General features: G+C 71.5%; 44 protein-coding genes and 1 pseudogene. 31 read left to right on the plus strand and 14 right to left on the minus strand.

What is annotated here, in order from left to right:
- Positions 1-182: 182 nt before the first annotated feature.
- From MFF64_RS27375 to MFF64_RS27395, 5 genes are read right to left on the minus strand one after another with little or no spacing between them, the layout of a single operon-like run.
- Positions 183-734 carry a c-type cytochrome gene (locus MFF64_RS27375; protein ID WP_099900439.1) on the minus strand — a complete coding sequence of 184 codons (552 nt, stop codon included), beginning with the start codon at positions 732-734 and terminating at the stop codon, positions 183-185.
- Positions 724-1,947, minus strand: coding sequence for a sulfite dehydrogenase (soxC, locus tag MFF64_RS27380; protein WP_238192862.1), 1,224 nt, complete (start codon positions 1,945-1,947; stop codon positions 724-726). The genes MFF64_RS27375 and soxC overlap by 11 nt, the downstream gene beginning before the upstream one ends.
- 12 nt (positions 1,948-1,959) lie before the next feature.
- Entirely contained in the window at positions 1,960-2,097 is a 138-nt protein-coding gene (locus MFF64_RS27385) for a hypothetical protein (RefSeq protein WP_309296464.1), read from the minus strand.
- Positions 2,094-2,555, minus strand: coding sequence for a type 2 periplasmic-binding domain-containing protein (locus MFF64_RS27390; protein ID WP_099900423.1), 462 nt, complete (start codon positions 2,553-2,555; stop codon positions 2,094-2,096). The genes MFF64_RS27385 and MFF64_RS27390 overlap by 4 nt, the downstream gene beginning before the upstream one ends.
- Positions 2,556-2,560: 5 nt before the next feature.
- Complete coding sequence (locus MFF64_RS27395) at positions 2,561-3,916, minus strand: LLM class flavin-dependent oxidoreductase (RefSeq protein ID WP_238192863.1); 1,356 nt, start codon at positions 3,914-3,916, stop codon at positions 2,561-2,563.
- A gap of 127 nt (positions 3,917-4,043) precedes the next feature.
- Here MFF64_RS27395 and MFF64_RS38045 point away from each other — a divergent pair, with 127 nt between their 5' ends.
- Positions 4,044-4,376: a hypothetical protein gene (locus MFF64_RS38045; protein ID WP_165795547.1), complete on the plus strand. Its 333-nt coding sequence runs from the start codon at positions 4,044-4,046 to the stop codon at positions 4,374-4,376.
- Positions 4,377-4,426: 50 nt separating this feature from the next.
- Here MFF64_RS38045 and MFF64_RS27405 read toward each other — a convergent pair whose 3' ends face one another.
- The gene (locus tag MFF64_RS27405) at positions 4,427-5,788 is read right to left on the minus strand and encodes an LLM class flavin-dependent oxidoreductase (RefSeq protein WP_238192864.1); all 1,362 of its coding nucleotides are present in this window, start codon (positions 5,786-5,788) and stop codon (positions 4,427-4,429) included.
- A 273-nt stretch (positions 5,789-6,061) separates the two neighbouring features.
- On the opposite strand from MFF64_RS27405, the gene MFF64_RS27410 reads away from it, so the two are divergent.
- Complete coding sequence (locus MFF64_RS27410; protein ID WP_238192865.1) at positions 6,062-6,514, plus strand: RrF2 family transcriptional regulator; 453 nt, start codon at positions 6,062-6,064, stop codon at positions 6,512-6,514.
- On the opposite strand, the gene MFF64_RS27415 is transcribed toward MFF64_RS27410, so the two are convergent.
- A complete protein-coding gene (locus MFF64_RS27415; protein ID WP_238192866.1) occupies positions 6,498-7,490 on the minus strand; it encodes an FAD/NAD(P)-binding protein in 993 nt (330 codons plus the stop codon). The two genes, MFF64_RS27410 and MFF64_RS27415, sit on opposite strands and share 17 nt — an antisense overlap.
- Before the next feature lie 282 nt (positions 7,491-7,772).
- On the opposite strand from MFF64_RS27415, the gene MFF64_RS27420 reads away from it, so the two are divergent.
- Complete coding sequence (locus MFF64_RS27420) at positions 7,773-9,377, plus strand: ABC transporter substrate-binding protein (RefSeq protein WP_099902876.1); 1,605 nt, start codon at positions 7,773-7,775, stop codon at positions 9,375-9,377.
- 81 nt (positions 9,378-9,458) lie between these two features.
- On the opposite strand, the gene MFF64_RS27425 is transcribed toward MFF64_RS27420, so the two are convergent.
- From MFF64_RS27425 to MFF64_RS27450, 6 genes and pseudogenes are all read right to left on the minus strand, one after another.
- Positions 9,459-10,253: a MetQ/NlpA family ABC transporter substrate-binding protein gene (locus tag MFF64_RS27425; RefSeq protein WP_099902878.1), complete on the minus strand. Its 795-nt coding sequence runs from the start codon at positions 10,251-10,253 to the stop codon at positions 9,459-9,461.
- Complete coding sequence (gene msuE / locus MFF64_RS27430; RefSeq protein WP_238192867.1) at positions 10,253-10,834, minus strand: FMN reductase; 582 nt, start codon at positions 10,832-10,834, stop codon at positions 10,253-10,255. The genes MFF64_RS27425 and msuE overlap by 1 nt, the downstream gene beginning before the upstream one ends.
- Before the next feature lie 26 nt (positions 10,835-10,860).
- On the minus strand, positions 10,861-11,784 hold the full coding sequence (locus MFF64_RS27435; RefSeq protein ID WP_099900383.1) for an ABC transporter ATP-binding protein: 924 nt from the start codon (positions 11,782-11,784) through the stop codon (positions 10,861-10,863).
- On the minus strand, positions 11,762-12,805 hold the full coding sequence (locus MFF64_RS27440; RefSeq protein ID WP_238192868.1) for an ABC transporter ATP-binding protein: 1,044 nt from the start codon (positions 12,803-12,805) through the stop codon (positions 11,762-11,764). Before MFF64_RS27440 ends, MFF64_RS27435 begins: the two co-directional genes overlap by 23 nt.
- Before the next feature lies 1 nt (position 12,806).
- Positions 12,807-13,640 (minus strand): annotated as a pseudogene (locus MFF64_RS27445) (ABC transporter permease); the annotation flags it as partial.
- Positions 13,641-13,720: 80 nt separating this feature from the next.
- Positions 13,721-14,710, minus strand: a complete 990-nt coding sequence (locus MFF64_RS27450; protein WP_099901609.1) for an ABC transporter permease — start codon at positions 14,708-14,710, stop codon at positions 13,721-13,723.
- A gap of 132 nt (positions 14,711-14,842) precedes the next feature.
- Between MFF64_RS27450 and MFF64_RS27455 the strand changes: the two genes are divergently transcribed.
- The 25 genes from MFF64_RS27455 to MFF64_RS27575 all read left to right on the plus strand — a co-directional run bounded on the left by MFF64_RS27455 (position 14,843) and on the right by MFF64_RS27575 (position 41,251).
- Positions 14,843-16,045: an LLM class flavin-dependent oxidoreductase gene (locus tag MFF64_RS27455; protein WP_238192869.1), complete on the plus strand. Its 1,203-nt coding sequence runs from the start codon at positions 14,843-14,845 to the stop codon at positions 16,043-16,045.
- 31 nt (positions 16,046-16,076) lie between these two features.
- Positions 16,077-17,663, plus strand: coding sequence for an ABC transporter substrate-binding protein (locus MFF64_RS27460; protein ID WP_238192870.1), 1,587 nt, complete (start codon positions 16,077-16,079; stop codon positions 17,661-17,663).
- A 22-nt stretch (positions 17,664-17,685) separates the two neighbouring features.
- The gene (locus tag MFF64_RS27465; protein ID WP_238192871.1) at positions 17,686-18,885 is read left to right on the plus strand and encodes an acyl-CoA dehydrogenase family protein; all 1,200 of its coding nucleotides are present in this window, start codon (positions 17,686-17,688) and stop codon (positions 18,883-18,885) included.
- 293 nt (positions 18,886-19,178) lie between these two features.
- A complete protein-coding gene (locus MFF64_RS27470) occupies positions 19,179-19,469 on the plus strand; it encodes a co-chaperone GroES (protein ID WP_099903494.1) in 291 nt (96 codons plus the stop codon).
- A gap of 30 nt (positions 19,470-19,499) precedes the next feature.
- A complete protein-coding gene (gene groL, locus MFF64_RS27475; protein ID WP_099903496.1) occupies positions 19,500-21,122 on the plus strand; it encodes a chaperonin GroEL in 1,623 nt (540 codons plus the stop codon).
- Between the two features lie 62 nt (positions 21,123-21,184).
- Positions 21,185-21,310 (plus strand): hypothetical protein, encoded by a 126-nt coding sequence (locus MFF64_RS37895; RefSeq protein WP_273557175.1) that lies wholly within the window; start codon positions 21,185-21,187, stop codon positions 21,308-21,310.
- A gap of 12 nt (positions 21,311-21,322) precedes the next feature.
- Positions 21,323-22,708: an FAD/NAD(P)-binding protein gene (locus tag MFF64_RS27480; protein WP_238192872.1), complete on the plus strand. Its 1,386-nt coding sequence runs from the start codon at positions 21,323-21,325 to the stop codon at positions 22,706-22,708.
- Positions 22,709-22,977: 269 nt separating this feature from the next.
- On the plus strand, positions 22,978-23,943 hold the full coding sequence (locus MFF64_RS27485) for a sulfurtransferase (protein ID WP_438823099.1): 966 nt from the start codon (positions 22,978-22,980) through the stop codon (positions 23,941-23,943).
- Positions 23,940-25,142, plus strand: a complete 1,203-nt coding sequence (locus tag MFF64_RS27490; protein ID WP_238192874.1) for a YeeE/YedE family protein — start codon at positions 23,940-23,942, stop codon at positions 25,140-25,142. The genes MFF64_RS27485 and MFF64_RS27490 overlap by 4 nt, the downstream gene beginning before the upstream one ends.
- 183 nt (positions 25,143-25,325) lie before the next feature.
- Positions 25,326-26,360: an ABC transporter substrate-binding protein gene (locus MFF64_RS27495; protein ID WP_238192875.1), complete on the plus strand. Its 1,035-nt coding sequence runs from the start codon at positions 25,326-25,328 to the stop codon at positions 26,358-26,360.
- An 11-nt stretch (positions 26,361-26,371) separates the two neighbouring features.
- The gene (locus MFF64_RS27500) at positions 26,372-27,223 is read left to right on the plus strand and encodes an ABC transporter ATP-binding protein (protein ID WP_099902662.1); all 852 of its coding nucleotides are present in this window, start codon (positions 26,372-26,374) and stop codon (positions 27,221-27,223) included.
- On the plus strand, positions 27,220-28,092 hold the full coding sequence (locus tag MFF64_RS27505) for an ABC transporter permease (RefSeq protein ID WP_099902660.1): 873 nt from the start codon (positions 27,220-27,222) through the stop codon (positions 28,090-28,092). The genes MFF64_RS27500 and MFF64_RS27505 overlap by 4 nt, the downstream gene beginning before the upstream one ends.
- A 170-nt stretch (positions 28,093-28,262) precedes the next feature.
- Positions 28,263-28,535, plus strand: a complete 273-nt coding sequence (locus MFF64_RS27510) for a type II toxin-antitoxin system Phd/YefM family antitoxin (RefSeq protein WP_099902658.1) — start codon at positions 28,263-28,265, stop codon at positions 28,533-28,535.
- On the plus strand, positions 28,532-28,873 hold the full coding sequence (locus MFF64_RS27515; RefSeq protein WP_309296465.1) for a Txe/YoeB family addiction module toxin: 342 nt from the start codon (positions 28,532-28,534) through the stop codon (positions 28,871-28,873). Before MFF64_RS27510 ends, MFF64_RS27515 begins: the two co-directional genes overlap by 4 nt.
- 86 nt (positions 28,874-28,959) lie before the next feature.
- Positions 28,960-30,330 carry an LLM class flavin-dependent oxidoreductase gene (locus tag MFF64_RS27520; RefSeq protein ID WP_238192884.1) on the plus strand — a complete coding sequence of 457 codons (1,371 nt, stop codon included), beginning with the start codon at positions 28,960-28,962 and terminating at the stop codon, positions 30,328-30,330.
- A 478-nt stretch (positions 30,331-30,808) separates the two neighbouring features.
- Positions 30,809-31,432, plus strand: coding sequence for a GNAT family N-acetyltransferase (locus tag MFF64_RS27525; protein ID WP_238192876.1), 624 nt, complete (start codon positions 30,809-30,811; stop codon positions 31,430-31,432).
- Positions 31,433-31,487: 55 nt separating this feature from the next.
- Positions 31,488-32,819 (plus strand): NtaA/DmoA family FMN-dependent monooxygenase, encoded by a 1,332-nt coding sequence (locus tag MFF64_RS27530; RefSeq protein WP_238192877.1) that lies wholly within the window; start codon positions 31,488-31,490, stop codon positions 32,817-32,819.
- Between the two features lie 429 nt (positions 32,820-33,248).
- Entirely contained in the window at positions 33,249-34,238 is a 990-nt protein-coding gene (locus tag MFF64_RS27535) for an MsnO8 family LLM class oxidoreductase (RefSeq protein WP_238192878.1), read from the plus strand.
- 17 nt (positions 34,239-34,255) lie between these two features.
- Positions 34,256-35,602 carry an LLM class flavin-dependent oxidoreductase gene (locus tag MFF64_RS27540; RefSeq protein ID WP_238192879.1) on the plus strand — a complete coding sequence of 449 codons (1,347 nt, stop codon included), beginning with the start codon at positions 34,256-34,258 and terminating at the stop codon, positions 35,600-35,602.
- Positions 35,599-36,777: a M20 aminoacylase family protein gene (locus tag MFF64_RS27545; protein ID WP_238192880.1), complete on the plus strand. Its 1,179-nt coding sequence runs from the start codon at positions 35,599-35,601 to the stop codon at positions 36,775-36,777. The genes MFF64_RS27540 and MFF64_RS27545 overlap by 4 nt, the downstream gene beginning before the upstream one ends.
- Positions 36,778-36,797: 20 nt before the next feature.
- Positions 36,798-37,319, plus strand: a complete 522-nt coding sequence (locus MFF64_RS27550) for a GNAT family N-acetyltransferase (RefSeq protein WP_238192881.1) — start codon at positions 36,798-36,800, stop codon at positions 37,317-37,319.
- A 39-nt stretch (positions 37,320-37,358) separates the two neighbouring features.
- Positions 37,359-39,143 carry an amino acid ABC transporter permease/ATP-binding protein gene (locus MFF64_RS37900; protein WP_273557176.1) on the plus strand — a complete coding sequence of 595 codons (1,785 nt, stop codon included), beginning with the start codon at positions 37,359-37,361 and terminating at the stop codon, positions 39,141-39,143.
- A 29-nt stretch (positions 39,144-39,172) separates the two neighbouring features.
- The gene (locus MFF64_RS27565) at positions 39,173-40,099 is read left to right on the plus strand and encodes an ABC transporter substrate-binding protein (protein WP_238192882.1); all 927 of its coding nucleotides are present in this window, start codon (positions 39,173-39,175) and stop codon (positions 40,097-40,099) included.
- Positions 40,100-40,115: 16 nt separating this feature from the next.
- Positions 40,116-41,051, plus strand: a complete 936-nt coding sequence (locus MFF64_RS27570) for an ABC transporter substrate-binding protein (protein WP_238192883.1) — start codon at positions 40,116-40,118, stop codon at positions 41,049-41,051.
- Positions 41,048-41,251 carry a hypothetical protein gene (locus MFF64_RS27575; RefSeq protein WP_099900089.1) on the plus strand — a complete coding sequence of 68 codons (204 nt, stop codon included), beginning with the start codon at positions 41,048-41,050 and terminating at the stop codon, positions 41,249-41,251. Before MFF64_RS27570 ends, MFF64_RS27575 begins: the two co-directional genes overlap by 4 nt.
- Before the next feature lie 130 nt (positions 41,252-41,381).
- Here MFF64_RS27575 and MFF64_RS27580 read toward each other — a convergent pair whose 3' ends face one another.
- A complete protein-coding gene (locus MFF64_RS27580; RefSeq protein WP_099900087.1) occupies positions 41,382-41,723 on the minus strand; it encodes a winged helix-turn-helix domain-containing protein in 342 nt (113 codons plus the stop codon).
- Positions 41,724-42,522: 799 nt separating this feature from the next.
- Between MFF64_RS27580 and MFF64_RS27585 the strand changes: the two genes are divergently transcribed.
- The 3 genes from MFF64_RS27585 to MFF64_RS27595 all read left to right on the plus strand — a co-directional run bounded on the left by MFF64_RS27585 (position 42,523) and on the right by MFF64_RS27595 (position 46,357).
- On the plus strand, positions 42,523-43,926 hold the full coding sequence (locus MFF64_RS27585; protein WP_099900085.1) for an MFS transporter: 1,404 nt from the start codon (positions 42,523-42,525) through the stop codon (positions 43,924-43,926).
- 193 nt (positions 43,927-44,119) lie between these two features.
- Positions 44,120-44,638, plus strand: a complete 519-nt coding sequence (locus tag MFF64_RS27590) for a MarR family winged helix-turn-helix transcriptional regulator (protein ID WP_099900091.1) — start codon at positions 44,120-44,122, stop codon at positions 44,636-44,638.
- Positions 44,639-44,641: 3 nt separating this feature from the next.
- Positions 44,642-46,357: a thiamine pyrophosphate-requiring protein gene (locus MFF64_RS27595; protein ID WP_099900083.1), complete on the plus strand. Its 1,716-nt coding sequence runs from the start codon at positions 44,642-44,644 to the stop codon at positions 46,355-46,357.
- The last annotated feature ends 274 nt before the right edge of the window (positions 46,358-46,631 follow it).

Genomic DNA, 46,631 nt, shown 5'->3' on the forward strand with positions numbered 1-46,631 from the left:
CAAGGATCTCTGGCAAGGATCTCTGGCAAGGATCTCTGGCAAGGATCTCTGGCAAGGATCTCTGGCAAGCCCGGCATCGCCCGGGAGAGGGGATCCCGCGCGTCTTGCTGTTCTCGGACAAGGCGGCCTGCCCGGCCGACCCGGGTGCTGACCCGAGCCGTCTCGAACCGCCCCATACGCCCTCACGGCGTCGTCATGTCCGGCCGGGCATCCGGCACGAAGCCGGCCCGGTTCGGCATCGCCACGGCCGGCAAGCGCGCAGCGTCGAGGACAGCGTCCGCCGGCACGATTCCGTTGAGGTGGAGGAGGTAGGCCGAGACTGCGTAGACCTCGGAATCCGACAGGGATTGCGGCGCGTCGAACGGCATCGCGCGGCGCACGTAGTCGAACAGGGTCGTGGCGTAGGGCCAGAAGCTGCCCACCGTGCGCACGGGCTTCGCACTCGCGAGCGTGCCCTGCCCGCCGACCAAGCGGTCTGCCGCCCCGCCCTGCCCGGCCTCGCCGTGGCAGGCGGCGCAGCGGGCGGCGAAGACCGTGCGTCCCTCCGCGACGCTGCCGTGGCCGGGCGGCAGGCCTGCGCCGTCGGGGCGCACGTCGATGTCCCACGCCGCGATCGCGTCCGGCGTCGCGGGTCGGCCGAGGCGGTGGGGGCCGAGGGGGTCGGCCGAGGCCGGGCCGGCGAAGATCAGGCAAACCGCGAGGATGGCGGCTCTCGAGACGGTCTCACGCCACATGCCGCACGCTCCCGCCGGCCGCGACCTGCCAGCCGTAGACCCCGTTGTAGTGGTAGATCGAGTTCGTGCCGCGGGCGGCGACCAGCGCCTCGCGGGTCGGCTGGCGATAGCCGGTCTCGTCGGTGGCGCGGCTCTGGATCAGGGCCGGACCGCCGTCCCAGCGCCAGGGCAGGCGGAAGCGGGTGAGGCAGCGCGACAGCACCGGCTCCTGCAGGACGGCCGGGCGCCAGGAGGCGCCGCCGTCGACCGAGACCTCGACCCCGGTGATGCGGCCCCGCCCCGACCAGGCGAGGCCGGAGATCTCGTAGGCGCCCGGCTCCTTGAGCTGGTGCCCGCCGGACGGAGTGGTGACGACGGACTTCGCCTCCATGGTGAAGGTGAACTGGCGCGCCGTGCCGTCGGGCATCAGGTCGGTGTATTTCGAGGTCTCTTCCCGGGTCTGGAACGGCCGGTCGCCGAGCTTGATCCGGCGCAGCCACTTGATGCTGAGGTTGCCCTCGAGCCCGGGCAGGAACAGCCGCAGGGGATAGCCCTGCTCCGGCCGCAAGGCCTCGCCGTTCTGGGCGTAGGCCAGGATCGCGCCGTCGAGGGCCGAGAGCGGCAGGCTGCGGGTCATCGCGGCGGCGTCCGCCCCTTCCGCCAGCAGCCAGGAGGCCTCCGGCTTGACGCCGACCTCGTCGAGGAGCGTGGCCAGCTCGACGCCGGTCCACTCGGCGCAGCTGAGGAGCCCGTGGGTGTCCTGCACCGTCCAGGCCGGATTGGTGGTCTGCCAGGCCGGGGTGTTGCCGGAGCATTCGAGGAAGTGCAGCCGCGATACGCTGGGGAAGCGCACGAGGTCGTCCATGGTCAGGATCAAGGGCCGCGCGACGAGGCCGTGCACCACCAGGCGGTGCTGCCCGGGGTCGATCGCCGGCACGCCGCCGTGGTGGCGCTCGAAATGCAGCCCGTTCGGGGTGATCGTGCCGTGGAGGTGCTGGTGCGGCGTGCTGGTCGAGGCGGCGCCCGGGAAGGCCGGGACGGTGCGCGGCTTGCGGGCAAGGCGCTCGAAGGACGAGGGCACGCCGTAACCGGGGCTCGCGACGCCCCTGCCCTGCTCGCGGCTCCAGACCGGGACCTGCAGCGGCCCCTCGGCGGCGAGCGCTCCGCCGCTGACGCCGAGCGCTCCGGCGAGGAAGCTCCGGCGCCCGAAGAGCGGGACGGGGGATGGTGGCATGGAGGACATCCTTCAGACGGTGCGCCAGAGAAAGCCGCGGGCCGCGAGCGACGCGGCGGTGCCATTGAGCAGGAAGCCGACGAGGCCGAGGATCACGACGCCGCGCATCACCACGTCCATCTGGAAGCGCTCGCGCCCGGCGATGATCACGCCCGCGCTGCCTTCTCGCGGCAGCTCTCGACCGGGAGGTCGTCGGCCCGCGGCGACAGGCGCTCAGCGGGGGGCCGGCCGTCGTCATCGGCCCGGACCACTGCCGCCGGCGCGCCGGATCTCACCCACGGCCCGAACACCGCCTCGCGGTTGGCCTCTTCGGAGGCCCAGGCCGCCGCGCACACGCTCGCCCCGACCACCCGGGCGACGAGGCCGGGGTGGGCCCGCGCGAAGGCGCCCGCCACGATCAGGCGGTTGCCGGGACCGGCGCGGGGATCGCGTGTCGCGCTGTAGTCGAGGCCGCCGGCCAGGGGCTCGCTCACCGCCAGCCCCGCGCCCTTGAAGAACACCCATTCGACGGGGATGCCCGGAACGCGGCGGATGCCGCCGGGCACCAGGCCGGCCGCCGCCGGCAGGGCGGTAAGGAGCAGGACGGCGAGGCCGGCGAGGAGACGCATCGCCCTCACTCCGCTGCCTCGCGGGCCGGGGAGCGAGGCGCCTTGTGGACCGGCTTCGGCAGGCCGAGATGGTCGCGCAGGGTCCGGCCCTCGTAGGCCTCGCGGAATAGGCCGCGGCGTCGCAGCTCGGGCACGACGTGGGCGATGAAGTCCTCGAGCCCGCCGGGCAGGTAGGGCGCCATCACGTTGAAGCCGTCGGCGCCTTCCGCCCGGAAGCGCTCCTCGAGCTGGTCGGCGATCTGAGCGGCGGTGCCGACCACCTGCCAGTGGCCCCGCGCCCCCGCGATGGCGAGGTAGAGCTCCCGGATCGTCAGGTTGTCGCGCCGCGCCCGCTCGATCAGGAGCTTCTGGCGGCTCTTCGGCCCGTTGGTCTCGGGCAGGTCCGGCAGCGGCCCGTCGAGGTCGTGGCCGCTGAGATCGGCGCCGCCGAGCGTGGTCGAGAGGAGGCTCAGGCCCACCACCGGATGGATGCGCTCCTGCAGCACCGCGAACTTCTCCCGCGCCTCCTCCTCGGTGCGGCCGACGACCGGAAAGATGCCCGGCATGATCTTGAGGTGGTCGGGGTCGCGGCCGTAGCGCGACAGGCGCCCCTTCACGTCGGCGTAGAAGGCCTGCGCTTCCTGCAAGGTCACCTGCGCGGTGAAGATCGCCTCGGCGGTGGCGGCGGCCAGCTCCTTGCCGTCCTCCGAGGAGCCGGCCTGGACGACGACCGGGTGCCCCTGGGCTGAACGCGCCACGTTGAGGGGCCCGCGGACCCGGAAGTGCCGGCCGTGATGGTGCAGGACGTGGAGCTTGTCCGGGTCAAAGAACCGGCCGGATTCGGGATCGCGCAGGAAGGCGTCGTCCTCCCACGAGTTCCACAGGCCGGCGACCACCTCGGCGAATTCCCGCGCCCGGTCGTAGCGGTCGGCATGCGCCGCGTGCCGCTCGGCGTTGAAGTTCTGCGCCTCCGACTCGCTCGACGAGGTGACGAGGTTCCAGCCCGCCCGGCCGCCGCTGAGGAGGTCGAGGGAGGCGAACTTGCGGGCGAGGTTGAACGGCTCGTTGAAGCTCGTGGATGCCGTCGCGATGAGGCCGATGCGCTCGGTCACCACCGAGAGGGCGGAGAGCAGGGTCAGGGGCTCGAAGCTCGCCGCCCGCGAGGTGTGGCTGAGCGAGGCGACGTTGGTGTCGCGCACCCCTGAGGAATCGGCGAGGAACACCGCGTCGAAGGCGGCCGACTCGGCGAGGCGTGCGAGCCGCACGAAGTGGTCGAGGCTGACATGGGCGTCGGGCCGCCCGTCCGGATGCCGCCAGGCCGCCACGTGGTGGCCGTCGGTCATCAGGAAGGCGCCGAGCTTCATCTGTCGGGGTTGGGCCATGGCACAGGCTCCTGAGACGAGGGATCAGGCCGAGCGGACGGCGAGCGGCAGAACGGCGCCCGGCGTCCCGGACGGGCGCGGCTTGGGGACTTGAGCCCTGCGTCGCCTCGAGCCGGTCGAGGATCGCGTGGCGCAACTGCGCCAGCGCGGGATCGCGCCGGTCCCGGGGCTTTTCGGCCGGGACGTCCAGGATCCCGGCGATTCGGCCCGGTCGCGGGGCCATCACCGCGACCGGGTCGCCGAGCCGCAGGGCGTCGTCGACGTCGTGGATGACGAGGAGCGCGGTGATGCCCTCGCGGGCGCAGATCCGCTGCAGCTCGTCCTGGAGCCGCGCGCGGGTGAGCGCGTCGAGGGCGCCGAACGGCTCGTCGAGCAGGAACATGCCCGCCCGGTCGACGAGGCCGCGGGCAATGGAATGGCGGCGCGCTGCGCCGTGCCGCCGGAGAGCTGGCGCGGATAGGCCTTCCCGAACCCCAACAGGCCGACGTGGCTGTCCGGCATGGCGTCCTCTCACTCGGCCGCTTCGCGCTCGGGCGCGGCGTGAACGCGGTGGGGAGGGCGGCGCAGACCGAGATGCTCGCGCAGGGTCCGGCCGGCGTATTCGGTCCGGAACAGGCCGCGGCGCTGCAATTCGGGGATCAGCAGCGTCGCCACGTCGTCGAGCCCGGTCGGCAGCACCGGCGGCATGATGTTGAAGCCGTCGGCGCCGTAGGCCTCGAAGCGCTCCTGGAGCGCGTCGGCGACATCCTGGGCGGTGCCGACCAGCGTCCAGTGCCCGCGGGCCCCGGCAATGCGCAGGTACAGGTCGCGGATCGACAGATTCTCGCGCCGTGCGAGCGCCACCAGCAGGGCCTGCCGGCTCTTGCCCCCGTTCGTCTCCGGCACGTCGGGCACCGGCCCGTCCTCGGGGTAGCCCGAGAGGTCGACCCCGAGCATCCGCTCGAGGAGCGAGCGGCCGACCACCGGATGGACCAGCGCCTGCATGGCGTCGTACTTCGTCTGCGCCTCGTCCCGCGTGCGGCCGAGGAACGGCATCGCGCCCGGCATGATCTTGAGTTCGTCCGGCGCCCGACCATGGCGGGGAAGCCGCCCCTTCACGTCGGCGTAGAACGCGACCGCGTCCTCCAGCGTGACTTGCGCGGTGAAGATCACCTCGGCCGTGCGGGCGGCGAGCGCCTTGCCGGCCTCGGAAGAGCCGGCCTGCACCACCACCGGGTGCCCTTGCGGCGGGCGCGGGACGTTGAGGGGACCGCGGACCGAGAAGTGCTCGCCCCGGTGGCCGAGCACGTGGAGCTTGCCGGGATCGAAGAACAGGCCCTCGTCCTTGTCGCGGACGAAGGCGTCGTCCTCGTAGGTGTCCCACAGCCCCGTGACGACGTCGACGAACTCCGCCGCCCGGGCGTAGCGGCGGGCATGGGCGAGGTGGGCGTCGCGGCCGAAATTCCACGCCTCGCGCTCGTCGGCCGAGGTGACGAGGTTCCAGCCGGCCCGGCCGCCGCTCAGGTGATCGAGGGAGGCGAACTTGCGCGCGACGTGGAACGGCTCGTTGTAGGTGGTCGATGCAGTGGCCACGAGGCCGATGCGCTCGGTCACCGCCGAGAGATGCGAGAGCAGGGTCAGCGGCTCGAACTGGCCGACGTAGCGGGTCGCCGTGCGGCTCAGCGCGTCGATGTCGTCGCCCCGGATGCTCACGCCGTCGGCGAGGAAGATCAGGTCGAACTTCGCCGCCTCCGCGACCTGCGCGAGGTGCCGGTAATGCGCGGCGTCGGTTCCGGCAGCGGCCGTGGCGTCCGGATGCCGCCAGGCAGCGACGTGGTGTCCGCCGGGATACAGGAAGGCACCCAGGTGCAGGGTGTCGTCGCGACGCGCCATGCCGTCAGCCTCGCACTGTCGAAATCCGGCAGCAGCCCACCGGTCATGCGCTTCTCGTCGTTTCCGTCTATTTAGTCAATAATTTTTGTGTACTATAGCAGGAGCCGTGCCGGCGATGCGTCCGTCGCACCCGACCCAACCAGTCGGTGCGCCGCGGCCGCGGCCCAGCCGGAAGTCTACCGGACCGGTCGACAAATCCCCATCTCTCCGGCACCGCTTGCCGGCGACGGCCTCCTCCCGCTCTCACCCGCTCGCGCATCACGCAGGACGACGATGCTGACCAACAAGGGCAAGTACGGCCTCAAGGCGATGGTCCACCTCGCCGGGCTGCCCCCGGGCGCCCGCATCGGCGTCGCCGAGATCGCCGAGGCGCACCGGATCCCGAAAAAATTCCTCGATGCGATCCTCGGCGACCTGCGCAATGCCGGCTTCGTGCACAGCAAGAAAGGGCCAGGGGGCGGCTACGCCCTGGCCCGGCCGGCCGAGGAGATCCGCATCGGTCACGTCGTACGGGCCCTCGACGGCCCTCTGGCGCCGCTCCCCTGCGCCAGCCGCACGGCCTACCGCCCCTGCGAGGATTGCGCCGACGAGGCAGCCTGTTCGGTGCGCCTCGCCATGCTGGCGGTCCGCAACAGCATCGCGGGCATCCTTGACAACCTGACCCTGGAACAGATGCGGGCGATGCCGCAGACGGAGGCCGAGGCGAGCCTCACCTACCACATCTGAGCGCCGCGTCCTCTCGCGCCGGGCCCTGTGCCTCGGCCGACGCGATGACCGGCGCGACGACCCCCTCCCCGACGCGCCCGGCGAGCCAGGCGCAGGCGGCGTCGAGGTCGAGGAGGCGCGGCGCCGCGTAGGGCATCAGGTCCGCTGGATGGCCGGCGAACACCCGGTCGGCCGCCCCCGGCGCGACGGCGAGGCCGCTGGCGCGCGGCAGCATCAGGCCGCGCACGACGAGGTCGCGCAGGAGGGCGCTCGGCCTCGGCGCATCGCGGCGCGGCGCTGGGCCGGCGTCACCGCCGCCCAGGATGCGGTCCCAGGCCCGTCGGCCGTGGCGCAGCAGGCGCTCGCGCGCCTCGTCGGGCAGATCGTGCCAGAGGGCCGGGGCGCTCAGGCGCAGGCCCGCCAGAGCCTCGCCGGTGCCGACGCCGCGGTCTTCCGCCTCCCGCACCAGCGCCCGGAGGGCACGCACCAGGGCAGCGGCGCCAGTCCCGAGGGGCAGGTCGGCCGGGTCGAGCCGCAGGGCGCGGCCGGAAACGGCCTCCTCGCGTGGCGCCCCGCCCGGGGCCGGCGGCTGCAGAGCGAAGGCCAGGACCGCGGCGCGCCCGAGATAGGTGGTGCCATCGGCCGTCCGCGCCGCCACGCCCTGCGGGGTGGGAGCGACGGACAAGCAGGTGGTCTCGGCGACGTGGAGACGCCCCGCATGCTGCTGCAGCGCCTCGACGAGGTGCAGGGGTTCCGCCGGCAGCGAGCCGGTCTCCGCCGCGAGCAGGGCCGCGAACTCGCCGCGGCGCAGGCGGCGACAGCGGGGGCCTTGCGCCTCGATCACGGTGACCTGCACCCGGGCCTCGCGGCGCAGCAGGTGGGAGGCCAGCCCCAAGCCACTCGCGCTCGCACCGATCACCAGGACGTGGCGGCCGCGGGACGCCGGTGCGGGCCCGGTATCCCGGAGGCTGGTTCCTGTGTGCTGCGTATCCGGCATCGATCGGTCCCCGGCACGGTTGGCAGGCTCTCTTGGGACGCCAGTCTCTCCGCACCACGCTGGCCGGTCAACGAGAATGTTCTTTTTACAGAACATCCTGACAAGGAATTATCTGCTGTCTCCGGCATATTGCATAGAAAATAGCGGGCAATATCCCTGATTTCAGCGCATCTTACCCAGCAATCCAATCGCGCACCAATCAACCCGACTCTGGCTTTCCGTTGTATGTTCTTTTAAAAGAACATCTGCCAAATCCCCTCGCATTCCTGGAGCGTCCGCGTCATGTCCCTCACGCGCCGCCACGCGACCCGCCTGCTCCTGAGCGCCGCAGCGGGCGCCGCCCTGCCCGCGTTCCCGTCCTCCGCCGCCCCGGCCGAGACGCCGGTGCGCGGCGGCACGCTCAACTGGGTGTTCTTCCCCGAGCCGCAGGCGATCATCGCCATCAACACCACCTCGGGCACCGGCCAGACCATCGGCAGCAAGATCAACGAGGGCCTGCTGCGCTACGCCACCGACATGACCCCGCTGCCCAACCTGGCGACGGAGTGGGCGATCAGCCCGGACGGCCTGCGCTATCGCTTCAACTTGCGCCGCGGCGTGACCTGGCACGACGGCAAGCCGTTCACTGCCGCCGACGTGGCGTTCTCGCTCCTGCGCCTGCGCGAGGCCCATCCGCGCGGGCGCATCACCTTCGCCAACGTGGCCGAGGTGCGGACGCCCGACGCCCACAGCGTCGAGATCGCGCTGTCGCGCCCGGCCCCGTTCCTGATCAGCGCCTTCGCGGGAGCGGAATCGCCCATCGTTCCGCGCCACGTCTACGAGGCGATCCGGCCGGAGGCGAGTGCGAGCCTTGCCCAGACCATCGGCACCGGGCCGTTCATGCTCAAGGAATGGGTGCCGGGCAGCCATCTCCTGTTCGAGCGCAACCCGAACTACTGGGACGAGGGCAAGCCCTATCTCGACCGGATCGTGCTGCGGATCATCACCGATCCGGGCGCCCGGGCGGCGGCGTTCGAGGCGGGCGAGGTCGATCTCGGCGGCAATCCCGTCCCGCTCGCGGACCTGGCGCGCCTGCGGGCCCTGCCGAAGCTCGTCGTCGACACCACGACCTACGCCTATTCAGGGCCGCAGACCCAGCTCTTCTTCAACCTCGACACCGGCGTGCTGCAAGATCTGCGGGTGCGCCGGGCGGTGGCGCACGCCATCGACCTCAAGGCCCTGCTGGCGACGGTGTATTTCGGGCACGGCACCGTCTCGCCGACCCCGGTCAGCGTCGTGCACCCGCAGTTCCACGATGCGAGCCTCGGGCCAGTGCCGTTCGACGTGAAGCGGGCCGAGGCCCTGCTGGACGAGGCCGGCCACCGCCGCGGCGCCGGCGGCATCCGCTTCCCGCTCCGGCTCACCCTCAACCCGTTCCTCGAAATGCGCTACGGCGACTTCATCCGCCAGGCGCTGACCCGGATCGGCATCGCGGTCGACTTCCAGCGTCTCGACCTCGCAACCTATCTCACCCGGGTCTACCGCGACCGCGCCTTCGACGTGACGATCGAGTCCTTGTCGAACACCTTCGACCCGACGATCGGGGTGCAGCGGGCCTACTGGTCGAAGAACTTCAAGCTCGGCCTGCCGTTCTCGAACGCCGCGCATTACGCCGACCCGGAGGTCGACCGCCTGCTCGAGGCCGCGTCCGTGGAGCCCGACGAGGCGCGGCGCCGCGCGCTGTTCGTCGCCTTCCAGCACCGCATCCGCGCCGACCTGCCGTCGGTGGATCTGATCGCGCCCTCGGGCATCATCGTGGCGCACCGCAAGGTGAAGAACTTCGCCACCGGCGCCGAGGGGATCACCGGCAACTTCGCCGACCTCTACATCGACCCGCGGGAGGCGTGAGGAGCGCCGGTAGGTCCTCCTCCCCTCTCTTGCGGCACAAAATAGGTGAGCCGGGCGTGCGATGGCGTCCCGGCCCCGCTCCTACCACGCCGGCTCGAGGAACCCGCCGTAACGATCGAGCAGGAACTGCTTCACCTCCGGCGAGCGATAGCTGGCGATGAAGGCCGTCAGCCGCTTGTCGTCCCGGTTGTTCGGCCGTGCCACGAAGCTCAGCGTGTAGTGCCGGTCGCCGGCCCCGTCGGTGATGAGGGCGGTCTTCGGGTCGCCGCCGGCGGCGATCAGGTAGGTGAAGCTGATCTGGGCCAGGGCCACGTCGTCGAGGACGCGGGGAAGTTGCGCGGCGTCGAGTTCGAGGATGCGCAGCCCCTTCGGGTTCTGGACGACGTCGGCCACCGTGACCTCGTCGCCGAGGCCCGCCTTGAGGGTGAGCAAGCCGGCCTTCTCCAGCAGGTGCAGGCCGCGGGCGGCGTTGACCGGGTCGTTGGCGATCGCGACCGACGCGCCCCGCGGCACGTCCTCCAGGCGCTTGAGCGACTTCGAGAACAGGCCGACCGGCAGGATGATGGCGGGGGCCACCGGCACCAGGGCGTAGCCCCGCGCCTTGATGGCGCTGTTGAGGAAGGGCACGTGCTGGAAGAGGTTGGCGTCGAGGCTGCCGGTCGCCACCGCCTCGTTCGGCGTGACCCAGTCGGTGAACTCGACGATCTCGACGTCCTGGCCCTGCGCCTTGGCGAGCTTCGCGGCGACGCCGAGGGTCTGGCCGACCGGGCCTGCGGTGGTGCCGATGCGCAAGGGGGAAGCGGCGCGGGCGCTGCCGATGACGGAGGCCGCGAGGGCGGTGCCGAGGACGGCCCGGCGGGTGAGGAGGGGCGTCATCAGGCGGCGGCCGCGACCGTGGCGCGGGGCGTGCGATGCGCCAGGGCCTCGACGAGCTGGCCGGCGGCCAAGGCGATCCGGGCCTGCAAGGCAGCGTCGGCGGGGCGGCCGTCGCTGAACTCGGCATCGCTCGCGTAGACCGAGGTCGCGACCGTGTGGGCGGCGAAGAACCCGAAGAGCGGCCGCAACTGGTGCTCGACGACGAGGGCGTGGCGGTGCCCCCCGCCTGTCGCCGCGACGATCACCGGCCGGTCGGCCAGCGCCGCCGGATCGATGAGGTCGAAGACGTGCTTGAACAGGCCCGCATAGGAGCCCTTGTAGACCGGGCTCGCCACGATCAGGGCGTCGGCCTCGGCGATCGCCCGGATCAGGGCGGCGCCGCGGGCGGTCAGGTCGTTCGGGGTGTAGGCGGCGCCGAGCTCCGGCCCGCCGTCGAGGAGGTCGAGGAGCTGGACGTCGACGGGACGGCGCGCGGCCACCGCCTCGGCGATGGCGCCGACGAGGGCCCGCGATTTCGACGGCCGGTGGGTGTTGCCGCTGAAGCCGACGATGCGGAAGCGGGTGGTCTGGCGCAGGCTCATGGGGCTCGTCCTCGTGCGGTAAGGGGTCAGTCGGCGTGGTGGCAGGCGACGGCGTGGCCGTCCGCGACCGGGCGCAGGGCCGGGTCGTCGCGGCGGCAGAGGTCGGTCGCCAGCGGGCAGCGGGGATGGAAGCGGCACCCGGCCGGCACGTCGGTCGGGCTCGGCAGGTCGCCGCCGAGGGGCGGCGCCTGGCGTTTTCGCGAGGGGTCCGGCACCGCCGCGATGAGGGCGCGGGTGTAGGGGTGGCGCGGGGCGGCCCACAGGGCCTCGGTCGGCGCGCTCTCGACGATGCGGCCGAGATACATCACCAGCACCCGGTCGGCGACGTGGTTCACGACCGACAGGTCGTGCGAGACGAACAGGTAGGCGAGGCCGAGTTCGCGCCGCATCGCGGCGAGCAGGTTGAGGATCTGTGCCTGGACCGAGAGGTCGAGGGCCGAGACCGGCTCGTCGCACACCACGAGCTGCGGCTCGACCACCAGGGCGCGGGCGATGCCGATGCGCTGGCGCTGGCCGCCGGAGAACTCGTGGGGGAAGCGCGTGACCGCGCTTCCGGGCAGGCCGACCTGGTCGAGGGCCCGGGCGACCCGGGCACGGCGCTCGCCCCGGCTCCGTAAGCCGTGCACCTTGAGCGGCGTCTCGAGGATGCTGCCCACGGTGTGGCGCGGGTTGAGCGAGGCGAAGGGATCCTGGAACACCATCTGGGCCCGGCGGCGATAGGCCTGCAGGTCGGCGCCCCGCAGCCGGCGCACCGGCACGCCGTCGAACACGATCTCCCCGCCCTGGGGCTCGACGAGGCGCAGCAGGCTCTTCGCCAGGCTCGACTTGCCGCAGCCGGACTCGCCGACGAGGCCGACGGTCTCACCGCGCGCGACCGTCAGGCTGACGCCGTCGACCGCCCGCACCCCGTCATAGGATGTCGCGAGGTCAGAGACCGAGAGCAGCGTCATGATAGGCTTCCTGGCGCAGGCCGGAGGTGCGGGGCGCGAGCGCCGGACGCGCGGCGGGCGTCGTGACCGGGCAGGCGACGATGCGCCCGTCGGGACGCACCAGCGCCGGCGGCGGCGCGGCGCGGCAGCCCGGCTCGACCCGCGGACAGCGGGGCGCGAAGGCGCAGCCGGGCTGCCCTTGCGCCGAGGCGATCGAGCCCGGGATCTCCGGCAGCGCCTCGCCGCGCAGGACCTCACCGTGAGAGGCCGCCCGGCCGCGGGGCGAGGCGGCGAGGAGGCCCTGCGTGTAGGGGTGGAGGGGGCGATCGAACAGCGCGTCCGGCTCCGCCTCCTCGACCCGGCGGCCGGCATACATCACGACGACGCGGTCGGCCCATTGTCCGACCACGCCGAGGTCGTGGGTGATGAGCAGCACCGCCATGCCGAGATCGCGGCGAAGCGAGTCGATGAGGTCGAGCACCTGGGCCTGGATCGTCACGTCCAGCGCCGTGGTCGGCTCGTCGGCGATGAGGAGTTTCGGGGCGCAGGCGACCGCGACGGCGATCATCACCCGCTGGCGCATCCCGCCGGAGAGCTGGTGCGGGTAGGCGTCGACCCGCCGGTGCGGATCGGGGATGCGGACCCGGTCGAGCAGCTCGATCGCCCGGGCCCGGGCGGCGCGGGACGAGAGGCCCTCGTGCCGGCGCAACACCTCGGCGATCTGGACGCCGACGGTCAGCACCGGGTTCAGCGCCGTCATCGGCTCCTGGAACACCATCGCGATCTCGCGCCCGCGGATCTCGCGGAACCGGCGCTCGCTCAAAGGCCCGATGTCGTGGCCGTCGAACCGGATCGTGCCGGACTCGATCCGGCCGCGCGGCGGCAGCAGGCGCATCAGCGCCAGCGCCGTGAGCGACTTGCCCGAGCCCGACTCGCCCACCAGCGCGACGGTCTCGCCGGGATCGACGGTGAAGCTCAGGTCCTGCACCGGCCGGGCCCGCGGGAAGGCGATGCCGAGGCCCTGGACGTCGAGGAGCGGCATCTCACGCCTCCCCGGCGAGACGAGGGTTGAGGGCGTCGTTGAGCCCGTCGCCGACGAGGTTGAGGGCGAGCACGCTGAGCACGATCGCGACCCCGGGGATCGCCGTCAGGTACCAAGCGCTGCGCAGGACCTCCCGGCCCGATCCGATCATGCTGCCCCAACTCACGACGTTCGGGTCGCCGAGGCCCATGAAGGACAGGGCCGATTCCATCAGGATGCCGGAGGCGACCATCACCGAGGCGGTGACGACGATCGGCGGCAGCGCGTTGGGCAGGATCTCGGCGAACACGATCCGCAGAGGCCCGTAGCCGAGCCCGCGGGCGGCGGTGACGAAGTCCTTCTCGCGCAAGGAGCGGAACTCGGCCCGGGTGAGGCGGGCGACCGTCGGCCACGAGGTCGCCCCGATGGCGAGCGTGATCGCCGGGATCGACGGCTGCGCGATCGCCACCAGCACCACCAGCAGGATGAAGGCGGGAATCGTCTGGAACAGGGCGATCAGCCGGCCGAGCGCCCGGTCGATCCGCCCGCCGGCGTAGCCGGCGGTGGCGCCGACCAGGACACCGAGGGCGAGACCTGTGGCGGCCGCCGCGAATCCGACGAGGAGAGAGACCCGGGCGCCGTGCGCGACGCCGGCGGCGACGTCGCGGCCGAGGGAGTCGGTGCCGAGGGGATAGGTTGGGTCCTGGCCCGGCCACAGGAAAGGCTGCGCCACCATGCCGAGCGGATCGTCGGGATAGACGAAGGGCGCGGCCAGAGCCGCCGCCGCGACCACGCCGAGGATCGCGAGGCCGGACAGGGCCGTCGGGTTGCGCAGGAAGGCCCGCAGGGCGCGGCGCGGCGCGGGGGCCGGCAGCGCGGCCACTCGGTCCGCGGCCGGAGGGCCTTCCGCGAGTCGCAGGGTCATCGGCGACGAGGTCATGAGCGTACCGCGATGCGAGGGTCGAGGATCGCCTGGATAAGATCGACCGCCACGTTGGCGACGAGGACCAGGAGGGAGGAGAGCAGGAGCACGCCGAGGAGCACGCTGAAGTCGCGCGCCATCACCGCCTCGAAGGCGAGGCGCCCGAGGCCGGGCCAGGAATAGACCGTCTCGACCACGACGGCCCCGCCCAGAAGCCCGCCGACATGCATGCCGGCGACGGTGGTGACCGGCAGGAGCGCGTTGCGCAGGACGTGGCGCAGGGTCACCGCCAGCGGCGACAGGCCCTTCGCGGCGGCCGTGCGCACGAAGTCCTGGGCGCGCACCTCCAGCATCGCGGCGCGCACCAGGCGGGCGTAGATCGCCACGTAGAACAGGGCGAGCGACAGGCCGGGCAGCACCATGTAGCGCAGCTGGTCGGCGAGGGCCGCGACACCGGTGAGCCCCTGCCCGATGGTGCGCGCGCCGCCGCTCGGCAGCCAGCCGAGCTTCACCGAGAACAGCACGATCAGCATCAGGCCGATCCAGAAGCCCGGCACCGAGTAGAACAGCAGCACCGCGACCGACAGCGCCCGGTCGAGGACGCCTCCCGGCGCCCGGGCCATCAGCACGCCGAGGGCGAGCCCGGCCAGCAGCGCGAGGATAAGCGCCAAGCCCATCAGCATCAGCGTGCCGGGCAGGCGCTGCCCGATCAGCTCGGCCACCGGCATGTTGTAGCGCGGCGAGAAGCCGAGGCTCAGATGGGCGAGGTTGTTCAGGTAGGCCAGGAACTGGTCGAGCAGCGGCAGGTCGAGGCCGAAGCGGCTGCGCATCGCGGCGAGCGTCTCCTCGGTCGCGGCCCCGGCCTCGCCGGCCATCACCTCGGCGGCGTCGCCGGGCGCGAGGCGCAGCAGAAAGAAGTTCACCACCAGGATCAGGAGAGCCGTCGGTACTGCGTCGGCGAGCGCCCGCCCCAGCACGGGGAGCAGGCGGCGTGTTCGGTCCATCGCGGGTCTCTCCGGCTCGACGCCGCCGGGCCGCGGCGGTCGGGCTAAATTCATATTGTCGATCTATTTTGTCAACTATAGGATGCCACCATCGCGCCGGCTCGCGGCCCGGCCCCCAAGGTGAGCCTCGTCATGACCCTCACGCACTCTCCCGGCGCTCTCGTCGGCCAATCCGGCTTCGCGAGCCCGGCCGACTTCCCCGAAAGTCCGCTGTCGCGGGCGCTGAAGGAGCCGCTGCTGCTCGGGCTGTTCCTGCCGATCCAGGCCGGCGGCTGGACCGCCTCGACCCTGCCGCGCACCACCGACTGGCGCTTCGACTACAACCGCGACCTCGTGCTCGAGGCCGAGCGGCTCGGCTTCGACCTCGTCTTCGCGCTGTCGCAATGGCTGCCGAAGGGCGGCTACGGCGGCGTGCTCGACGGGCAGGCCCTCGATTCCTTCACCAGCATCGCGGCCCTGTCGGCGCTCACCCGCCGCATCCTGCTGGTGGCGACCGTCCACGTGCTCTACGGGCCGTGGCACCCGCTGCACCTCGCCAAGTTCGGCGCCACCCTCGACCACATCTCCGGCGGCCGCTTCGGCTTCAACGTCGTCACCGGCCACCGGGCGGTGGAGCACGAGATGTTCGGCTGGCCGCGCATCGAGCACGACCGGCGCTATGCCCTCGCGGCCGAGTTCGTCGAGGTGGTGCAGCGCCTGTGGCAGGACGACGAGCCGTTCTCGTTCTCGGGCGAATCCTCGTGGCGCCTGGGCGAGGGCTTCGTCACGCCGAAGCCGCGCTACGGCCGCCCGATTCTCGTCAACGCCACGGGCTCGGAGGCGGGGATCGCCTTCGCGGGGCGCTACTCCGACATCGTGTTCGTCACGAGCCCGGCGGGCGCCGACATCGACAGCGCGCTCGACGCCCTGCCCGACCACACCGCCCGGGTGAAGGCGGCGGCGCGCGCGGTCGGGCGCGAGGTCCGCACGCTCATCAACCCGCTGGTGATCTGCCGCGAGACGGAAGCCGAGGCCTGGGCCTATGCCGACGCCATCGTGGCGCATGCCGATCCGCGCAGCCCGAAGGGTTTCCGCACCCTCGATTCCGACGCCCAGGCCTGGAAGGGCCGCGAGGGCCGGCCCGACCCCTACGCGGCGATCGGTGGCAACATCCGGGTGATCGGCTCGCCCGAGCAGGTCGTGGCGCAGTTCGAGGCCTTGAAGCGGGCCGGCATCGATGGGCTGCAGCTCAGCTTCTACGACTTCAAGCCCGACCTCGCCTTCTTCGGCGAGCGGGTGCTGCCGCTGATGCGCCAGGCGGGCCTGCGCGGCACGCCCGTCTCCCTCGCGGCCTGACCCCCCTACCCTGCCGCCGAACACGGATGCCATGACCACCCTCACCCGCCGCAGCCTCACCACCGGCCTCGCCGCCGGAGCCCTCGGCCTCGCCCTGCCGGCCCGCGCCGGCACCCCGCGCCGGGGCGGCACCCTGACGATGGTGATCCAGCCCGAGCCGCCGACGCTGGTCAGCCTGACCCACACCGCCGGACCGACCACCCGGGTGAGCCCGAAGGTTACCGAGGGCCTGCTGTCGTTCGACCTCGACTTCCGGCCGCGCCCCCAGCTCGCCACCGCCTGGGAGGTGAGCGGCGACGGCCTGCGCTACCGCTTCTCCTTGCGCCGCGGCGTGACGTGGCATGACGGCCAGCCCTTCACCGCGGCCGACGTCGCCCACTCGATCCGGCTCCTCAAGGAGCACCATCCGCGCGGGCGCGGCACGCTCGCGGGCGTCGTCGACGTGCTGACGCCCGATCCCCACACCGCCGAGATCGTGCTGTCGCGCCCGGCCCCCTACCTGCTCGCGGCGCTCACCGCCTCGGAGACGCCGATCGTGCCGAAGCACCGCTACGACGGCGACGTGCTGGGAAGCCCGAACGGCAAGGCGCCGGTCGGAACCGGGCCGTTCGTGTTCAAGGAATGGGTGCAGGGCAGCCACATCCTGTACGAGCGCAACCCGAACTACTGGGACCCGGGCAAGCCCTATCTCGACCGGATCGTCGTGCGCTTCATCGCCGATGCCAACGCCCGGGCGGTGGCGCTGGAGACCGGCGAGGTGCTCTACGCCCCCGACACCCCGGTGCCGCTCGCGCAGCTCGACGCGCTCAAGGCCAACCCGGCGCTCAGGATCGAGACCCGCGGCTACGACTACCAGCCGATCGTCTACCGGCTCGAGTTCAACCTGGCGAACCCGTACTTCAAGCACCTCGCGGTGCGCCAGGCGGTCGCCCACGCGGTCGACCGATCGGCGATCAACCGGTTGGTCTTCTACGGCTACAGCCGCGACGCGCCCTCCGCGATCAGCCCGGCGCTCAAGGCGTTCCACGACCCGGACGCACCCAAGCACCCCTTCGACCCCAAGCGCGCCGAGGCCCTGCTCGACGAGGCGGGCTTTCCCCGCGGCGCGGACGGCGTGCGCTTCCGGGTCCACCACGACTACATGCCCTACAGCGAGGCCTACCAGCAGCTCGGCAACTACACCCGGCAGGCGCTCGCCAAGATCGGAATCGGCGTGACCCTGCGGGCGCAGGACGTGCCGACCTGGTTCCGGCGCACCTACACCGACCGCGCCTTCGACGTCATGAGCAACGGCATGAGCCACTCCTTCGACCCGACGGTCGGGGTGCAGCGGCTGTACTGGTCGAAGAACTTCCGGCCCGGCGTGCCGTTCACCAACGGCTCCGGCTACAGCAACCCGGAGGTCGACCGGCTGCTCGAGGCCGCCGCGGTCGAGACCGACCAGGCCCGGCGGCGCGAGCACTTCTTCGCCGTCCAGGGACATGTCGGCCGCGACCTGCCCGACGTGAACCTCGTCACCGGCGCCAACCTGACGATCCTCAATCGCCGCGTCGCCAACCACCCGACCACGATCGACGGCCCCTCCGACACCTTCGCCGACGTCTGGCTCGAGGCGTGAGCCCCCCGACAGGAGATTCCGCATGAGCCCCTCCCACGGCCTCGGCTTCGAGCCCGACCTCTCCGATCCCTACCTCGCCAAGGCGGCGGCCTTGCGCGAGATCTTCGCCCGCGACGCGGCCGAGCGCGACAGGCAAGGCGGCCGGCCGACCGAGCAGATCCGCCTGCTCAAGGAGAGCGGCCTCCTCAAGCTCCTGATTCCGCGCGAGCATGGCGGCCACGGCGAGCCGTGGTCGACGGCGCTCAGGATCGTGCGGGAATTCGCCAAGGTCGACGGGTCGCTCGGCCACCTCTACGGCTACCATTTCGGTTCGGTCCACGCCGCCCACCTCCTCGGCGATCCGGACCAAGCCGCCCGCCTCTACCGGCGCTCGGCCGAGGGCAACTGGTTCTGGGGCAACGCCCGCAACAGCTTCTCCAGGACCCTGTTCGGCCGCCGCACCGGCGAGTGGATCACCGTGAACGGCTTCAAGCCCTTCACCTCGGGCTCGCACGTCGCCGACGCCCTGATGATCGCCTGGCTCGACGAGGAATCCCACGAGTGGGCCTTCGCGGCGGTGCCGGCCGACCGGCCGGGGATCATCGTCGAGAACGACTGGGACGCCATCGGCCAGCGCCAGACCGGCAGCGGCCGGGTGACCTTCGCGGATCTCAAGGTCCATGCCGACGAGGTGCTGGACCACGGCTTCGACCGCGGCCGCCCCTACCGCACGCTCGGCGTGCTGCAGCAGCAGAGCGTGCTCCTCAACGTGTTCATCGGCAGCGCGCAGGGCGCGCTGCTCGCCGCCCGCGACTACACCGTGACGACCTCGCGGCCCTGGCTGCATTCCGGCGTCGAGCGGCACACCGACGACCCCTGGGTCCAGCGCACCTACGGCGACCTCGTCCTGCGCACGCAAGCCGCGACCCTGCTCGCCGACAAGGCTCTCCAGGCCATCGACGCCGCCTTCGTCCGCGGCCGCGACCTGACCGAGGCCGAGCGCGGCGAGGCCGCCGTCACGGTGGCGGCGGCCAACGCCCATGCGGGGGCGGTCGCCCTCGACGTCACCAGTACGGTGTTCGAGGTGATGGGCGCGCGGGCCTCGGCGGCCTCGTACGGCTTCGACCGGTTCTGGCGCAACGTGCGCACCCACACCCTGCACAACCCGGCCGAGTACAAGATCCGCAACGTCGGCACCTGGTTCCTGACCGGCGCCCACCCGCAACCGAGCAACTTCCAATGAGCGGCCGCGCCACCGGGGGAGCGGACGGTTCTCCGAACGAGCGGGGTTGAACGAGGGCGGAGCCGGACTTCTCGGCCGAGCCCTGTACAGGGCCGAACGCGAGCCAGGACGGCGCGTCGCGGAGATTCTTCTCGGGCCACCACTTGACGGAGCCCACTCCTCTCCGCCGCATCGTTCTTTAAAAAGAACAATTTCGTTGACTTAACGAACGCCTCCGGACACCCTTGGCTCATCGGATACGGCCCCGAACGCGGGTCCTTCCGGTCTCCATTCCCAACCAGGAGGTTCCACCGATGGCCTTTCGGCCCCTGCATGACCGCGTGCTGCTGCGCCGCCTCGACGGCGAGGCGACCACCAAGGGCGGCATCATCATCCCCGACACCGCCAAGGAGAAGCCGCAAGAGGGCGAGGTCGTCGCCGTCGGCCCCGGCACCCGTGACGATCACGGCACGCCGACGCCCCTCGACGTGAGGGCCGGCGACCGGGTGCTGTTCGGCAAGTGGTCCGGCACCGAGGTCAAGATCGACGGCGAGGATCTGCTGATTCTCAAGGAAGCCGACATCCTCGGCGTGATCGCGGCCTGACGAAGACGACGAGCGAGAAGGACGAACCCCATGGCTGCCAAGGACGTGAAGTTCTCGTCTGATGCCCGCGAGCGTCTGCTGCGCGGCGTCGACATCCTGGCCGACGCGGTGAAGGTCACGCTCGGTCCGAAGGGCCGCAACGTCGTGATCGAGAAGAGCTTCGGCGCGCCCCGCATCACCAAGGACGGCGTCACCGTCGCCAAGGAGATCGAGCTGGAGGACCGCTTCGAGAATCTCGGCGCCCAGCTCCTGCGCGAGGTCGCGGCAAAGACCAACGATCTCGCCGGCGACGGCACCACCACCGCGACCGTGCTGGCCCAGGCCATCGTCAAGGAAGGCGCCAAGGCGGTGGCGGCGAACTTCAATCCCCTCGACCTCAAGCGCGGCATCGATCTCGCGGTCGCGGCGGCGGTCAAGGACGTGGCGGGACGCGCCCGCAAGGTCACGGCGTCGGACGCCATCGCGCAGGTCGGCACCATCTCGGCGAACGGCGACGCCGAGATCGGCCGGCTGATCGCGCAGGCCGTCGAGAAGGTCGGCAAGGAGGGCGTCATCACGGTCGAGGAGGCGCGCACCGCCGAGACCGAACTCGACGTGGTCGAAGGCCTGCAATTCGATCTCGGCTATCTCTCGCCGTACTTCGTGACCAATGCCGAGAAGCTGACCGTCGAGCTCGACGACCCCTACATCCTGATCCACGAGAAGAAGCTGTCCTCGCTCCAGCCCTTGCTGCCGGTGCTCGAAGCGGTGGTGCAGTCGGGCCGGCCGCTCCTGATCATCGCCGAGGACATCGAGGGCGAGGCGCTGGCGACGCTCGTCGTCAACAAGCTGCGCGGCGGCCTGAAGGTGGCCGCCGTGAAGGCACCGGGCTTCGGCGACCGGCGCAAGGCGATCCTCGAGGACATCGCGATCCTGACGAAGGGCCAGACGATCTCGGAGGAACTCGGCATCAAGCTCGAGAGCGTGACGCTCGCCGAGCTCGGCCGCGCCAAGCGGGTCCGGATCGACAAGGAGAACACCACGATCGTCGACGGCGCCGGCGAGGCGTCCGAGATCGCCTCCCGGGTCGCCCAGATCAAGGCGCAGATCGAGGAGACGACCTCCGACTACGACCGCGAGAAGCTGCAGGAGCGCCTGGCCAAGCTCGCCGGCGGCGTCGCGGTGCTGCGGGTCGGTGGCGCCACCGAGGTCGAGGTCAAGGAGCGCAAGGACCGGGTCGACGACGCGTTGAACGCCACCCGCGCGGCGATCGAGGAGGGCATCGTGCCGGGCGGCGGCACGGCGTTGCTGCGGGCCCGCGGCGCGGTCGCGGCGCTCCAGGCCGGTAACCCGGACGTCGCGGCCGGGATCAAGATCGTGCTCAAGGCGCTCGAAGCGCCGATCCGCCAGATCGCGGCCAATGCCGGCGTCGAGGGCTCGATCGTGGTCGCGAAGGTGGCCGAGAGCGAGTCCGACACCTACGGCTTCGACGCGCAAGCCGAGATCTACCTCGACCTGATCGAGGCCGGCATCGTCGATCCGGCGAAGGTGGTGCGCACGGCGCTCCAGGACGCGGCCTCGGTGGCGGGCCTGCTCGTCACCACGGAAGCCCTCGTCGCCGACCGGCCGAAGGACAAGCCGGCTTTGCCGGCTCCCGCCGCTCCGGACTTCTGACCTCCGCGCGCCTCGGGGCTCCCCCGGGGCGCAACCTCACTGCTCGTCGCCCGAGGACCGCCATGCCGCAACTCCCCGACCCCGCCGTCCCGTTCCACCCCTCCGAGCCGAGCCCCGGGCTGGTCGTCGTCGCGCTGTGCGTCACGCTGATCCTCGCCGCCTTCGCGTTCCTGCTGCGCGCAGCCTGACGATCTGCTCCGATGAACCCTGTCATCGCGGTCGTCGGCGCCGGCTTCAGCGGCAGCATGGCGGCCCTTCACCTGCTGGCTGCCCTGCCCCGGTCCTGGTCGGTGCTGCTATGCGAGAAGGGCGGCAGCTTCGGGCGGGGACTCGCCTACGGTACCGACGCGCCCGCCCACCTGCTCAACCTGCGCGCCGCCAACATGAGCGCCTACCCGGACCGGCCGGAGCACTTCGCGGCCTGGCTCGGCGGGCTGCCGGAGGACGAGAGGTCGGGCGTCGCGGTGACGCCGGCCGGCACCTTCGCGCCGCGCGCCCTCTACGGCCGCTATCTGGCCGAGCTCTTGACCGAGGCCGTCGTCACGGCGGGTGCCCCCCGGCTCCACCTCGTCCACGACACGATCACCGACCTCGTCCCGATCGCCGGCGGCTACCGCCTGCGCACCGAGGGCGGGGCGGTCTATCCGGTCGCGGGCGCGGTGCTCGCCATGGGCAACCTCACCGGCCCCGGCGCGCCGCCGAGCGGCCATCGACTCGACCCGTGGCGGCCCGAGGATTTCGGCCGGCTGCACCCGGACCGCCCGGTGCTGGTCGTCGGCACCGGCCTCACCATGGTCGACGCGGTCGCCTCCCTGCGCGGCCGGGGCTTCGCCGGCCGGATCGTCGCCCTGTCGCGCCGTGGCCTGGTGCCGAGCGTCCACGCGCCGACGAAGCCGTGGCCGGTACCCGATCTCAAGGCCGCCGACCTCGCCTCCCTGACCCGGCTGACCCGGCGGATCCGCGCCGAGGTCGCGGCGGCGCAGCGGAGCGGGCGGGATTGGCGCGACGTGATCGACGCGCTTCGGCCGATCATCGGCTATCTCTGGCGCAGCCTGCCGGCCGCGGAGCGGGCGCGCTTCCTGCGCCACCTGCGGCCGTTCTGGGACGGTCACCGCCATCGCGCCGCCCCTCCGGCGGCGGCCGCCATCGCGGACGAGATCGCCGCGGGCCGCCTCGACGTGCGGGCCGGGCGCATCCTCGCCATCGCGGACGAGCCCGGCGAGGCCGTGGTGACGATCCGGCCGCGGGGCGGGGCGGCCGACGAGATGCTGGCGGTGCAGGGCATCGTCGACGCCACCGGGATCGGGCGCATCGACGAGACCGGAGACCCGCTGCTGCGCCGCCTCGTCGTCCGCGGACTCGCGAGGCCCGACGCGTTCGGGCTCGGCCTCGCGGCGGGCAAAGACTACCGCCTGCACGCCGAGCGGTCGAACCGGCTCTGGACGCTGGGCCCGCTCCTGCGCGGCACGCTGTGGGAATGCGTCGCGGTGCCGGACATCCGCAGCCAGGCCGCCGAGGTCGCGGCCCTCGTCGCCGCGGAGGTCGAGGGCCTGTCGGGCTCGCCTCGACGGGCCGCGTCCGTGTGACCGACCGCACGCGTCACACCTCAAGATAATCCTCGCCGATTTCGATCGAACGTGAGCACGGATCTTCTCCTGTCGGGCAAAAATAAAAAATATCCGATCAATTGACCCTTCGGAAATACTCTGGAAATCATTCGAAATCCGAAGCCGCCAAGCATAGCGAGCGCGTCGGACAAGATCAGGTGCGGCGCTCCGGCGAGCCGGGAGGTCCTTGGGAAATGACGACGATGCGCAAGACCACATGGCTCAAGACCACATCGCTCCGGCCGGCCCTGGCCGGGGCCGCCTTGGCCGGGGCCGCCCTGGCGGCCCTGCTCCTGCCGGCGGCTCCCGCCCTGGCGAATGCCGGCGCGGCCGCCGCGGCGGCGCCCATCCGCGACGGCGAGAAGAGCCCGCTGGTCTCGACCGAGTGGCTTGAGAAGAACATCGATTCGCCGAAGCTGCGCATCGTCGAGGTCAGCGTCGATCCGGGGGTCTACGAGCGCGGCCACATCCCGGGTGCCCACAACGTCGCCTGGCACACGGACCTCGTCGAGACGGTGAGCCGCGACATCGCCGGGCCCGAGAAATTCGCGGCGCTGGCCCGCCGCCTCGGAATCGACCGCGACACCACGGTGGTGCTCTACGGCGACAACAACAACTGGTTCGCCGCCTGGGGCGCCTGGGTCTTCGCGCAGTACGGCCTCGTCGATACCGTGAAGCTGCTCGACGGCGGCCGCAAGAAGTGGGAGGCCGAGAAGCGCCCGCTCGACACCCGCACACCGGAGGTGGCCGCCTCCAGGTTCCCGGTGACCCCGGCCTCCACCTCGTTGCGGGCCCGCTTCAGCGACGTGCTGGCGGTGGCGCGCAAGGAGCGCGACGAGAGGATCCTCGACATCCGCTCGCCCGACGAGTTCTCCGGCAAGATCATCGCCCCGTCCGGCGTGCCGGAGCTGGCGGTGCGCGCCGGTCACATCCCGGGCTCGGTCAACGTGCCGTGGGCGAAGGCCGTGAATGCCGACGGCACCCTGAAACCCGTGGAGGAGCTGCGGAAGCTCTACGCCGAAGCCGGCATCGACGGGTCGAAGCCGGTCATCACCTCCTGCCGCATCGGCGAGCGCTCGAGCCATTCCTGGTTCGTGCTGAGCCGGGTGCTCGGCTATCCGGCCCGCAACTACGACGGCTCGTGGACCGAGTACGGCAACGCCGTCGGCGTGCCGGTCGTCAACCTCGCCGGCACGGTCTGGGGCGGCAAATGACGTCGAGCGCGGCGGTCCCTGCGGTCGCCCCCGCCGGTGCGGGTCTCCGCGCCGGCCTCAGCCTGACGCTCGCCGTCCTGCTGGCGGCGAGCGCCTGGCACCTCTCGGGCGAGGCCGGCGGCAGCCGCCTCGCCCTCTCGCTGGTGTTCGGGGCGCTGTTCGGCTTCGTGCTGCAGCGCTCGCGGTTCTGCTTCCTGTGCGTCTGGCGCGACTTCCTCGACCACGGCGACCCGCGCGGGGTGCTCGGGATCCTGGCCGCCCTGGCGGCGGGGCTTTCGGGCTACACGGTGGTGTTCGGCGCCTGGCTGCCGGACCCCTCCGGGACGCGGTTGCCGCCCGGCGCCCATATCGGGCCGGTCGGGCCGGTCCTGGCGCTGGCCGGCCTCGCCTTCGGGGCCGGCATGGCGGTGTCGGGCTCGTGCCTCAGCGCCCATCTCTACCGCCTCGGCGAGGGCTCGCCGACGGCGCCGTTCGCGCTCACAGGCGCCGCCCTCGGCTTCGTCCTCGGCTTCCTCACCTGGAACCCGCTCTACCTCGCGGGCATCGCGGAGGCGCCGGTGACCTGGCTGCCGCGCCATCTCGGCTACGCGGGCAGCCTCGCGGCCGGGCTCGCGGTCCTGGGCGGACTCGCCCTGGGGCTGCTGCGACGGCCGCTCCCACCCCGTTCGGCACCGGTCACGGCCGACCCGCTGCGGGCGGTGTTCGTGGCACGCTGGCCGACCTGGCTCGGCGGTCTCGCCGTCGGGGCGATCGGAACGCTCGCCTATCTGCGCCTCGGCCCCCTCGGGGTCACGGCGGAGATCGGTGGGCGCAGCCGGCAGGCCGCGGCCGGCCTCGGGCTGCTGCCGGAGCGGCTGGAAGGGCTCGACGGGTTTCGCGGCTGCGCGACGGCACTCCGTGACGGGCTCCTCACCCCGAACGGCCTGTTCGTCGGCGGGCTCGTGGTCGCGTCCTTCGCGGCGGCGCTGGCGGCGGGCCAGTTCCAGCCCGCCCGGCCCGGGCGAGGCCACGTCCTGCGCGGGCTCGCCGGCGGGATCCTGCTCGGCTGGGGCGCGATGACCGGCCTCGGCTGCAGCATCGGCACGCTGCTCTCCGGCATCATGGCGGGCGCCCTGTCGGGCTGGGTGTTCGGGATCGCGATGCTCGTCGGCATCACCGTCACGCTCCGCCTCGGCCGCCGGTCCGGGCTCCTGGCCTGACGCTGCGTGCGCCACCGCGAATAAAAAAAATATCCTCGGAACGTCCGCGGCGCGAGCAAGTCCGATCTCCGCATCTTCGTCAAAGTAAAAGAACGTTCTGGTTGACGACGTTGCCGGAGAACGCCAGATATTCTGTGCCGGATCGATCGTATCCAGGCTCCCGACAGCGACGAGAGTATGGTGATGATCAAGCAAAGCGCCCGGCTCCTGCGCCGTCAGGCCGCATTCCTGCTCGGAGGCCTGGCCCTGCTGGCGGCGCTGCCGGCCGGCCCGGCAACCGCGGCCGAGGGGCAACTGCGCATCGCCAAGCAGTTCGGCGTCGTCTACCTGCTCCTCAACGTCGCCGAGGACCAGAAGCTGATCGAGAAGCACGGCCGCGCGTCCGGGCTCGACATCAAGGTCGAGTACCTGCAACTCTCCGGCGGCTCGGCGGTCAACGACGCGCTGCTCTCGGGCAGCGTCGACATCGGCAGCGCCGGGGTAGGCCCGCTGTTCACGCTCTGGGACCGCACCCGCGGCCGCCAGAACGTCCGCGGCGTCGCCTCGCTCGGCAACTTCCCGTACTACCTCGTCAGCAACCGCCCCGAGGTGACGTCGATCGCCGACATTACCGACAAGGACCGCATCGCCCTGCCGGCGGTCGGCGTCTCGGTCCAGGCGCGCATCCTGCAATGGGCCTCGGCCAAGCTGTGGGGCGACAAGGACTTCGCCCGGCTCGACCGCAACAGCGTGGCGGTGCCCCACCCCGAGGCGGCGGCCGCGATCATCAAGGGCGGCACCGAGATCACCGCGCATTTCGGCAACCCGCCGTTCCAGGAACAGGAGCTCGCCGAGAACCCGAACGCCCGGGTCATCCTGAGCTCCTACGACGTCCAGGGCGGGCCGGCCTCCTCGACCGTGCTCTACGCGACCGAGAAATTCTACAAGGATAGCCCGAAGACCTACCAGGCCTTCGTCGACGCCCTGGATGAAGCGGCGCGCTTCATCGCCGCCGATCCGGAGCGGGCGGCCGACATCTACCTCAAGGCCAATGGCAGCCGCATCGACCGCGCCCTGCTGCTCAAGGTGATCAAGAGCCCGGAGGTGACCTTCAAGGTCGAGCCGCAGAACACCCTGGGCTTGGGCCAGTTCATGCACCGGGTCGGCGCGATCAAGAACGAGCCGAAGAGCCTGAACGACTACTTCTTCGTCAACCCGCGCGTCGCCGCGGGCAGCTGAGGGCGACCGGCATGACGCTCGTGATCGCGCGCGACGCGCCCGCCTTGGCGCCCTCGCGGGCGCTCCCGGAGGCGCCGCGCGCCCTGCCCGATCCGCTCCTGCGTATCGCCGGCGTGTCGCTCGAGTATCGCACGCCGGGGCGCGTGGTGCGGGCGGCGCACCGGATCGACCTCGACGTCTACGAGGCCGACCGCTTCGTGCTGCTCGGGCCGTCGGGCTGCGGCAAGTCCACCCTGCTGAAGGCGGTGGCCGGCTTCATCGCCCCGGTCGAGGGCGAGATCACGCTCGCCGGCGTTCCGGTGCGCAAGCCCGGCCCCGACCGGATCGTGGTGTTCCAGGAATTCGACCAGCTGCCGCCCTGGAAGACCGTGGTCGAGAACGTCGCCTTTCCCCTGCGCGCCGCCCGCGGGCTCGGCCGCCGCGAGGCGCTGGAGCGGGCGCGCGCCACGATCGACAAGGTCGGCCTCACCGCCTTCGCCGGCAGCTACCCGCACCAGCTCTCCGGCGGCATGAAGCAGCGCGTCGCCATCGCCCGGGCGCTGGCGATGCAGCCGAAGGTGCTGCTGATGGACGAGCCCTTCGCGGCGCTCGACGCGCTGACGCGGCGCAAGATGCAGGAGGAGCTGCTGGCGCTCTGGGACGAGGCCCGCATGACCCTTCTGTTCGTCACCCACTCAATCGAGGAGGCGCTGGTGATCGGCAACCGGGTCGCGCTGCTCTCTCCTCATCCGGGTCGGGTCCGCGGCGAGTACAATTGCCATGAGTTCGACCTGTCGAGCCTCGGCAGCCGGACCTTCCAGGCCGCGGTGCAGCGCCTGCACGACCGGCTGTTCGAGCCCGCCCCCGAGGCTTTCGCGCGATGAACCACGCCCTCACGCCGCCGATCCGTCCGGAGGTCGACCGGGTGCTGCCGCCCTTCGTGGAGGCGCCGGTCGTGCGCGCGCTCCCGCTGCCGACCCGCCTGTGGCAGCAGGGCTGGCTGCGCCGCGGCCTGATCCTCGTGGCACTGGCCCTCATCTGGGAGGCGCTGGCGCGCTGGCAGGACAACGACCTGCTGCTACCGAGCTTCGGCGCGACGCTGTCGGCCCTCGTCGACGGCCTGGCCACCGGCGAGATCCTGGAGCGGACCCGGATCTCCCTCACCGTGCTGGCGCAAGGCTACGTCCTCGGCGTCCTCCTCGCTTTCGGGCTGACCTCGCTCGCGGTCTCGACGCAATTCGGCCGCGACCTGCTCTCGACGCTGACGGCCATGTTCAACCCGCTGCCGGCGATCGCGCTGCTGCCCCTCGCGCTGCTGTGGTTCGGGCTCGGGCAGGGCAGCCTGATCTTCGTGCTGGTCCACGCGGTCCTGTGGCCGCTGGCGCTCAACACCTATGCGGGCTTCCAGGCGGTGCCGGATTCGCTGCGCATGACCGGGCGCAACTACGGGCTCGAAGGATTGACGTATGTCGGCCAGATCCTGGTCCCGGCGGCGTTGCCGGCGATCCTGTCGGGGCTCAAGATCGGCTGGGCCTTCGCCTGGCGCACCCTGATCGCGGCGGAGCTAGTCTTCGGCGCGTCGTCGGGCCGGGGCGGCCTCGGCTGGTACATCTTCCAGAACCGCAACGAGCTCTACACCGATCGGGTCTTCGCCGGCCTGCTCCTCGTCATCGCCATCGGCCTCATGGTCGAGACGGTGGTGTTCGCGAGCCTGGAGCGCGTGACGGTCCGGCGCTGGGGGCAGGTGCGCTAGAGTATTTTCCGACGGAGTGGATACCGGCTCGTCGCCGAACATGCGGCGAGATCGAGGGCCTGAAGCAGCGACCGATTGCAACGCGATCGGTCGCTGCTCTAGCGGACACCTCGGTTGCGATCGGGCGCATCCTGCTTTGCGTAGGAGAACACGTACAGGCAGGGTCGGTCATGGCTCACGTCAGCCTCACGGATCTCCGCCAGAACATCGCCAGCCACTTCGACCGGGTCGAGCGCGACCGGGAGGAGCTGGTGATGACGCGCCAAGGCCACGAGCCCCTCGCGGTGCTGCCGCTCGCCGAGTTGAACAGCCTGCGCGAGACGCTGCACCTGCTCGGCACGCCCGCGAATGCGCGACGGCTGTTGCGGTCAGTCGCCCAGATCGATGCCGGACGGGGTACCGAGCGAACGCCGACCGAGCCGGATGCGCCTGCCGGGGAATGAAGATCGTCTTCTCCGACGATGCCTGGGACGACTACCTGTTCTGGCAGGACCAGCGCGACGGCACGCTCGCGCGCATCGACAGCCTCATCAAGGAGATCCAGCGAACGCCGCTCAAGGGGGCCGGCAAGCCGGAGCCGGTGAGGTTCAAGCTCAAGGGCTGGTGGTCGCGCCGCATCTCGAGCGAGCATCGCCTCGTGTATCGGGTGAGCGGATCCGGCGCGGCGCAGGCGCTGGAGATCGCGCAATGCCGCTGGCACTACGATGATGAGCGTCCGTCAGCTCCTTGGCTGCGCAGGAGCACGCGCCACGCCCTCCATTGTAGTATATTTTTCTTATAGACTAATTTGACATCGTGGCCGCCGCAGGCGACACAACCCGGAAGCCGCAGGAACTGCCCCCGGCGAGAAACCCGGTCGGGACCATGATGCCACGCCGCGAACTTCGCCTGAACGCCTTCCAGATGGCCGCCCCGTCGCACAACTGGGCCGGCCTGTGGCGGCACCCGCGGGACAATCAAGCCGATTACAACCAGCTGTCCTGGTGGACGGATCTGGCGCAAACGGCCGAGCGCGGCTTTCTCGACGGACTGTTCATCGCCGACGTGTTCGGCCTCTACGACGTCTATGCGGGCAATGGCGACGCCGCGCTCCTCGCCGGCGCCCAGGCGCCCAACGCCGATCCGGTCCTCGCCGTCTCGGCCATGGCCCACGTCACGCGCCACCTCGGCTTCGGCATCACCTCGAACCTGACCTACGATCACCCGTTCCAGTTCGCCCGCCGCTTCGCCACCCTCGACCACCTCACCGGGGGCCGCCTCGGCTGGAACATCGTGACGGGCTACCTCGACAGCGGCGCCCGCGGCATGGGCCTGCCGGTCTCGCGCGATCACGACGAGCGCTACGCGGCGGCCGAGGACTTCATGACGGCCGTCTACAAGCTGTGGGAGGGCTCCTGGGAGGACGGCGCGGTCCTGCGGGACCGGGCGGCGGGCGTGTTCACGCGTCCCGACAAGGTGCACCGCGTCGTGCATGACGGCCCGTACTACAAGGTCGATGCCCGCCACCTCGCCGAGCCCTCCCCTCAGCGCACGCCGGTCCTCTACCAGGCCGGCACGTCGGAGCGGGGCGTGCGCTTCGCCGGGCGCCACGCCGAGAGCGTCTTCCTCAACGGCCCGACGAAGGCCGCCGCCGCGAAGGTGGTGCGTCGGGTGCGGGAGGCGGCTCGGGAGGCTGGGCGCGACCCCTACGATGTCCTGACCTTCCTCGGCGCGACCGTGATCGTGGCGCCGACCTCGGCCGAGGCGCGCGACCTGCGCGACGAGTACCGGAGCTACCTCGACGCGTCGGGTCAGCTGGCTCTCGTTTCCGGCTGGACCGGGATCGATCTTTCGGGCCTGTCCCTCGACGATCCACTTGCCTTCCAGCGCACCAACGCGATCCGCTCGACGGTGGAGAACCTCACCCGCGCCGAGCGCCCGACCCTCGTGCGCGACCTCCTCGACTTCACGCCGGCCGGCGCCCGGGCGGCGGTGGTGGTCGGCTCGCCAGTCGAGGTCGCCGACGAACTCCTGTCCTGGGTGGCGGAAGCGGACGTGGACGGCTTCAACCTCGTGCGCACGGTGATGCCGGAATCGCTCGACGCGGTGGTGAACCTGCTCGTGCCCGAGTTGCAGGCCCGCGGCATGTTCAAGACTGCCTACCGGGAGGGGACCTTGCGGGAGAAGCTGTTTGCCGGGCGCGGTGCACGCCTGCCGGACAGCCATCCCGGTGCCGGCCTTCGCCGACGTGCCCGGTGAGAAGCCGGGGACAAGGCCATCGGGAGAGAAGGAAGAGGCGCGGGTCTCCCCTCTCCCTGTGAATGGGGACCTGTGAAAGAGCGTCTTGGCGACCGAAGGTCCCGCGTGAGGGTGGCCCGGGTTTCGAAGGGAGCGCCGAGCTGGGCAGCTCGACCATCACGGCATCGGCCCTCCCACGCCATGCGGTGCCGGCGGCGATTTCGTCCTGCGAACGCACCGCAAAAGAGAGATCGATTTCATTGACGCAATCCATAATCCTGGCCGATTATCGCCAGGATATGACGGCCCCTCCGCAGACCTGACTCAGGATTGATCGCGTCCTGCGTGGAAGATGAACTGGTCGAGGCGAGGTCGCAATCATCGAAATCCGCGCGCCGCGGCGACACGACCGCCGTCGATCGATCACGCCTGTCGTCGGTCTTCTGCCAGCGCGCCAGACGCGACCCCGAGCACCGAATCCCGATCCCGGAGGTATGCCTTGGCCGACATCATCGTCCGATCGTCTCCCCTGGAGCCCGCCGCCCAGCCACTCCTCGACGGGCTGGTGGCCGAGTATGACGGGCGCTACGGCGCGGCGAGCCGGCCGGGCGGCGCCCGGGCCGAGATCCTGCGCTACCCCGCCGAGGCGTACCGCCCGCCGCTCGGCGACTTCCTGCTCGTGCTGCGCGACGGCGAGCCGATCGCCGGCGGCGCATTCATGAGCCACGACGACGCGACGGTCGAGCTCAAGCGCATCTGGACCCGGCCCGACCTGCGCCGCCAGGGACTCGCGAAGCGCGTGGTCCGGGCGCTCGAGGAGAGCGCCGCCCGGCTCGGCTACAGCCGCGCCTACCTCACGACGGGCTTTCGCCAGCCGGAGGCCACGGCGCTCTACGCCTCCCTCGGCTACCGGCCGCTCTTCGACGTCTCGGCCGACCCGCTCCTGTACCGCTCCCTGCCATTCGAGAAGAGCCTGGGCCCGGCAGGCGATGGCGCCGCCTCCCCGGTGATCCTGCCCGCGGCCTCGTTCGAGGCGGCGACCGCCCGCGTCAACGCCCTGAAGGCCGAGCAGGAGCAGCGGCTCCTCGCCCGCATCGCAGCGCACCGGGCGAGCGCCGCCTGACTCGCCCCGCCGCCTCGACGCCCCGCCGGCGGCGGGTGCCCCTTTGGAACCCACCATGTCCTCCTCCCGTCCCCGCCGCCTCAAGACTCTCGTCGGCGCGCCCACCCTCGTCGCGGCCGCGAATGACGGCGATCCCGGATCCGGCCTGCGCCGCGCGGTCGCGCTCGCCCGCAAGGCGGAGGCCGAGCGGATCACCGGCCTGTTCACCGCCGACCTGCTGCAGATCGACCGGGCCGGCCTCGCCGGGACGGCCGGCGTGCAGGAGCCGCTGATCGCGCTCGCCGCGCTCAGCCAGGCGACCTCGCGGATCGGGCTCGTGGCGACGGTCTCCACCACCTTCCATCACCCCTTCAACCTCGCCCGGCAGCTCGCCACCCTCGACCATGCCAGCGGCGGCCGCTCGGCCTGGAACGCCGTGACCTCCTCGGTCGGCGAGGAGAATTTCGGCGAGCAGACATTCGACGGGGTCCTGCCGAGCCCCGAGGCACGCTACGCCCGGGCCGCCGAGTTCATCGCGGTCGTCAACGCGCTATTCGACGCGAACGAGCGCGACGCGGTCACCCGGAAGGCGTCGGGGGCGGTCGTGGTCGACCCGGCGAAGTTCCACCGCATCGACCATCGCGGCCGCCACTTCACGATCGCCGGTCCGCTCAACGTGCCGCCGCTGCCGCAGGGGCGCCCGGTCCAGTTCCAGGCCGGGCAGTCGGAGGCGGGCGTCGCGGTCGGCGCCGCCCATGCCGAGGTGGTCTACACCTCGCAGCCGACGTTCGAGGGCGCGGTCGCCTTCGCGGCCGAGCTGCGCCGACGCGCCGCCGCCCTCGGGCGCAGGGGCGGGCTGCCCTTCGTGATGAACTCCTTCCACTGCCTAATCGGCGAATCCGTGGCCGATGTCGGCCGGCGGCTCGCCGAGAAGCACGCCCGCATCGACTACGAGCAGGGCCGGCTCAAGCTCGCCGACATGCTGGGCGGGGAGATCGACCTGTCGGGTCTCCCCCTCGACGCGGCCCTGCCCGAATCGCTGCTGCCGGAAGTCACGAGCATCAACCGCCGGCGCGGACGCGTCGAGATCTTCCGCCGCTACGCCCGGCAGGGCCTCACCCTGCGGCGGCTCATCATCGAGGCGCAGGAGACCGGGCACTGGTCGGTCGCCGGCACGCCCGAGCAGCTCGCGGATGCCCTCGAGGAGCGCTACCGCGCAGGGATCCTCGACGTCGTGACCCTGCATGGCCTCGGCAACCCCGACCAGGAGGATCTGCTCCTCAACGGCCTCCTGCCCGAGTTGCGGCGGCGCAGCCTGATCGACACCGACTACGTCGGCGACGATTTCCGCTCCAACCTCGAATTGCCGCCGCTCACGGACGCGATCGCGCGGGCGCGGATCGCCTGAGCGCGGCCTGGGAGAAGAATCTCCCGGTCCGCCATCGGGCGACAAAGCACCCTCCCCTGTGTTCAAGAATATTTGGAAACGTCTTTCGTTGACGAGAGGCGCTGACAAGCGGAAAAATCAGCGGCAAGGCTCGCAGAAGACAGCGCGATGGCGTGATCGTCTTTCGACCTCGTCTTGCCCTGCATTGGTGCGACCTGCGGCGTCACGGCACGATCGCGGCTCGGGAGACCGGAAACCATCCATGATCCTGATCGCGCTTCTCACCTCGATCGCCGGACCGCGGCGCGCACGCGGCGAGGCGCCGGCCCCCGGCCGGGCGGCCGGGCCGGAGGCGAACCGCCCTCCCCCGGGAGGCCCCGTCACCCCCGACCACGGCGGCCCGTGCCGGCGCCTTCCGGCACCGCGCCGCCCCGACCGCCCGAGTTCCCGATGACCTATCGCCTGAGCCTCCTCGACAAGAGCCCGATCCTGTCCGGCGAGCCGGCCACCGCCGCCCTGCAGCGCACGATCGTCCTGGCGCAGGCCGCCGAGCGGCTCGGCTACGCGCGCTTCTGGGTGGCGGAGCACCACGGCAATCCGGGACTGGCCGGCACCGCGCCCGAGATCCTGATCGCGCATCTCGCCGCCCGCACCCAGCGCATCCGGCTCGGGTCCGGCGGCGTGCTGCTGCCGCATTACAGCCCCTTCAAGGTCGCCGAGACCTTCAACCTGCTCGCCGCCCTGGCGCCGGGCCGGATCGACCTCGGCATCGGCAAGGCCCCGGGCGGCCTGCCCGATGCGACCCGCGCCCTGCGGCGCCGGCACGATCCCGATCAGCCTGCCGCCTTCGACGACCTCCTGGCGGAACTCGCGCAGTACCTCGCGCCGTCGGGAACGGGGTCGCTGCGCGCCCTCCCGACGCCGCCCGCGGCCCCGGAGCGCTTCCTTCTCGGCGCCAGCCCCGACAGCGCGCGCTCGGCCGCCGCGCTCGGGTGGCGCTTCGTCTATGCCGGCCAGCTCAACGGCGATCCGCGGGCGATCGAGGCGAGCCTCGACGCCCACGCCCAGGCCGGCGCCAAGGAACCCCCTCTCCTCGCCGTGACCGCCCTCGCGGCCCTGAACCACGAGGAGGCGCGGGCGCTCACCGATCCGCTCCAGGTGGTGCGGGTCACGCTCCCCGACGGCCAGAGCGTCAATCTCGGCAGCGAGGCGCAGGCGGCGGAGTTCGCCCGCCAGGCCGGCTCCGCCTCGTACCGGACCGAGATCCGCCGGCCCCACGTGCTGTCGGGCACCGCCGACGAGGTGCGGACCGAGCTCGACCGGCTCCACGCCCGCTTCGGCATCGAGGAGTTCGTCATCGACACCCCACCCTCCGCGACGGGCAAGTGCCTCGCCTCCGTGACCCTGCTCGCGGGCGGCGCCCCGGCGCTGGCAGCCTGACTTCGAGAACCCGCGCGATGACCCAGACCCGTCTCACCTTCGGCCTGATGCTCCAGGGCGGCGGCAGCCACATGAATGCGTGGCGCCACCCGAGCAACCCGGCTGACGCCAGCGTCAACCTCGACTTCTTCATCCGCAACGCCCGCAAGGCGGAACAGAACGGCATCGCCTTCGCGTTCGTGGCCGACGGGCTCTACATCAACGAGAAGTCGATCCCGCACTTCCTCAACCGCTTCGAGCCGCTGACCATCCTGTCGGCGCTGGCCGCGAGCACCGAGAAGCTCGGCCTCGTCGGCACGGTCTCGACCTCCTACAGCGACCCCTTCACCATCGCCCGGCAATTCGCCTCGCTCGACCTGATCAGCGGCGGCCGGGCCGGCTGGAACGCCGTGACGACGCCGCTCGAAGGCTCGGGACGGAACTACAGCCGACCGCATCCCGAGCACGCGTTGCGCTACGAGATCGCCCAGGAATACCTCGACGTCGTGAAGGGCCTGTGGGATTCCTGGGACGACGACGCCTTCCCGCGCGACCGCGCGACCGGCCGGTTCTTCGATTCCGGCAAGCTGCACCGGCTCGACCACAAGGGGCGCTTCTTCCAGGTCGAGGGCCCGCTCAACATCCAGCGCTCGGCACAGGGCCAGCCGGTGGTGTTCCAGGCCGGCTCGTCCGAGGCCGGCATCGGGCTCGCCGGCCGGCACGCCGACGCGGTCTTCGCCAACCACGTGCCGCTCGCGGAGGCGCAGGCGCTCTACCGCAGCCTCAAGGCGAGCGCCGTCGCCCATGGCCGCCGGGCCGACGACGTCCGGGTCTTCCCCGGTGCCGGGCCGATCGTCGGGCGCACCCGGGCCGAGGCCGAGGAGAAGTACCGGGCGATCCGCGACCTGATCTCGATCGACGACGCGCTCGCCTATCTCGGCCGCTTCTTCGACCATCACGACTTCACCGCCTACCCGCTCGACGCGCCGTTCCCCGATCTCGGCGAGATCGGCCGCAACAGCTTCCGCTCGACCACCGACCGCATCAAGCGCAACGCCGCCGAGAAGGGCCAGACCCTGCGCGAGGCGGCGCTCGAGGCCGCGACCCCGCGCACCGACCTGATCGGCTCGGCCGAGGAGGTCGCCGAGACCTTGATCGCCCGGGTCGAGCAGGGGGCGGCGGACGGCTTCGTGCTCGGCTTCCCGGTCATCGGCCAGGGACTCGACGACTTCGTCGACCTCGTCGTCCCGGTGCTGGAGGGGCGCGGCGTCTACGACCGCACGCTGCCGGGCACCACCCTGCGCGACCATCTCGGACTGCCCCGCCGCGAGAGCCGCTACGCCGCGGACGATGCGGCGCCCGCGCGCAGGGCGGGCGCGCGATGACGATCCCGGCGAGCGTCTCCGAACGCGGGCTCGACCCGGGCATCCTCGCGACGCTGGGCGAGTTCACCGACCTGCGGCGCGACCTGCACCGCCACCCCGAGCTCGCCTTCCGGGAGACGCGTACCAGCGGCCTCGTGGCCGAGCGGCTCCACGCCTGGGGTTACGCGGTGACGACCGGGCTCGGCGGCACCGGCGTGGTCGGGGTGCTGACGAAGGGGGCCGGCCTGCGCCGGCTCGGCCTGCGGGCGGACATGGACGCCCTGCCGATCCGCGAGCGCACCGGCCTGCCCTATGCCAGTGCGAGGGACGGTACGATGCATGCCTGCGGCCATGACGGTCACACCGCGATCCTGCTCGCCGCCGCCCGGCGCCTCGCCGAGGCCGATTTCTCCGGCACGCTGACCCTGATCTTCCAGCCCGCCGAGGAAATCGGCGCCGGGGCCCGCACGCTTCTCGCCGAGGGGCTGTTCGAGCGATTCCCGGTCGACGCAGTGTTCGGCCTGCACAATTGGCCCAGCGTTCCGCTCGGGCAGTTCGGCTTCGTCGCCGGGCCGGCGATGGCGGCGGTGGACAAGGCGACGATCCGTGTCCTCGGCCGCGGCGGCCACGGCGCCTCCCCGCACGAGACCGTCGATCCGGTCGTGGCGGCGTCCTCCATCGTGCTGGCGCTGCAGAGCGTGGTCTCCCGCAACGTCGATCCGCGCGAGGCGGCGGTGGTCAGCGTCGGCGCCATCCACGGCGGCGATGCATCGAACGTCATCCCCGACAGCGTCGACCTCACACTCACGATCCGCAGCTTCGAGCCGTCCGTACGCGACCGGCTGGAAGACCGCGTCACGACGATCGCCCGCGCCCAAGCCGAGAGCTACGGCGCGCGCACCGAGATCGATTATCGACGCGGCCTGCCGCCCCTGCGCAACCACCCGGCGGAGACGGCCTTCGCCCGCGACGTGGCGCTCGCGGCCTTCGGGCCGGAGCGCGTCGCGGACGGCTTCCGCCCGCGGATGGCGAGCGAGGACTTCGCCCATCTGTTGGCGGCGCGGCCGGGCAGCTTCCTGTTCGTCGGCAACGGCGACGGCCCGCCCCTGCACAGCCCCGACTACGACTTCGACGACGCCCTGATCGCGCCCGCCGCGAGCTACTGGGTCCGCCTCGCGCAGACCTTCCTCGCCTGACCCCGCGACCGGAGAGGCCCATGCCCGACCTGTTCGTCTCGACCACGCCCCTCGACCAGCGGGCCAAGCCCCTCGTCGACCAGCTGACCTGGGAATACGTCACCCGCTACGGCAGCTATTTCGGCGATCCGCCGGGCGCCGAGATGACCCGCTACCCGGCCGAGTTGTTCGCAGCCCCGGACGGGCATTTCCTGCTGCTCCTGCGCGACGGCGTGGCGATCGCCGGCGGCGCGTTCAAGCGTTTCGACGCGAAGACCGCCGAGCTGAAGCGGGTCTGGACCGACACCGCCCTGCGCCGCCAGGGTCTGGCGCGCCGGGTCGTCGCCGAGCTGGAGGCGCAGGCCGTGCGGCAGGGCTACGAGCGCGCCTACCTCACCACGGGTTTTCGCCAGCCCGAGGCCAAGGGGCTCTACCTCGGCCTCGGCTACACGCCCCTGTTCGACCTCGAGGTCGATCCCGAGACCTACGGCATCCTGCCCTTCGAGAAGGCGCTGCCGGGAGCCGCGCTCCGCCAGACCGGCCGGCAGCGCAGCGCCGCCTGATCGCACCATCCCCGCAAGTATCCGAGCCCGACACAAGCCATGCCCCTCGCCAGCCACGCGGCGGACCTGCCGGCGCAGGCCCACGCGCCGTCCCCCGGCCGCGACTTCAGCCGCCATCGGATCGTCCCGGCCCGCTACCCCGCCCGCACGGCCGGCACGGTCTTCGCCGGGCTCGTCATCGCGGCGATCCTGCACTCGGTCCTCTCCAACCCGCGCTGGGGCTGGGACGTGTTCGCCGAGTGGTTCCTCGCCGAGCCGGTGCTGGTCGGGCTCGGGCGCACCCTGCTCCTGACGGCCTTCGGCTCGGTGCTCGGCTTCCTGTTCGGCACGCTGCTCGCGCTCGCCCGGGTCTCCGGCTCGCCGCTGCTCTCGGGCCTCGCCTGGGGCTACGTCTGGCTCTTCCGCTCGATTCCGCTGATCGTGCTGCTCCTGATCCTCAACAATCTCGGCTACCTCTACGACACGGTCTGGCTCGGCGTGCCGTTCACCGGGATCACGCTCGCCTCCTGGCAGACGACGCAGCTCATCACGCCGTTCCTCGCCGCCGTGCTCGGGCTGACCCTCAACGCCTCCGCCTTCTCGTGCGAGATCGTGCGCGGCGGCATCCTGGCGGTCGACCAGGGCCAGCACGAGGCCGCCGCGGCGCTCGGCCTGCCGCGCCGCCGGCAGGTCACGCGCATCGTCCTGCCGCAGGCGATGCGGACCATCCTGCCGACCGCCTTCAACGAGGTCATCAGCATCGCCAAGGGCACCTCGCAGGTCTACATCCTGGCCCTGCCCGAACTGTTCTACACGATCCAGGTCATCTACCGGCGGAACCTCGAGGTCATCCCGCTCCTGATGGTGGCGACCGTCTGGTACCTGGTGATCCTCAGCGTCCTGTCCTTCGTCCAGCGCCACGTCGAGCGCTACTACGCGCGCGGCGCGCTGCGGAACCCGCCGCCCTCGCTGATCGGCACGCTCCTCGAGCGGTGGCGCGGGGCCGGCGCTCCCGCTCGGTCAGCGGTCCCGGCCGTCCCCGCTCCGGCCGTCTTCTCGGCCCGGTCCGTCTTGCCGGTCCGCAATGGCGGCGAGATCCGCATCACCGGCGTCTCGAAGAGCTTCGGCACCCTCAAGGTGCTGGACGAGGTCGGCCTGACCCTGCGCCCGGGCAGCGTGACGGCGATCATCGGCCAGTCCGGCTCCGGCAAGTCGACGCTGCTGCGGGCGATCAACCACCTCGAGCGGGTCGATGCCGGCTTCATCGCCATCGACGGTGAGCTGATCGGCTACCGCCAGGACGGCGACACGCTCTACGAGCTGAAGGAGAAGGACATCCTCGCCCGCCGCGTCGACGTCGGAATGGTGTTCCAGAGCTTCAACCTGTTCCCGCACCTGACAGTGATCGAGAACCTCGTCGAGGCACCGATCGCGGTCCGCGGCCTGCCCCGCGCGCAGGCGCTGGCCGAGGCGCGGGAGCTGCTGGCCCGGGTCGGCCTCGCCGACAAGGCCGACGCCTTCCCGCGCCAGCTCTCGGGCGGGCAGCAGCAGCGGGTCGCCATCGCCCGGGCCCTGGCGCTGCGGCCCAAGGTGGTGCTGTTCGACGAGCCGACCTCCGCCCTCGACCCCGAGCTCGTCGGCGAGGTGCTCGACGTGATCAAGGAGCTCGCCCGCTCCGGAACCACCCTGGTCATCGTCACCCACGAGATCGGCTTCGCCCGCGAGGTCGCCGACCAGGTGGTGTTCATGGAGGGCGGCCGGATCCTCGAGCAGGGCCCGCCCTCCCGCGTCCTCGCCGCGCCGGACCACCCCCGCACCCGCGAATTCCTCGCCAAGGTGCTCTGACCTCCCCTCCCCACGAAGGACTTCTTCCCGTGCCGACCCGTCGCGACTCGCTCGCCCTCCTGGCCGCCGCCTCGACCGCGCTCCTCTCCGGCCGTGCCTTCGCGCAGGCGATCGACCTCTCCCCCGAGCAGCCCGGCCGCGTCCGCGCCCCGCGCGACGAGGAGGCGATCCGGCTGATCGCCAAGGACGCCCGCTTCGCCAAGGACGGCGTGTTCACGGTGGGCAACAACACCGGGCGCTTCCCCTTCGCCGGCTACGCCAGCGACACGAGGACGGTGATCGGCGCCGAGCCCGACCTCGCCCAGCTCGTCGCCGACGCGCTCGGCCGCCGGCTCGAGATCGTCTCGACCTCCTGGGCCGACTGGCCGCTGGGGCTCGCCTCGGGCCGGTTCGACGCGGTGATCTCGAACGTGACGGTCACCGAGCAGCGCAAGGAGAAGTTCGACTTCTCGACCTACCGCAAGGACCTGCTCGGCTTCTACGTCAAGAAGACCAACCCCCTCGTCATCCGCGAGCCGAAGGACGTGGCGGGGCTGAAGATCATCGTCTCCTCCGGCACCAACCAGGAACAGATCCTGCTGCGCTGGAACGACCAGAACGTGAAGGCGGGCTTAAAACCCATCGAGGTCCAGTATTACGACGACGACGTGGTGCTCTATCTCGCCCTCGATTCGGGTCGCGCCGATGCCTATCTCGGGCCGAACGCGCTCCTGAGCTTCAAGGCAGCGCAGGAAGGGCGGACCCGGCTCGCCGGCAACTTCAGCGGCGGCTGGCCGGTTCTGGCCGAGATCGCCGTGACGACCCGCAAAGGGGCGGGGCTCGCGGAGGGCATCACCCACGCGATCAACACCCAGATCCGCAACGGGACCTACGCCAAGGCGCTGGCGCGCTGGAACCTCTCCGCCGAGGCGATCGAGGAATCGCGCACCAACCCGCCCGGCCTGCCGCGGGCTTGAGATCGGGAGATCCCCCATGAGCTTGCGGCATTGGCTGCTCTCGCTCCTCGTCAGCGCGGTCTGCGCCGGGCAGACCTTGCCCGCAGCATCGCAGAGCGCTCCGTTCGACCTCGGGCCCGAGCAGCCGGGCCGGATCCGCGCCGAGGCCGACCCGGCGGCGATCGCCCGGCTCCCGAAGGGCACCCGGTTCGTCGCGCCCGGCGCCCTCACCGTGGCGATCACGCCGGGCGGGCCGCCGCTCGGCACCTACGCGACCGATGCCAGGACCGTGATCGGCGCCGATCCCGACTTCGCCCAGCTCGTCGCCGACAGCCTCGGCCTCCGGCTCGCCCTCGTCCCGGTGGCCTGGGCCGACTGGCCGCTCGGCCTCGCCTCCGGCAAGTACGACGCGGTGATCTCGAATGTCGGCGTCACCGAGCAGCGCAAGGAGAAGTTCGACTTCTCGACCTACCGGCAGGGGCTGCACGGCTTCTTCGTGCGCGCGGATAGCAAGATCGAGACGATCCGCGAGCCCAGGGACGCGGCGGGGCTGACGATCAGCGTCGGCGGCGGCACCAATCAGGAGCGCATCCTGGTCGAGTGGAGCCGCCAGAATGTCGCGGCGGGCCTGAAGCCCATCGATCTTCAGCTCTTCGACGACGAGGCCGCGCGCCTCGTCGCCCTGCGCTCCGGCCGCGCCGACGCGGTCGTGCAACCCCATGCCCAGCTCGTCTTCGTGGCGGCGCGCGACCGCGACATCCGGCGGGTCGGCACGCTCAGCGCCGGCTGGCCGCTCAAATCAGACGTGGCGATCGCGACGCGCAGGGGCAGCGGCCTCGTCGACGCGCTGACGCACGCCACCAACGACCTGATCGCGAACGGCAAGTACCGTCAGATGCTCGCACGCTGGGGCCTGGAGGAGGAGGCTCTGCCGCGCTCCGAGACCAACCCGCCCGGCCTGCCCAAGTATTGACGCGGCGGCGCCCATCGCCGTCCCGCGCCTCGCCTCGCCTCGCCTTCCGGGCTCCGGGCATCGACGGCGAGTCCGATCCGCGCACCGGGCTCGACGAGCCCCTCACCCGAGGCGAGGCGCTCGCGGAGCAGTCCGGCCGGCCGGAAGACCGGCTCGGCCACGGCTCGCGCGGGACGAGCGGCATGAGCATCGTCGTGTAGCATCGTCGTGTCGACCGCGTCGTGTCGGCCGCGTCGTCGGCGACGATCGCTGGATCTGAGCACATCTGGCGCAAGGTCGACAGCCGCGGCGCGCCTCTGTGGTACGGGTGGACGACCGTCTCCGGACCGTTCAACGGGCTATGACGGCGCCCTGAATGCCGGCCCAGTGCTGGGCCGCCACCGCGGTCGCGTCGCGCTCGATGGCGCGATAGCAGGCGATCAGGCGCTCGCCGAACGGCGTGACGTGGGCCCCTCCGCCGCTGCGGCCCCCGACCTGCCCCTCGACCACGGGCTCGGAGAAGGATCGGTTGAGCTCGTCGACGAGCATCCAGGCGCGGCGGTACGACATTCCCAGCGCCCGCCCCGCAGCCGAGATCGAGCCGTGCTCGGCGATGGCCTCGAGGAGACGGATCTTGCCGGGACCGACCCGGATCTCGGGGCCGAGGTCGATGCGGATGCTGAGCGAGGGCATGGCAGGTGGTGGTCTTGACGAGGCAGGTGACGGCGTCCTGATCCGCCTCATATAGCGGCCGGGTCGGCTCGCGTCGCTCGACGACCGACGGTCACCCCGGCTCGCGCCGCCTGCCTCCCGCGAGGCCGCCCGGCCCAAGCGCAACCTTCATGCGCAACCTTCATGCGCAACCCTGCTCGTGCCGCGCTCGCCATCGGCCCTCTCCTCGGCACCGCACCGGCACAGGCCGGCGCCGCCACGACCGCGTTCGCGGCGGCGAGCCTGAGTAACGCCCTCGACGAGGTCGAAGGCCTGAACGGCCGGGAACGGCGTCCCGGTGCGGGCGAGCAACGCCACCCGGCCGAGTCGTCAAGCAGAGTTGCACGGTGCAACTCTGCTTGAGCCTCCGAACCTCAAAGAAGGGCGCAAGCCATCCCAGGCGATGGCGGTGAGGCACTTCCCGTCGACATCGGCCAGCACGATCGCGCCGCTGCATCCGGCGATCCGATACGGGACGTTTTCCCCCATCTCACCCGCGCCCAGGACGGCGACGGTCGGCCCGGGCGTCGCCCCATCCATATTAGTTGGTATGCCAACCAACTTGACACGCGCCGAAAGCGGGCTCAAGCCGGCAGGGCGAGTCTGGATCAAAAGCCGGGCCGCCTTCGGGAGAAAATGCCATGGCAGCTTCGGCGGAAGAACCGCGTGTTGTCGAACCCCGCGCGTCGGTCGTGCCGGCGCCGTTGGGCACCGCGGGCCGGTCCAGCGTAGACGGCAAGCTCCTCGCAGAGGGACGGTTCCTTGCAGGGAGGAGGCCGGCATGACCGCCACGCAAACCTCCACGCGGAGTGCCACCGACATCGGCGAATTGCTCGATACCGGTCACTGGACGGCCATGCAGAGGACGGTTGTCGTCCTCGCCGCCTTGTCGATCGTGATGGACGGGTTCGACGGTCAGCTGATCGGCTTCGCGATCCCCGTCCTGATCAGGGAATGGGGCATCGCCCGCGGCGATTTCGCCCCGGCCCTCGCGGCGGGCCTCGTCGGCATGGGGATCGGCAGCGCCTGCGCCGGCCTGTTCGCGGACCGCTTCGGCCGGCGCTGGGCGGTCATCGGCAGCGTGCTGGTCTTCGGGCTCGCCACCTGTGCCATCAGTCTCGCCGACGGCCTGTGGACCATCGGCATCCTGCGGTTCATCGCCGGGCTCGGCATCGGCGGCGCCCTGCCCAGCTCCACCACGGTTACGGCCGAGTTCACGCCGGCCCGGCGCCGGACGCTGGCGATCACCGCGACCATCGTCTGCGTGCCCCTGGGCGGGATGCTCGCGGGCGTCTTCGCCAGCGTCGTTCTGCCGACCCTCGGCTGGCGGGCCTTGTTCCTGCTGGGCGGCAGCTTGCCCGTGGCCTATGGCCTCCTCCTGATCCTCGTCCTGCCGGAATCGCCGCGGTTCCTCGCCCGCCGGCCGGGCCGCTGGCCCGAACTGACCCGGCTGCTCGCACGCATGTCGCGCCCGGTTCCCGCCGGCGCCGTCTTCACCGACGCCAGCGAGCAGAGGCTCGAGCAGCGCGAGGGCTTCCCGGCCCTGTTCGAGGCCGGCCGGGCGCGGGACACGATCGCGCTCTGGTGCGCGTTCTTCCTCAACCTGCTGGCGGTCTACAGCGCCTTCAGCTGGCTGCCGACCATGCTGAACGCGGCCGGTCTCGACGTCGCCGTGGCCGGATCGGGTTTGACCGCCTACAATTTCGGCGGCGTGTTCGGCGCCCTGCTCTGCGCCGTGGCGATCACCCGCTTCGGGTCGCGCTGGCCGCTGCTGCTGTGCTCCGTCGGCGGCGCGGCCACCGCGTTCTTCCTGACCGGCGTGGACATCCGAACCTCGACCGGCATCCTGATCGCCGGCTTCGGTCTTCAGGGCTTCTTCGCCAACGCCACCCAGTCGACCATGTACGCGGTCTGCGCCTACGTCTATCCGACCACCGTGCGGGCGACGGGCACCGCGTCCGCCCTCGCCTTCGGCCGCCTCGGGGCGATCCTCAGCGCCTTCGCGGGGGCCGCCGTCATCACCTCCGGCGGAGCCGGCGGCTACCTCGTGATGCTGGGCCTCGCCATGGCCGGGGTTGCCGTCTCCCTCGCCGTGGTCGGCCGTCACATCCCGGCGATGCGCAACCCGTCGTCCGGCGAAGTGGCGCTGGAATCGGCGACGACCACCGTCGCGACCGAACGCTGAACCCTCGACGCGGGCGTCCACGATGCAGATCGATCGTCCGGTCGGCGCGGCAGCGCGGCGCAGATGCCGTTTGGCGGCGAGGGAACCAGCCGCTATGGCCGGTTCGGCGGTCAGGCATCCATCGCCGAGTTCACCGACCTGCGCTGGATTACCATCAATGCGGACGCACCCCACTACCCGTTCCAGCAAGACGATGACGGCCTCGCCCACCATCGATTCGGCCCAGGGATCCGCACCGGCTCCGTTTCAGCTGGGATGGCTGGGCGAGACGATCGCCTACAACCTCCGTCTTGCTCAGAACGCATCGTTCCAGGCATTCAGCGCATTGACCGGGGACTTGGGATTGCGTCCCGGCTGGTACGCCCTGTTGCAGCTCATCGGCGACAATCCCGGCGTCAGCCAGACCAGCTTGAGCCTCGCGACCAGTCGCGACAAGAGCACCCTGACCCCGCTCCTCGGCGATCTCGAGCGGCGCGGGCTGATCCGGCGCGACCCCGACCCCCTCGACCGACGGGGGCGACGGATCAGCCTGACGGAGGACGGGCGGGCCAAGCTGGCCCTGCTGGCGGACTGCGCGGCGCGTCACGACGCCCGGCTCAACGCCCTGTTCGAGCCGGAGCAGCAGCAGCAATTCATCTCGCTGCTGAAGACCCTGACCGAATCCTTGAACAAAGACACGCCGTCACCAGGCCCCAGCGCCGACGAGGATTGAACCATGTACACGACGAGCAGCGCCTTCCTCGACGCCCTGATCGAGGCCAACGTCTCGTTCATCTTCGCCAATGTCGGAAGCGATCATCCGGCCCTGATCGAAGCGATCGCCGAGGCGCGGGCTGCCGGACGTGTGATCCCCGAGATCGTTACCTGCCCGAACGAGATGGTCGGCATGAGCGCCGCCCACGGCTACTGGCAGGCGAGCGGGGTCCCCCAGGCGGTCGTCGTGCATGTCGAGTGCGGGACCCAGGCGCTCGCAGGCGCGGTGCACAACGCCGCCAAGGGCCGCGCGCCGATGATCGTCTTCGCGGGCGCCTCCCCCTTCACGCAGAACGGCGAGCTGAAGGGAAGCCGCAACGAGTTCATCCAGTGGATCCAGGACGTCCACGACCAGCGCGGGCTGGTGCGCGGCTACATGCGGTACGACAATGAGATCCGCACGGGGAAGAACGTCAAGGACCTGGTCCACCGGGCGCTGCAATTCGCCAAGTCCGATCCGAAGGGACCCGTCTACCTGATGGGCGCCCGCGAGGTCATGGAGGAGGAGGTCGCGCCGACCCCGAACGATGCGGCGGCGTGGCGGCCGATCGAGCCGGCCGCGCTGAGCGGGCGGGGGTTACGCGAGATCGCGACCGCGCTCGCGGGCGCGCGCCGGCCGCTCCTCGTCACCTCCTTCGTCGGGCGCAACCCGAAGGCCGTCGCCCCCCTCACCACCCTGTGCCGGCGGCTCGGCATGGGCGTCCTGGAATCGGTGCCGAATGCGATGAACTTCCCGCATACCGATCCGCTCTACCAGGGCAATCAGTGGAACCACCCGAACCAGAACCCCGTCCTCGCGGCGGCGGACGTGATCCTGGTCGTCGACAGCGACGTTCCGTGGATTCCGACCGTGTCGAAGCCCGCGGACGAGGCCCGCATCTTCCACATCGACATCGATCCGCTGAAAGAGCAGATGCCGCTCTGGCACATCCGCGCCGAAGGGGTGTTCGGCGCCGATGCGGAAACCGCTCTTGAACAGCTCAACGACTGGTTCGACGCCAATCCCCCGGACGAGGCCGCCGTCGAGGCCCGCACCCGCCACTACGCCGACCTGCATGCCGCGCGCGACCGCGAGCTTCGCGCCCTGGAGCAGCCATCGGCGTCCGGGACCGTGACCTCGGAATACCTGATCGCCCGGCTCCGGGTCCTGGCCGGCGACGAGGCGTTGTTCGTGAACGAGGGCATCTCGCACTACCACACCGTCTTCAACCACCTGTCGCTCGACCGGCCCGGGTCGATCTTCACCAGCGGCGGCGGGTCGCTCGGCTGGAACGGCGGGGCGGCGATCGGGATCAAGCTGGCGCGGCCGGACAGGACGGTCGTCGCGCTGACCGGCGACGGCTCCTACCTGTTCACCGTCCCGTCCTCCGTGCACTGGATGGCGCGCCGCTACGGCACTCCCTTCGTCCAGATCGTCTTCAACAACCGCGGCTGGAAATCACCGAAGCTCTCGACCCTGGCCGTGCATCCGGACGGTTACGCCGCGCGGGCCAACCATCTCGATACCTCGTTCGAGCCCGCGCCAGACCATGTCGGCATCGCCGCCGCCGCGGGCGGTGCCTGGGGGCGTCAGGTCAGGGATGCGGCGGAGGTCGACGAGGCCCTGGCCGAGGCGCTGAGGGTGGTCCGTGAGGAGAAGCGCTGTGCTGTCCTCGACGTGTGGCTGCCGCACCATTGATGGATTGCGCGCCTGCCGCGGGTGAATGCCGGAGCGGGCGTCGGCGCCCGTTCGGCGTTGCCTCGCACATCCGAAACGCGCCTGGTCGGACATGGTGCGGGATGAGGGGCTGTTCGACCTGCTCGACAGTCTTGAGACTCTCAGGGTCGTTCCGGGCTCCGCCGCGCGGCCCCGGAATGACGCCGTGAGTTCAAGATCCGTGGGAGCCCACCAGACAGGCTCTCATACCCTCGCGCCTTCGCATCGACGCGTCGATGCGAAGGCGACCGGCGCA

The organism is Methylobacterium frigidaeris, assembly GCF_022179185.1.
GTDB classification, from domain to species: domain Bacteria; phylum Pseudomonadota; class Alphaproteobacteria; order Rhizobiales; family Beijerinckiaceae; genus Methylobacterium; species Methylobacterium frigidaeris.

Bases quoted from the DNA above. Each gene is read 5' to 3' on its own strand.
- MFF64_RS27375 (WP_099900439.1), bottom strand. From the start codon at position 734: ATGTGGCGTGAGACCGTCTCGAGAGCCGCCATCCTCGCGGTTTGCCTG.
- soxC (WP_238192862.1), bottom strand. From the start codon at position 1,947: ATGCCACCATCCCCCGTCCCGCTCTTCGGGCGCCGGAGCTTCCTCGCC.
- MFF64_RS27390 (WP_099900423.1), bottom strand. From the start codon at position 2,555: ATGCGTCTCCTCGCCGGCCTCGCCGTCCTGCTCCTTACCGCCCTGCCG.
- MFF64_RS27395 (WP_238192863.1), bottom strand. From the start codon at position 3,916: ATGGCCCAACCCCGACAGATGAAGCTCGGCGCCTTCCTGATGACCGAC.
- MFF64_RS27405 (WP_238192864.1), bottom strand. From the start codon at position 5,788: ATGGCGCGTCGCGACGACACCCTGCACCTGGGTGCCTTCCTGTATCCC.
- MFF64_RS27410 (WP_238192865.1), top strand. From the start codon at position 6,062: ATGCTGACCAACAAGGGCAAGTACGGCCTCAAGGCGATGGTCCACCTC.
- MFF64_RS27415 (WP_238192866.1), bottom strand. From the start codon at position 7,490: ATGCCGGATACGCAGCACACAGGAACCAGCCTCCGGGATACCGGGCCC.
- MFF64_RS27420 (WP_099902876.1), top strand. From the start codon at position 7,773: ATGTCCCTCACGCGCCGCCACGCGACCCGCCTGCTCCTGAGCGCCGCA.
- MFF64_RS27425 (WP_099902878.1), bottom strand. From the start codon at position 10,253: ATGACGCCCCTCCTCACCCGCCGGGCCGTCCTCGGCACCGCCCTCGCG.
- msuE (WP_238192867.1), bottom strand. From the start codon at position 10,834: ATGAGCCTGCGCCAGACCACCCGCTTCCGCATCGTCGGCTTCAGCGGC.
- MFF64_RS27435 (WP_099900383.1), bottom strand. From the start codon at position 11,784: ATGACGCTGCTCTCGGTCTCTGACCTCGCGACATCCTATGACGGGGTG.
- MFF64_RS27440 (WP_238192868.1), bottom strand. From the start codon at position 12,805: ATGCCGCTCCTCGACGTCCAGGGCCTCGGCATCGCCTTCCCGCGGGCC.
- MFF64_RS27450 (WP_099901609.1), bottom strand. From the start codon at position 14,710: ATGGACCGAACACGCCGCCTGCTCCCCGTGCTGGGGCGGGCGCTCGCC.
- MFF64_RS27455 (WP_238192869.1), top strand. From the start codon at position 14,843: ATGACCCTCACGCACTCTCCCGGCGCTCTCGTCGGCCAATCCGGCTTC.
- MFF64_RS27460 (WP_238192870.1), top strand. From the start codon at position 16,077: ATGACCACCCTCACCCGCCGCAGCCTCACCACCGGCCTCGCCGCCGGA.
- MFF64_RS27465 (WP_238192871.1), top strand. From the start codon at position 17,686: ATGAGCCCCTCCCACGGCCTCGGCTTCGAGCCCGACCTCTCCGATCCC.
- MFF64_RS27470 (WP_099903494.1), top strand. From the start codon at position 19,179: ATGGCCTTTCGGCCCCTGCATGACCGCGTGCTGCTGCGCCGCCTCGAC.
- groL (WP_099903496.1), top strand. From the start codon at position 19,500: ATGGCTGCCAAGGACGTGAAGTTCTCGTCTGATGCCCGCGAGCGTCTG.
- MFF64_RS37895 (WP_273557175.1), top strand. From the start codon at position 21,185: ATGCCGCAACTCCCCGACCCCGCCGTCCCGTTCCACCCCTCCGAGCCG.
- MFF64_RS27480 (WP_238192872.1), top strand. From the start codon at position 21,323: ATGAACCCTGTCATCGCGGTCGTCGGCGCCGGCTTCAGCGGCAGCATG.
- MFF64_RS27490 (WP_238192874.1), top strand. From the start codon at position 23,940: ATGACGTCGAGCGCGGCGGTCCCTGCGGTCGCCCCCGCCGGTGCGGGT.
- MFF64_RS27495 (WP_238192875.1), top strand. From the start codon at position 25,326: ATGATCAAGCAAAGCGCCCGGCTCCTGCGCCGTCAGGCCGCATTCCTG.
- MFF64_RS27500 (WP_099902662.1), top strand. From the start codon at position 26,372: ATGACGCTCGTGATCGCGCGCGACGCGCCCGCCTTGGCGCCCTCGCGG.
- MFF64_RS27505 (WP_099902660.1), top strand. From the start codon at position 27,220: ATGAACCACGCCCTCACGCCGCCGATCCGTCCGGAGGTCGACCGGGTG.
- MFF64_RS27510 (WP_099902658.1), top strand. From the start codon at position 28,263: ATGGCTCACGTCAGCCTCACGGATCTCCGCCAGAACATCGCCAGCCAC.
- MFF64_RS27515 (WP_309296465.1), top strand. From the start codon at position 28,532: ATGAAGATCGTCTTCTCCGACGATGCCTGGGACGACTACCTGTTCTGG.
- MFF64_RS27520 (WP_238192884.1), top strand. From the start codon at position 28,960: ATGCCACGCCGCGAACTTCGCCTGAACGCCTTCCAGATGGCCGCCCCG.
- MFF64_RS27530 (WP_238192877.1), top strand. From the start codon at position 31,488: ATGTCCTCCTCCCGTCCCCGCCGCCTCAAGACTCTCGTCGGCGCGCCC.
- MFF64_RS27535 (WP_238192878.1), top strand. From the start codon at position 33,249: ATGACCTATCGCCTGAGCCTCCTCGACAAGAGCCCGATCCTGTCCGGC.
- MFF64_RS27540 (WP_238192879.1), top strand. From the start codon at position 34,256: ATGACCCAGACCCGTCTCACCTTCGGCCTGATGCTCCAGGGCGGCGGC.
- MFF64_RS27545 (WP_238192880.1), top strand. From the start codon at position 35,599: ATGACGATCCCGGCGAGCGTCTCCGAACGCGGGCTCGACCCGGGCATC.
- MFF64_RS27550 (WP_238192881.1), top strand. From the start codon at position 36,798: ATGCCCGACCTGTTCGTCTCGACCACGCCCCTCGACCAGCGGGCCAAG.
- MFF64_RS37900 (WP_273557176.1), top strand. From the start codon at position 37,359: ATGCCCCTCGCCAGCCACGCGGCGGACCTGCCGGCGCAGGCCCACGCG.
- MFF64_RS27570 (WP_238192883.1), top strand. From the start codon at position 40,116: ATGAGCTTGCGGCATTGGCTGCTCTCGCTCCTCGTCAGCGCGGTCTGC.
- MFF64_RS27580 (WP_099900087.1), bottom strand. From the start codon at position 41,723: ATGCCCTCGCTCAGCATCCGCATCGACCTCGGCCCCGAGATCCGGGTC.
- MFF64_RS27585 (WP_099900085.1), top strand. From the start codon at position 42,523: ATGACCGCCACGCAAACCTCCACGCGGAGTGCCACCGACATCGGCGAA.
- MFF64_RS27590 (WP_099900091.1), top strand. From the start codon at position 44,120: ATGACGGCCTCGCCCACCATCGATTCGGCCCAGGGATCCGCACCGGCT.
- MFF64_RS27595 (WP_099900083.1), top strand. From the start codon at position 44,642: ATGTACACGACGAGCAGCGCCTTCCTCGACGCCCTGATCGAGGCCAAC.